General features: G+C 74.9%; 52 protein-coding genes and 1 riboswitch (1 of these 53 running past the window's edge). Of the genes, 21 read left to right on the top strand and 31 right to left on the bottom strand.

Annotated features, from left to right (window positions below; all coding sequences use genetic code 11):
* The 8 genes from Ae331Ps2_RS24060 to Ae331Ps2_RS24025 all read right to left on the bottom strand — a co-directional run.
* Window positions 1-510: the 5' portion of a hypothetical protein gene (locus tag Ae331Ps2_RS24060; protein WP_075306366.1), read on the bottom strand. The gene continues 327 nt to the left of window position 1, outside the view; only the first 510 of its 837 coding nucleotides appear in the window; it begins with the start codon at window positions 508-510; its stop codon lies off the left edge, out of view.
* 139 nt (window positions 511-649) lie between these two features.
* Window positions 650-1,699 carry a hypothetical protein gene (locus tag Ae331Ps2_RS24055; RefSeq protein WP_139318716.1) on the bottom strand — a complete coding sequence of 350 codons (1,050 nt, stop codon included), beginning with the start codon at window positions 1,697-1,699 and terminating at the stop codon, window positions 650-652.
* Between the two features lie 104 nt (window positions 1,700-1,803).
* A complete protein-coding gene (locus Ae331Ps2_RS24050; protein ID WP_075306370.1) occupies window positions 1,804-2,775 on the bottom strand; it encodes a biotin-dependent carboxyltransferase family protein in 972 nt (323 codons plus the stop codon).
* Window positions 2,772-3,644 (bottom strand): allophanate hydrolase subunit 1, encoded by an 873-nt coding sequence (locus Ae331Ps2_RS24045; protein ID WP_075306372.1) that lies wholly within the window; start codon window positions 3,642-3,644, stop codon window positions 2,772-2,774. Before Ae331Ps2_RS24045 ends, Ae331Ps2_RS24050 begins: the two co-directional genes overlap by 4 nt.
* Window positions 3,641-4,993 carry an acetyl-CoA carboxylase biotin carboxylase subunit gene (locus tag Ae331Ps2_RS24040; RefSeq protein ID WP_075306373.1) on the bottom strand — a complete coding sequence of 451 codons (1,353 nt, stop codon included), beginning with the start codon at window positions 4,991-4,993 and terminating at the stop codon, window positions 3,641-3,643. Before Ae331Ps2_RS24040 ends, Ae331Ps2_RS24045 begins: the two co-directional genes overlap by 4 nt.
* On the bottom strand, window positions 4,990-5,235 hold the full coding sequence (locus Ae331Ps2_RS24035) for an acetyl-CoA carboxylase (protein ID WP_020625095.1): 246 nt from the start codon (window positions 5,233-5,235) through the stop codon (window positions 4,990-4,992). Before Ae331Ps2_RS24035 ends, Ae331Ps2_RS24040 begins: the two co-directional genes overlap by 4 nt.
* Before the next feature lie 15 nt (window positions 5,236-5,250).
* On the bottom strand, window positions 5,251-5,976 hold the full coding sequence (gene pxpA, locus Ae331Ps2_RS24030) for a 5-oxoprolinase subunit PxpA (protein ID WP_075306375.1): 726 nt from the start codon (window positions 5,974-5,976) through the stop codon (window positions 5,251-5,253).
* Between the two features lie 23 nt (window positions 5,977-5,999).
* Entirely contained in the window at window positions 6,000-8,387 is a 2,388-nt protein-coding gene (locus Ae331Ps2_RS24025) for a xanthine dehydrogenase family protein molybdopterin-binding subunit (protein WP_075306377.1), read from the bottom strand.
* A 122-nt stretch (window positions 8,388-8,509) separates the two neighbouring features.
* On the opposite strand from Ae331Ps2_RS24025, the gene Ae331Ps2_RS24020 reads away from it, so the two are divergent.
* The gene (locus Ae331Ps2_RS24020) at window positions 8,510-10,012 is read left to right on the top strand and encodes a PucR family transcriptional regulator (RefSeq protein ID WP_075306379.1); all 1,503 of its coding nucleotides are present in this window, start codon (window positions 8,510-8,512) and stop codon (window positions 10,010-10,012) included.
* Between the two features lie 58 nt (window positions 10,013-10,070).
* On the opposite strand, the gene Ae331Ps2_RS24015 is transcribed toward Ae331Ps2_RS24020, so the two are convergent.
* Window positions 10,071-10,679, bottom strand: a complete 609-nt coding sequence (locus Ae331Ps2_RS24015; protein ID WP_175581800.1) for a DUF4232 domain-containing protein — start codon at window positions 10,677-10,679, stop codon at window positions 10,071-10,073.
* Window positions 10,680-10,803: 124 nt separating this feature from the next.
* Here Ae331Ps2_RS24015 and Ae331Ps2_RS24010 point away from each other — a divergent pair, with 124 nt between their 5' ends.
* Window positions 10,804-11,541 carry a sulfite exporter TauE/SafE family protein gene (locus Ae331Ps2_RS24010; RefSeq protein ID WP_075306381.1) on the top strand — a complete coding sequence of 246 codons (738 nt, stop codon included), beginning with the start codon at window positions 10,804-10,806 and terminating at the stop codon, window positions 11,539-11,541.
* A 30-nt stretch (window positions 11,542-11,571) separates the two neighbouring features.
* Here the strand turns inward: Ae331Ps2_RS24010 and Ae331Ps2_RS24005 are convergent, their stop codons facing one another.
* Both Ae331Ps2_RS24005 and Ae331Ps2_RS24000 read right to left on the bottom strand, forming a co-directional pair.
* On the bottom strand, window positions 11,572-13,635 hold the full coding sequence (locus Ae331Ps2_RS24005) for a serine/threonine-protein kinase (protein WP_075306383.1): 2,064 nt from the start codon (window positions 13,633-13,635) through the stop codon (window positions 11,572-11,574).
* A 122-nt stretch (window positions 13,636-13,757) separates the two neighbouring features.
* Window positions 13,758-14,267, bottom strand: a complete 510-nt coding sequence (locus Ae331Ps2_RS24000) for a MarR family winged helix-turn-helix transcriptional regulator (RefSeq protein WP_075333431.1) — start codon at window positions 14,265-14,267, stop codon at window positions 13,758-13,760.
* A 269-nt stretch (window positions 14,268-14,536) separates the two neighbouring features.
* Here Ae331Ps2_RS24000 and asnB point away from each other — a divergent pair, with 269 nt between their 5' ends.
* Both asnB and Ae331Ps2_RS23990 read left to right on the top strand, forming a co-directional pair.
* Window positions 14,537-16,411, top strand: coding sequence for an asparagine synthase (glutamine-hydrolyzing) (gene asnB / locus Ae331Ps2_RS23995; RefSeq protein WP_075306385.1), 1,875 nt, complete (start codon window positions 14,537-14,539; stop codon window positions 16,409-16,411).
* Window positions 16,412-16,484: 73 nt separating this feature from the next.
* A complete protein-coding gene (locus tag Ae331Ps2_RS23990) occupies window positions 16,485-17,315 on the top strand; it encodes a DUF427 domain-containing protein (protein WP_075306387.1) in 831 nt (276 codons plus the stop codon).
* A 106-nt stretch (window positions 17,316-17,421) separates the two neighbouring features.
* Here Ae331Ps2_RS23990 and Ae331Ps2_RS23985 read toward each other — a convergent pair whose 3' ends face one another.
* On the bottom strand, window positions 17,422-17,901 hold the full coding sequence (locus tag Ae331Ps2_RS23985; RefSeq protein WP_063718673.1) for a MarR family winged helix-turn-helix transcriptional regulator: 480 nt from the start codon (window positions 17,899-17,901) through the stop codon (window positions 17,422-17,424).
* A gap of 99 nt (window positions 17,902-18,000) precedes the next feature.
* Between Ae331Ps2_RS23985 and Ae331Ps2_RS23980 the strand changes: the two genes are divergently transcribed.
* The gene (locus tag Ae331Ps2_RS23980) at window positions 18,001-19,116 is read left to right on the top strand and encodes a M20/M25/M40 family metallo-hydrolase (RefSeq protein ID WP_075306388.1); all 1,116 of its coding nucleotides are present in this window, start codon (window positions 18,001-18,003) and stop codon (window positions 19,114-19,116) included.
* Here the strand turns inward: Ae331Ps2_RS23980 and coaA are convergent.
* A complete protein-coding gene (coaA, locus tag Ae331Ps2_RS23975; protein ID WP_075311794.1) occupies window positions 19,088-20,017 on the bottom strand; it encodes a type I pantothenate kinase in 930 nt (309 codons plus the stop codon). The genes Ae331Ps2_RS23980 and coaA overlap by 29 nt on opposite strands.
* Window positions 20,018-20,354: 337 nt before the next feature.
* Here coaA and Ae331Ps2_RS23970 point away from each other — a divergent pair, with 337 nt between their 5' ends.
* The 3 genes from Ae331Ps2_RS23970 to Ae331Ps2_RS23960 all read left to right on the top strand — a co-directional run bounded on the left by Ae331Ps2_RS23970 (window position 20,355) and on the right by Ae331Ps2_RS23960 (window position 23,845).
* Complete coding sequence (locus Ae331Ps2_RS23970; RefSeq protein WP_075311796.1) at window positions 20,355-21,704, top strand: hemolysin family protein; 1,350 nt, start codon at window positions 20,355-20,357, stop codon at window positions 21,702-21,704.
* The gene (locus Ae331Ps2_RS23965; protein ID WP_075306390.1) at window positions 21,701-22,762 is read left to right on the top strand and encodes a hemolysin family protein; all 1,062 of its coding nucleotides are present in this window, start codon (window positions 21,701-21,703) and stop codon (window positions 22,760-22,762) included. Before Ae331Ps2_RS23970 ends, Ae331Ps2_RS23965 begins: the two co-directional genes overlap by 4 nt.
* Window positions 22,763-22,834: 72 nt before the next feature.
* On the top strand, window positions 22,835-23,845 hold the full coding sequence (locus Ae331Ps2_RS23960; protein WP_369804836.1) for a 3-methyladenine DNA glycosylase: 1,011 nt from the start codon (window positions 22,835-22,837) through the stop codon (window positions 23,843-23,845).
* Window positions 23,846-23,849: 4 nt separating this feature from the next.
* Here the strand turns inward: Ae331Ps2_RS23960 and Ae331Ps2_RS23955 are convergent, their stop codons facing one another.
* From Ae331Ps2_RS23955 to Ae331Ps2_RS23940, 4 genes are all read right to left on the bottom strand, one after another.
* Window positions 23,850-24,047: a hypothetical protein gene (locus Ae331Ps2_RS23955; protein ID WP_075306392.1), complete on the bottom strand. Its 198-nt coding sequence runs from the start codon at window positions 24,045-24,047 to the stop codon at window positions 23,850-23,852.
* 152 nt (window positions 24,048-24,199) lie between these two features.
* On the bottom strand, window positions 24,200-25,057 hold the full coding sequence (locus Ae331Ps2_RS23950) for an NAD(P)-dependent oxidoreductase (protein ID WP_020623207.1): 858 nt from the start codon (window positions 25,055-25,057) through the stop codon (window positions 24,200-24,202).
* A gap of 53 nt (window positions 25,058-25,110) precedes the next feature.
* A complete protein-coding gene (locus Ae331Ps2_RS23945; RefSeq protein ID WP_075306394.1) occupies window positions 25,111-26,814 on the bottom strand; it encodes an ABC-ATPase domain-containing protein in 1,704 nt (567 codons plus the stop codon).
* Between the two features lie 82 nt (window positions 26,815-26,896).
* On the bottom strand, window positions 26,897-27,571 hold the full coding sequence (locus Ae331Ps2_RS23940; protein ID WP_075306396.1) for a DUF4232 domain-containing protein: 675 nt from the start codon (window positions 27,569-27,571) through the stop codon (window positions 26,897-26,899).
* A gap of 138 nt (window positions 27,572-27,709) precedes the next feature.
* Here Ae331Ps2_RS23940 and Ae331Ps2_RS23935 point away from each other — a divergent pair, with 138 nt between their 5' ends.
* Complete coding sequence (locus Ae331Ps2_RS23935; RefSeq protein WP_212611719.1) at window positions 27,710-28,690, top strand: DUF368 domain-containing protein; 981 nt, start codon at window positions 27,710-27,712, stop codon at window positions 28,688-28,690.
* Here the strand turns inward: Ae331Ps2_RS23935 and Ae331Ps2_RS23930 are convergent.
* Both Ae331Ps2_RS23930 and Ae331Ps2_RS23925 read right to left on the bottom strand, forming a co-directional pair.
* A complete protein-coding gene (locus Ae331Ps2_RS23930; RefSeq protein ID WP_083695917.1) occupies window positions 28,608-30,164 on the bottom strand; it encodes a CoA transferase in 1,557 nt (518 codons plus the stop codon). The two genes, Ae331Ps2_RS23935 and Ae331Ps2_RS23930, sit on opposite strands and share 83 nt — an antisense overlap.
* Window positions 30,161-31,909 (bottom strand): acyclic terpene utilization AtuA family protein, encoded by a 1,749-nt coding sequence (locus tag Ae331Ps2_RS23925; protein WP_075311800.1) that lies wholly within the window; start codon window positions 31,907-31,909, stop codon window positions 30,161-30,163. The genes Ae331Ps2_RS23930 and Ae331Ps2_RS23925 overlap by 4 nt, the downstream gene beginning before the upstream one ends.
* 81 nt (window positions 31,910-31,990) lie before the next feature.
* On the opposite strand from Ae331Ps2_RS23925, the gene Ae331Ps2_RS23920 reads away from it, so the two are divergent.
* Window positions 31,991-32,896 carry a LysR family transcriptional regulator gene (locus tag Ae331Ps2_RS23920; protein WP_075306400.1) on the top strand — a complete coding sequence of 302 codons (906 nt, stop codon included), beginning with the start codon at window positions 31,991-31,993 and terminating at the stop codon, window positions 32,894-32,896.
* Window positions 32,897-32,925: 29 nt separating this feature from the next.
* On the opposite strand, the gene Ae331Ps2_RS23915 is transcribed toward Ae331Ps2_RS23920, so the two are convergent.
* Window positions 32,926-34,290: an MFS transporter gene (locus Ae331Ps2_RS23915; RefSeq protein WP_020624248.1), complete on the bottom strand. Its 1,365-nt coding sequence runs from the start codon at window positions 34,288-34,290 to the stop codon at window positions 32,926-32,928.
* Between the two features lie 233 nt (window positions 34,291-34,523).
* Complete coding sequence (locus Ae331Ps2_RS23910) at window positions 34,524-35,180, bottom strand: TetR/AcrR family transcriptional regulator (RefSeq protein WP_020624247.1); 657 nt, start codon at window positions 35,178-35,180, stop codon at window positions 34,524-34,526.
* 141 nt (window positions 35,181-35,321) lie between these two features.
* Between Ae331Ps2_RS23910 and Ae331Ps2_RS23905 the strand changes: the two genes are divergently transcribed.
* From Ae331Ps2_RS23905 to Ae331Ps2_RS23895, 3 genes are read left to right on the top strand one after another with little or no spacing between them, the layout of a single operon-like run.
* Window positions 35,322-36,254, top strand: a complete 933-nt coding sequence (locus Ae331Ps2_RS23905) for a shikimate dehydrogenase (protein ID WP_083695915.1) — start codon at window positions 35,322-35,324, stop codon at window positions 36,252-36,254.
* The gene (locus Ae331Ps2_RS23900) at window positions 36,244-38,100 is read left to right on the top strand and encodes a sugar phosphate isomerase/epimerase and 4-hydroxyphenylpyruvate domain-containing protein (RefSeq protein WP_075306402.1); all 1,857 of its coding nucleotides are present in this window, start codon (window positions 36,244-36,246) and stop codon (window positions 38,098-38,100) included. Before Ae331Ps2_RS23905 ends, Ae331Ps2_RS23900 begins: the two co-directional genes overlap by 11 nt.
* A 46-nt stretch (window positions 38,101-38,146) precedes the next feature.
* Window positions 38,147-38,929 carry a PrsW family glutamic-type intramembrane protease gene (locus Ae331Ps2_RS23895; RefSeq protein WP_139318717.1) on the top strand — a complete coding sequence of 261 codons (783 nt, stop codon included), beginning with the start codon at window positions 38,147-38,149 and terminating at the stop codon, window positions 38,927-38,929.
* Here Ae331Ps2_RS23895 and Ae331Ps2_RS23890 read toward each other — a convergent pair whose 3' ends face one another.
* Window positions 38,930-40,315, bottom strand: coding sequence for a chloride channel protein (locus tag Ae331Ps2_RS23890; RefSeq protein ID WP_075306404.1), 1,386 nt, complete (start codon window positions 40,313-40,315; stop codon window positions 38,930-38,932).
* A gap of 52 nt (window positions 40,316-40,367) precedes the next feature.
* Window positions 40,368-43,250: an aminomethyl-transferring glycine dehydrogenase gene (gene gcvP, locus Ae331Ps2_RS23885; RefSeq protein ID WP_075306405.1), complete on the bottom strand. Its 2,883-nt coding sequence runs from the start codon at window positions 43,248-43,250 to the stop codon at window positions 40,368-40,370.
* 167 nt (window positions 43,251-43,417) lie between these two features.
* A riboswitch (glycine riboswitch) is annotated at window positions 43,418-43,512 on the bottom strand.
* A 72-nt stretch (window positions 43,513-43,584) separates the two neighbouring features.
* Between gcvP and Ae331Ps2_RS23880 the strand changes: the two genes are divergently transcribed.
* Window positions 43,585-43,884 (top strand): YiaA/YiaB family inner membrane protein, encoded by a 300-nt coding sequence (locus Ae331Ps2_RS23880; protein ID WP_060711890.1) that lies wholly within the window; start codon window positions 43,585-43,587, stop codon window positions 43,882-43,884.
* A 24-nt stretch (window positions 43,885-43,908) separates the two neighbouring features.
* Here Ae331Ps2_RS23880 and Ae331Ps2_RS23875 read toward each other — a convergent pair whose 3' ends face one another.
* From Ae331Ps2_RS23875 to Ae331Ps2_RS23850, 5 genes are all read right to left on the bottom strand, one after another.
* Entirely contained in the window at window positions 43,909-44,487 is a 579-nt protein-coding gene (locus tag Ae331Ps2_RS23875) for a MerR family transcriptional regulator (RefSeq protein WP_060711889.1), read from the bottom strand.
* Window positions 44,488-44,761: 274 nt separating this feature from the next.
* Window positions 44,762-45,238, bottom strand: coding sequence for a bifunctional nuclease family protein (locus Ae331Ps2_RS23870; RefSeq protein WP_020623535.1), 477 nt, complete (start codon window positions 45,236-45,238; stop codon window positions 44,762-44,764).
* 446 nt (window positions 45,239-45,684) lie between these two features.
* Entirely contained in the window at window positions 45,685-46,137 is a 453-nt protein-coding gene (gene garA / locus Ae331Ps2_RS23860; RefSeq protein ID WP_062394962.1) for a glycogen accumulation regulator GarA, read from the bottom strand.
* Window positions 46,138-46,320: 183 nt separating this feature from the next.
* Complete coding sequence (gene gcvH, locus Ae331Ps2_RS23855; RefSeq protein WP_020623538.1) at window positions 46,321-46,713, bottom strand: glycine cleavage system protein GcvH; 393 nt, start codon at window positions 46,711-46,713, stop codon at window positions 46,321-46,323.
* Between the two features lie 10 nt (window positions 46,714-46,723).
* Entirely contained in the window at window positions 46,724-47,362 is a 639-nt protein-coding gene (locus Ae331Ps2_RS23850) for a CDP-alcohol phosphatidyltransferase family protein (protein WP_051050132.1), read from the bottom strand.
* Window positions 47,363-47,551: 189 nt separating this feature from the next.
* On the opposite strand from Ae331Ps2_RS23850, the gene Ae331Ps2_RS23845 reads away from it, so the two are divergent.
* The 5 genes from Ae331Ps2_RS23845 (at window position 47,552) to Ae331Ps2_RS23825 (ending at window position 51,339) form a co-directional block, all read left to right on the top strand.
* Complete coding sequence (locus tag Ae331Ps2_RS23845) at window positions 47,552-48,079, top strand: OsmC family protein (protein ID WP_020623540.1); 528 nt, start codon at window positions 47,552-47,554, stop codon at window positions 48,077-48,079.
* 306 nt (window positions 48,080-48,385) lie between these two features.
* Window positions 48,386-49,300, top strand: a complete 915-nt coding sequence (locus tag Ae331Ps2_RS23840; RefSeq protein WP_075306410.1) for an MEDS domain-containing protein — start codon at window positions 48,386-48,388, stop codon at window positions 49,298-49,300.
* On the top strand, window positions 49,297-49,653 hold the full coding sequence (locus Ae331Ps2_RS23835; protein WP_075306412.1) for a hypothetical protein: 357 nt from the start codon (window positions 49,297-49,299) through the stop codon (window positions 49,651-49,653). Before Ae331Ps2_RS23840 ends, Ae331Ps2_RS23835 begins: the two co-directional genes overlap by 4 nt.
* A 45-nt stretch (window positions 49,654-49,698) precedes the next feature.
* Complete coding sequence (locus tag Ae331Ps2_RS23830) at window positions 49,699-50,247, top strand: ATP-binding protein (RefSeq protein ID WP_075306414.1); 549 nt, start codon at window positions 49,699-49,701, stop codon at window positions 50,245-50,247.
* A gap of 219 nt (window positions 50,248-50,466) precedes the next feature.
* Window positions 50,467-51,339 carry a BTAD domain-containing putative transcriptional regulator gene (locus tag Ae331Ps2_RS23825; protein WP_083695912.1) on the top strand — a complete coding sequence of 291 codons (873 nt, stop codon included), beginning with the start codon at window positions 50,467-50,469 and terminating at the stop codon, window positions 51,337-51,339.
* Between the two features lie 171 nt (window positions 51,340-51,510).
* Here Ae331Ps2_RS23825 and Ae331Ps2_RS23820 read toward each other — a convergent pair whose 3' ends face one another.
* Window positions 51,511-52,290 (bottom strand): enoyl-CoA hydratase/isomerase family protein, encoded by a 780-nt coding sequence (locus tag Ae331Ps2_RS23820; RefSeq protein ID WP_170917071.1) that lies wholly within the window; start codon window positions 52,288-52,290, stop codon window positions 51,511-51,513.
* Window positions 52,287-53,291, bottom strand: a complete 1,005-nt coding sequence (fgd, locus tag Ae331Ps2_RS23815) for a glucose-6-phosphate dehydrogenase (coenzyme-F420) (protein ID WP_075306417.1) — start codon at window positions 53,289-53,291, stop codon at window positions 52,287-52,289. Before fgd ends, Ae331Ps2_RS23820 begins: the two co-directional genes overlap by 4 nt.
* A 329-nt stretch (window positions 53,292-53,620) precedes the next feature.
* Here fgd and recQ point away from each other — a divergent pair, with 329 nt between their 5' ends.
* Window positions 53,621-55,468, top strand: a complete 1,848-nt coding sequence (gene recQ, locus Ae331Ps2_RS23810; protein WP_043280186.1) for a DNA helicase RecQ — start codon at window positions 53,621-53,623, stop codon at window positions 55,466-55,468.
* The gene (locus tag Ae331Ps2_RS23805; RefSeq protein ID WP_075306419.1) at window positions 55,465-56,244 is read left to right on the top strand and encodes a gamma-glutamyl-gamma-aminobutyrate hydrolase family protein; all 780 of its coding nucleotides are present in this window, start codon (window positions 55,465-55,467) and stop codon (window positions 56,242-56,244) included. The genes recQ and Ae331Ps2_RS23805 overlap by 4 nt, the downstream gene beginning before the upstream one ends.
* Before the next feature lie 222 nt (window positions 56,245-56,466).
* Here Ae331Ps2_RS23805 and Ae331Ps2_RS33565 read toward each other — a convergent pair.
* The coding region (locus Ae331Ps2_RS33565; RefSeq protein ID WP_305775548.1) for a transposase family protein at window positions 56,467-56,775 on the bottom strand (309 nt) is incomplete at its 5' end.

The raw sequence follows: 56,775 nt of genomic DNA, 5'->3' as shown, positions 1-56,775 counted from the left end.
GGCCGTCGCCGCCCGTACCGCCCCGTCGGCGACGGCGGCCGCGCGCGTCTCGCGGGCCGCGACCGGCACCGTGGTGGGCGTCCCGGTGGGCACCCTGGAGGGCTCCGTGGTGGACGTGACCCCGGTGCCGGAGCCGTACCAGCGCGACGGCATCGGGAGCGACGAGGCGTCGTCGGCGGTCGGGCCGGCGGCGAAGGTCGGCACCGGGACGTGGTCGTCGACCCGCTGGTCCGCGGGGGCGACCCCGCCGAGCACCCCGGTACCGAGGAGTCCGGCGACGGTGACCGCGGCGACCAGCACCACCGGGACGACCCCGGCCAGGGTGACGCGGAGCCGACGGCGGCCCCGCGCCGGCCGGTCCCGGTCCTCGACCGGTCGTGGCACCTCGCGCGGGTGGGTGGGAGTCGTCGCGCCCCGGGAGCGGGCCGCGGCGTGCGGCCACGCCGCGGGCCCGACCGCGGCCGGGCCCGTCGGGTCAGCCGAGCCGGGGTGCCGGTGCCGGCCGGTCACGGGGTGGAGCCGCTCGCCGTGCGCATGGGGTGATGGTGACCGGCGGACGGAGGAACGGCCATGCACCGAACGGGTGCGTCGCGGGCGCGTGGCATCCCGGTGGGGTGGTCTTCGCGCCACCCGGACGGACCGGTCGGACTCAGCCGCCGAGCAGCGACAGGGCGGGGCCGGGCACCCGGACGTCGACGGGCGGGGTCTCGGAGATCCGCAGGCGCAGCCGGAGCAGTGCCCCGTCCGCGGCGCCGGCGCCCGGGTCGGCCGGCGTGACCGCGCCCGGGGAGCCGCCGGAGGAACCGCCGCCGGCCGGGTCGTCGCCGTTCAGGTCGTCGCCGCCCGGATCGTCACCGCGCGGGGTGGGCGTGACGGTCTGCGGCTGCGGGGGTGTCGGCACGGTCGGGGCGGAGAACCCGGTGTCGCGGCCCCGTCCGGAGAGGTCGCCGGGTGCGGTGTCGTCGACCGGAGCGGTGTCGTCGACCGGAGCCGGGTCGTCCGGTCTGGTGTCGCCGGGTCTGGTGTCGCCGGGACGTGTGGTGTCGTCGAGCGGGGAGGTGACGTCGGAGGGCGTCGTGCCGGCCGGCGGGACGTCCCGGCCGGGGTTCGGCGTGGTCCCCGCGCCGGGCTCGACGGCGAGCGGACCGGGCGCGGCGCGGTCACCGGCCGCGCCACCGGTCGCGCCGCCGGTCGCGCCGCCTGGGGCCGCCGGGCCGGGACCGGCTGTGCCACCGGTCGTGGAGCGCGGCTCGACGGCGCGCTGTGCACCGCCCCCGCCGGACCAGGTCGGACCGGCCCCACCGGCGGACGTGGTCGACGGTCCGGGCCCCCCGGACCAGCCCTGCTCCCCGGACCACCCCGGCTGCGGGGACGCCCCGGGCACGGCGGCGGGTTGTGCGGCGGCAGGGTGTGCGGCGGCCGCGGCGTCGGCGGCCGCCCGTGCCGGTGCCTGCGCGAGTGGAGCCGGGTCGGCCATCCGTGCCGGTGCGCCCCCGTCGGCCATCGCGGGACCGGCGGCGAGCGGCGCGGCCGGGCCGGGATCGGTCTGCTCCGCCTGACCCGCGACCGGCTGCTCGGTCGACGTCACGGTGACGACGACCGCCGCGGCGAGAGCGACCGCGCCGACCGCGGAGACCGTCACGGCCAGGACTCGCCTGACCAGCCCGGCGCCCGCCGTCCTCCGGTGCCTGCCGCTCATCGCTCGGTCCTCTCCCACGTCCGGTACCGCCCCGCGTCACCGAGCGTCGAGTCTGGACCAGACGGAGCCGCAGGGCCAGCCCGAACGGGTGAGCAGTCGACGTGTCAGCGCTCCAGTGCGCTGTGCATCCGCCCGACCCGGTCCTTCCGCTCGGCCCGCAGCGACAGCGCCGTCTCCAGATCGACCGCGACGAACCGGGTGCGGGTGCGCGGCGCCGACTGGGCGACGACGTCGAGGTCACCGGAGATCACCGTCGCCACCATCATGTAGCCGCCGCCGGACACCGCGTCGCGGTGCAGCACGATCGGCTCGACCCCGCCCGGGACCTGGATGGATCCGATCGGGTACGGCGAGTCGACGATGTTCGACGGGTCCTGGCCCGCCCCGAACGGTGGCTCCCGGTCGACGGTCTCCAGCTCGCCGCCGGTGTAGCGGAACCCGATCCGGTCCGCGACCGGGGTCAGCGTCCAGGTGGTGTCGAGGAAGGTGGCGCGGCCGCGGTCGGTCAGCCGGTGGTCGTAGAGCCCCATCACGACCCGGACCTCGACGTCCTTGGCGAGCGACGGCCGCAGGTCCTCGGGCACCACGAGCCCCGCGCGGCCGGTACCGGTCCCGACGGGCAGGACGTCACCCTCGGCCAGCGGCCGGCCGTCGAGCCCACCCAGGGCGCCGAGGGCGTAGGTGGCGCGGCTGCCGAGCTTCTCGGGCACGTCGATCCCGCCGGACACCGCCAGGTAGGCGCGTGCGCCGGCCTTGAGGTAATCGAAGGCCAGCACGTCGCCCTCGGCGACGTCGAAGGACTCCCACACCGGACGGGCTTCGCCGTTGACCTTCGGGGCGATCGTCGCGCCGGCCACCGCGACCGTCGCCGGCCCGGTGAACGCCAGCTCCGGGCCCATGTAGACGATCTCCAGGGCGGCGGCGCCGTCCGGGTTCCCGACGAGGGCGTTGGCGCAGGTCAGCGAGTACTGGTCCAGCGCGCCCGACGGCGGGATGCCCAGGTGGTAGTAGCCGGAGCGGCCACCGTCCTGCACGGTGGTCGACAGACCGGGCTTGCGGACCTCGATGCGTGTCACGCGAGCACCTCCAGCAGGCGCTTGTTGTAGCCGTCGGGGTCGTCGAGGAAGGGCTGCAGGTCGAACGCGACCGGGCGGGCGGTGATCCGGTACTCCCCCGCCTGGGCCTGCGCCTCCAGCTGGTCGTACTCGTCGCGGTCGATCCCTCGGAACTTGACCATGTCCCCGGGCCGCATGAAGACCATGTGCTCGGCGAAGTCCGGCTTGGTCTGGGTCGGGTCGTAGATCGGGGCCGGGGTGATCCCGAACATCTGGTACCCACCGGCCCCTCGCACCGAGTAGATGCAGGAGAAACAGCCGCCGTAACCGACCGTCTGCTTCGGGGTGTCGGTCCGCGGACGCAGGTACTTCGGCACGATGATCTGCCGCTCACGGGGCACCATCTGGTACTTGAACGGCAACCCCGCCACGAACCCGACCATCGAGGTGAACCACGGCGAGCCCGAGTGCGCGGCGATGAACTCCTCCACACCCGAGTAGCCGTTGATCCGGGCCGCGTACTCGATGTCGGTGGCCTCCGGGTCCTGGTGACGGTCCCGGAACCGCAGCAGCGTCTCGGTCGTCCACGGATCCTGGTAGAGCACCGGGATCTCCACGACCCGGCAGTCCAGGGTCACCCCGAGCGCGTCGCCGACCCGGGCCTCCAGCTCCTTCAGCTGGGCGAGCAGCGCGTGCGGGTCGAGCACGTCGGGGTCGTAGCGCACCTGGTAGGAGGCGTTCGCCGGACAGATCTCCAGGATCCCCTCCGGTCGCTCCTCGCGGAGCAGGTTCGTGATGGCGACGGCCTTGAAGTTGGCCTGCAGACTCATGTCCTCGGCCAGCTCGACGAACACGAACTCGTCACCGCCCCAGCTGTAGCGGGCGCTCATGAGGTCCCCTTCCCTTCGGCCAGCCACTGTTCGAGGGTCCCGGTGTGGAAGTCGGCGGCGGCGACCCACGGCTCACCCGCCAGGGTGCGGAGCAGCCCGGCGGTGGTCGGGATCCCGGCGACGGAGAACTCGTCGAGCGCGCGCCGGGACCGGGCCAGCGCCTCGGTCCGGTCGGCTCCCCACACGACGACCTTCGCCAGCAGCGAGTCGTAGTACGGCGGGACGGTCCCGTCGGGCTCCAGCCAGGTGTCGCAGCGCACCCACGGCCCGGACGGCAGCGTGACCCGCCCGACGCCGCCGGGTTGGGGCAGGAAGTCCCGCTCCGGGTCCTCCGCGCAGACCCGGAACTCGATGGCGTGCCCGCGCCGTTCGACGGCGTCCTGGGTGAACCGCAGCGGCTCCCCCGTGGCGACGCGCAGCTGCTCGGCGACCAGGTCGATGCCGGTGACGAGCTCGGTGGTGGGGTGCTCGACCTGGATGCGGGTGTTCATCTCGATGAAGAAGAACTCGCCCGTGCGGTCGTCGACGAGGAACTCCACGGTGCCGGCCGAGGTGTAGCCGACCTCGCGGCACAGGGCGACCGCCGCGGCTGTCATGGCGTCCCGGGTCGCCTCGGTGATGCCGGGCGACACGGCCTCCTCGACGACCTTCTGCCTGCGGCGCTGCAGCGAGCACTCCCGCTCGAACAGGTGGACGGCGTCCCGGCCGTCGCCGAGGACCTGCACCTCGACGTGCCGGGCGCGCTCGACGAACCGCTCCAGGTACATGGTGCCGTCGCCGAACGCCTTCTCCGCCTCGGTCGAGGCCTGCCCGAAGGCGGTGCGCAGCGGGTCGGCGTCGGCGACGACCCGGATGCCCCGGCCCCCGCCGCCGGCGGCGGCCTTGAGCATCACCGGGTAGCCGACCTCCTCGGCGGCGGCGACCGCGGCGTCGGCGTCGTCGACCCCGCCGGGGGTGCCGGGCACGGTCGGGACCCCTGCGGCGCGGGCGACCTCCCGGGCGGCGACCTTGTCACCCATCCGCTCGATCGTCGCCGCGTCCGGGCCGACGAAGGTCAGGCCCGCACCGGCGACGGCGGCGGCGAACGACGCCCGCTCGGACAGGAACCCGTAGCCGGGGTGGACCGCGTCCGCGCCGGTCTCCTTCGCCGCGGCGAGGATCGCGTCGGCCACCAGGTAGGACTTCGACGCGGGCGAGGGCCCGATCGCGACGGCGGTGTCGGCCAGGCGCACGTGCAGGGCGTCGGCGTCGGCCTTGGAGTGCACGGCGACGGTGCCGATGCCCAGGTCCCGGGCTGCCCGGATGATCCGGACGGCGATCTCGCCGCGGTTCGCGACGAGCAGCCTCATGCGGTCTCCACCACCGCCACGGGCTGGCCGGCGTCCACCTCGTCCTCGTCGCCGACCAGGAACTCGACGACGGTGCCGGTGGCGCCCGCCGGGATCTGGTGGAAGGACTTCATGACCTCGACCAGGCCGATCGCCTGGTCGTCGGTGACGGCGGCGCCGTCCTCGGCGAACGGCGGGCTGCCGGGGTCGGGGCGGCGGTAGAACACGCCGGGGATCGGGGAGACGACCTCGTGTCGGGGCACTGCGGGTACTCCTTCTCAGCTGCTCAGGTGGGGTTTCAACGCGTCGTGCACGGCACGGGCGAGCTCGACGGCGTTCGGGGTGTCGGAGTGCACGCAGACCGAGTCCGCGCGCACGGTGAGCTCCTTGCCGTTCTCCGAGGTCGCCTTCCCCTCGGTGACCGCGCGCAGGGCGCGTTCCGCGGAACGCACCGGGTCGAACGCCTCGTGCTCCCGGGTGATGATCAGCGAGCCGTCGTCGCGGTAGTCGAGGTCGGCGTAGTACTCGGCGACGAAGCCGGCCGGCCGGTCGCCCCACACCTGCTCGTGCGCGGTGCCGACCATGCCGACGAGCGGGGCGCCGAAGACGTCGGCGGCGTCGGCGATCGCGGCGGCCACCTCCGGGTCGCGGGCCGACATGCCGTAGAGCGAGCCGTGCACCTTGACGTGGTTGAGCTCCATGTCGTGGGCACGCAGGAAACCCGCCAGCGCACCGATCTGGTACACGACGCCCGCGGTCAGCTCCTCGCGGTCGAGCCTCATCTCACGGCGGCCGAAGCCCTCCCGGTCGGGCAGCGACGGGTGCGCCCCGACCTTCACCCCGTGCCGCTTGGCCAGCGCGACGGTGCGGGTCATGACCCGCGGGTCGGAGGCGTGGAAGCCGCAGGCCACGTTGGCGACGGTCACCCAGGGCATCAGGCCCTCGTCGTCGCCGCAGTGGTAGATCGAGTACGACTCGCCCATGTCGCAGTTGATGTCCACCATGTGCCGGTCTCCCTCCCCTGGTCTCAGGCAGTGTGACCGGAGGCCTGCGTGATCGCCCGCCAGACGGCCTGCGGTGTCGCGGGCATGTCCACGTGGGTCACCCCGAGGTGGGCGACGGCGTCGATCACCGCGTTCACCACGGCGGGCGAGGACCCGATCGCGCCGGACTCGCCGATCCCCTTGACCCCCATCGGGTTCGTCGGCGACGGGGTGACCAGCTGCTCCAGCTCCACGTGCGGCAGGTCGGTCGCGGCGGGCACGGCGTAGGACGCCAGGTTGGCCGCCGTCGGGTTGCCGGCGTCGTCGAAGGTGGCGTGCTCGTAGAGGGCCTGCCCGATGCCCTGGGCGATGCCGCCGTGCAGCTGACCCTCGACGATCGTGGGGTTCACCACGACCCCGCAGTCGTCGACGGCGACGTAGCGGCGGATCCGGGTGAACCCGGTCTCGGTGTCGACCTCGGTGACGCAGACGTGGGTCCCGAACGGCCAGGTGAAGTTCGGCGGGTCGAAGGCCGAGTCCGCGGTCAGGTTCGGCTCCATGCCCTCGGGCAGGTCGTTGGCCAGCGACGCGGCGCCCGCGACCTCCTGGATGGTCACCGACGGCCCGGCCGTGCCCGCGACCGAGAACCGGCCCCCGGTGAACTCGAGGTCGGCCTCGTCGGCCTCCAGCAGGTGCGCGGCGATCTGCATCGCCTTGTCCAGGACCTTGCCGGCGGCCAGGTGCACCGCGGTGCCGCCGACGGCGAGGCTGCGCGAGCCGTAGGTGTCGCGGCCGAACGGGGCGACGAGGGTGTCGCCGTGCAGGACCTCGACGTCGTCGGGGTGCACGCCGAGGCGGTCGGCGACGATCTGGGACCAGGCCGTCTCGTGGCCCTGGCCGTGCGGGGAGGTGCCGGTGACGACCTCGACCTTGCCGCTGGTCGTCATGCGGACCGTCGCCTGCTCCCAGCCGCCGGACTGCAGCCGGACCCCGGCCGCGACCTTCGACGGCGACAGCCCGCCGGACTCGGTGAAGTTGCCGAAGCCGATCCCGATCTGCACCGGGTCGCCGGACTCGCGGCGGCGGGCCTGCTCGGCGCGCAGGGCGTCGTAGCCGACCAGCTCCATCGCCCGGCGCATGCAGGTCTCGTAGTCCCCGGAGTCGTACTGCACGCCGGAGGGGACGGTGCGCGGCTCGAGGAACTTCGGGTGCAGGTTGCGCAGCCGCACCTCGGCGGCGTCCATGCCGAGCTCGCGGGCGAGGTCGTCCATGATCCGCTCGTGGCCGTAGGCGGCCTCGGAGCGGCCGGCACCGCGGTAGGCGTCGGTCGGGGTGAGGTTGGTGAACACGCCCTTCGCGGTGAAGGAGTAGTGCCCGAAGTCGTAGAGGCCGCAGAAGGTGAACGCGCCGAACACGGCGATGCCCGGGGTGAGCAGCTGCAGGTAGGCGCCCATGTCGGCGAGCAGCTCGACCTTCATCCCGAGGATCTTGCCGTCGCGGGTGGCGGCGACCGAGACGTCCTGGATCTGGCCGCGGCCGTGCGTGGTGGCCTGGTGGTGCTCCGAGCGGGTCTCGGTCCACTTCACCGGGGCGCGCAGCCGGCGGGCGAGCACGAGGGCGAGGAACTCCTCGGCGTAGACGTTGAGCTTGGCGCCGAAGCCGCCGCCGACGTCCGGGGCGACGACCCGGATGCGGGTGTCGGGGATGCCGGTGACCGCGGCGAGGATGTCGCGGACGAAGTGCGGTACCTGGGTGGCGGTGTAGACGGTGAACCCGGCGCCGACCTGGTCCGGCACGCAGACCACCGCGCGCGGCTCCATCGGCGAGGGGATCACGCGCTGCTGCAGGTAGCGGCCGGACACGACGACCTCGGCGTCGGCGAACGCGGCGTCGACGTCGCCGGTGGCCAGCGGCCAGGTGTAGCAGTGGTTGGTGCCCATCTCCTCGTGGACGACGGGGGCGCCGGCGGCGAGGGCCTCGGCCATGTCGACCACGGCGGGCAGCTCGGCGTACTCGACGTCGACGAGGTCCGCTCCGTCGCGGGCGGCCGCGGCGCTGGTGGCGAGCACGACCGCGACGCCGTCGCCGACGTGGTTGACCTCGTCGCGGGCGAGCGGGCGGTGGTCCGGGATACGGATGTCCTCGGTGACCGGCCAGCCGCACGGGATGCCGGCGAGGAACTCGTCGTCGACGTCGGCGGCGGTGAGCACCGCGCGGACCCCGGGGACGGCGGCCGCGGCGGCGGTGTCGATCGCGACGATCCGGGCGTGCGGCAGCGGGCTGCGCACGACGACCATGTGCAGGGTCCCGGGTGGCGCGATGTCGTCGGTCCAGGTGGCCCGGCCGGTGAGCAGCGCCTGGTCCTCCTTGCGCTGCATGCGGGCCCCCACCCACGGTGCCGCAGCGGTACCCGTCTCCTGCGTGGCGGTCACAGCGCTCCTTCCGACGACGACTGCGGTCCGTGCGGGACATCGTGATCGGGAACACCCGCACGCGGTAGTGTCCGAACCGTCCAGTTCCAGGTCCGCGACACACCGTTCCGGCAGGGGTTTCGATGGCGCTGACGCTGCGCACGCTGTGCGCGAGCCGCACTCTCGGACTGCGTCTCGTGTGTCCGTCCGCGGATCAGGATCGGGCGCTCACATGGGTGCATTCGAGCGAACTGTCCGATCCGACGCCCTACCTCGACGGCGACGAGCTGCTGCTGACCACCGGCCTCGGACCCGCCCCCGACCCGGCCGGCTACGTGGCACGGCTCGTCGCGCACGGGCTCGCCGGGCTCGGGTTCGGCTGCGGGCTGGGGCACGACGACCTGCTCCCCGCGCTGCGCGAGGCGTGCGAGCGGGCCGGGCTGGCGCTGCTGGAGGTCCCCGAGCGCACCCCGTTCCTGGCGCTGACCAAGGCCGTCGCCGAGGCGCGCGCCGCCGACCGCTACGCCGAGGTGGTCCGCACCGACGAGGCGCAGCGGGCGCTCACCTCGGCCGCCCTGGGCGAGGACGACCCGGACACCGGCACCGCCCGGGTGCTGGACCGGCTCACCGAACGCCTCGACGCCTGGGCGCTGATCTCCGAGGCCGACGGCCGGGTCCGCCGGTCCGCGCCCGCCGGTGCGGCCGGGCGGGCGGTGCTGCTGCGGTCGGAGATCGACCGGGTGCGCGAGCACCCCGGGCCGTCCAGCGTGACCGTCGCCGCCGGGGACGGGCAGGTCGTGCTCCAGCCGGTACGGCTGATCGGGCCCGCGGTGCTCGTCGTCGGGCGGGACCGGCGTTTCACCCCGGTCGACCGGCAGCTCATCGGGTCGGCGGTGTCGGTGCTGACCCTGGCCCACGCCCGGAGCGCCGCGGCGGGGCGGGCCGAGCGCCGGGTGCGGACCGCGGTGCTCCGCGCGCTGGCCACGCTGCCCGGCCGCGGGGCCGAGGACGTGCTCGCCGAGACCTGGGGTCCGCTGCCCGCGGGGGACCTGGTCGCCGTCGCGCTGGGCGGGCGGGCCACCGGTGCGCCGCCGGACGTGCTGCTCGACGCCCTGGAACGCGATCCCGGGGTCGCCTTCCACGCCGAGCTCGACGGACAGGTGGCGGCGGTCGTCGGCGCGGGGTCGGTGCCCGCGGTGCTCGACGTCGCCGGGCGGGTGCGCGGGGTCCGGGCCGGGGTGTCCACCCCGGCACCGGTCGGTGACCTGGGCCGGGCGCTGCGCGAGGCGGGTCGGGCGCTCGACGCCGCCGAACGCCGCGACCGGACGGTGCTGCGCTTCGCCGACCTCGCCGGCAGCGGGCTCGCCGCGCTGGTGCGCCCCGAGGACGCGGGCGCCTTCGCGGACGCGGTGCTGGCCCCGCTGGTCCGGCACGACGCCGAGCGGCGCGGCGACCTGGTCGCGTCACTGCGGGAGTGGCTGGCCCAGCACGGGCAGTGGGACCCGGCCGCGTCCCGGCTCGGGGTGCACCGCCACACCCTGCGGGCCCGCATCACCCGGGCCGCGGCACTGCTGGGGCGCGATCTCGACTCCCCCGGCGTCCGGGCCGAGCTGTGGTTCGCCCTGCACGTCGCCGACACCGCCTGAGTCGCCGAGCTGCCGGGGCACGCCCCGGGGACAGCGCTCCCACCGACCGGGCCGCGGCCTACCGGGCCTCGACCGACCCCACCGTGGCCTGCGGCGGCGCCGGGTCGGCGGAGCACACCGGGCCGGGGCGCGGCACGAACCTCCCACCACTGCCGCCGGGCGGGGTGACCCGCAGCCCGCGCGCCTGCTCCGGGACGCAGTCGGCCTCCGGGTACGAGGCGGTCGCCCGCACCCGCAGCGCCGCCGTCGCGGCGGCGCCCGGAGCCAGCCGTACCCGCGCCCGGGGCCCGTCGATCGCGGCCCGTGGTCCGACCCGGGTCCCTTCGTTGCCCGCCACGAACGCCACCCCCGGGTAGCCGTCGAGCACGCACGCGCCGTCGCCGGTGTTGCGGAACACCAGGTAGGAGACCTCGGCCGGGCCGTCGGTGCGGGGCGCGGTGGCGGACACGTCGAGGGTGTCACCGGTGCACGGCCCGGCCGGGCCGTCGTCGGCCGGGTCGGCCACGGTGCTCGCCGGGACCGGGGTGGCCGGGGCGGGAGTTGCGGGGGCCGGGATGGCCGGGGCGGCGGGTGACGAGGTGGCCGGGTCGAGGACGGGCCCGGCGGCGCCGCAGCCCGCGAGCAGGAGCAGCAGGGCGACACCCACCCCGGCCTCGCGCGGGCCCACGTCCATCCTCCGTTCCGACGCAGGTCGCTGCGCCGATCGGCGCCATTGTGGCGTGATCGTGCCCCTCACGGGGCGGCGGGTAGGGTCCTGTGCATCCACAACGAGATGCTCCGCCGGTGACCCCATGACCCCGTGGCAGCTGGTCACACTCCTCGGTGCCGGCGTCGCGGCCGGCCTCATCGGCTCGGTCGCCGGGCTCGCCTCGCTGTTCTCCTACCCCGCGCTGCTCGCCGTCGGGCTGCCGCCGACGACGGCGAACGTCACCAACACCGTCTGCATGCTGTTCCAGGGGGCCGGAGCGGTCGCCGGGTCCCGCCCGGAGCTGCGGGGCGCCGGGCCGCAGCTGCGGCGCTGGCTCGGCCCGGCGGTGCTCGGCGGCGCGGCCGGGGCCGGGCTGCTGCTGCTCACCCCCGCCGGCGGCTTCGAGCGGATCGTGCCGTTCCTCGTCGCGGCCGCGGCCCTGCTCCTCCTGCGCCCGCCCGCGGCCGGCGAGCCCCGTCCGCCCGGGCCGGGCGTCGCGCTGGCGGTCTTCGGGGTCGCCGTCTACGCCGGGTACTTCGGCGCCGCGGCCGGGGTGATGATGCTGGCGCTCACGCTCTCGCTGCCGGGCGCGACCCTGCTGCGGGCCAACGCGCTGAAGAACGTGCTGACCTGGGCCGCGAATACGGTCGCCGCGGTCGGTTTCGCGGTGTTCGGCGACGTCGCGTGGGCGGCGGTGCCCCCGCTGGCGCTGGGCCTGCTCGTCGGCGGGCGGCTCGGCCCGGTCGTCGCCCGCAGGCTGCCCGCCCGGTTCGTGCGGATCGCGATCGCGGTCGCCGGACTCGGCCTGGCGGTGCGGCTGTTCGTCCAGGCCTGGCTCTGAGCGGCCCGGCGCGGCCCGAGCGGACGGCGGTCAGCCGCGGCGGTACTCCAGCATCGCGGTGACCGGGCCGTCGGTGCGGTGCCCGTGGCGACGCAGCCAGCCGTCGAGCTTGGCCTGCACCGTGGGCAGGTCCGGGCGCCGGTGCGGCTCGGTGCGCATCGCCTGCTTGAGCAGCGTCAGGTGCGCCGTGCGGGTCGGCAGGTGGGTGAGCTTGGCCCCGGCGGCGGCCGCCCGCAGCCCGGCGACGGCGTCGGCGGACTCCCCGCGCGGCGGGTGCCCGCTCAGCGCGAACGACACCGCCGCGGCGAGCTGCCAGGCGTCGGAGGCGGGCGAGGCGGGCTTGCCGGCCGCGGCCTCCGGCGCCAGGTAGTCCGGGGTGCCCAGGACGTAGCCGGTCTGGGTCAGCGTGGAGTCACCCTGCTTGCGCGCGATCCCGAAGTCGATCAGGTGCGGGTGCCCCTGCGGGTCGACGACGATGTTGCCCGGCTTGATGTCGCGGTGCAGCACCCCGGCGCGGTGCGCGGTGTGCAGCGCCCCGGCGATGCCGGTCCAGATGCGGGCTGCGGAGATGTCGTCGACCGGGCCCTGCTCGCCGACGAGCTGGCCCAGGGACATCCCGTCGACGTACTGCATGACGATGACCAGGCCGTCCATGCCCTGCAGGCCCGGGTCGGAGGAGGCGTGCAGCAGGTCGTGGATCTGCACGCAGCAGGGGTGGCGCAGCGCCCCGAGCGCGGCGGCCTCGCGGCGGATGCGCTCCTCGGTCTCGGGGTCAGCGGCATGCGCGGACTTGACCGCGACGGTGTGGCCGAGCTTCGCGTCGTGGGCCAGCCAGACCCCGCCGAAGCCACCGGCACCGAGGCGGCGCAGCAGCCGGAACCGGGGCGCACGGGGCGGCCCGCCCGGCACCGGCGCGACGAGCGTGGGCCGGCGCGGCGGACCCGCCGGGGGCCGTCCCGCGCCGGAGACGGGGCCACGGGCCGCTCCCGACACCGGGCCGCGCAGCGGTCCCGCCGCCGGGTGGGCGGCCGGTCCGGTGAACGGCGGCGGTCCGGCGGGCGGGCGTCCGGCCGGGCCGGGCGCGTAGGCCACGGGGGGCGGTGCGCCGTAGCCGGCCGGCGGACGGGGGGCGGCGGCGAACCCGACGTAGGGGGCGGACTGCTCGACCGACGACGGCACGCGGGCGCCGCCGGTCCCGGGGCTGCCCGGGTTCTCGCGGGCGGAGAAGCGCTGGGCGAGGCGCTCGGCGACGCTGGGCGTCGCGGCGGCGCCGGACTGCGCGGCGAGCCCGTCGCCCCCGGCACGGCCGGCCCGGGACGACCCGGTTCCGATGCCGCCCGCCGCGGACGGCTCGGCACGTCGGGCCGGCACGTCGCGCCCGGCGCGGATCCGCTCGATCCTCGCCCGCGACGGCACCGGGAACAGCGGGACGACCAGCACCCCGACCAGGCTGGCGGCGAGGACGCCGACCCACAGGTGCTCGGCGGTGCCCGCCGGGACCCCGCCGGTCAGCACGATCAGCGAGAACAGCGGGAGCCAGAAGAACTTGGCGGGCCAGCGCGGCCCGCGACGCAGTGCGGTGCGTGCCTGGACCGCGACCAGGACCGTCGCGAGCAGCGGCACGACACCGAGCAGGGCGACGGAGGTGACCGAGGTGACGACGTCACCGCCGATGGACCCGGCCACGGTGCCCCGGCCCAGGTAGCTGCTCTGCGTCCCGACGACACTGCAGGTCTCGACCCGGATCGACGACGTCGCCGACTGGCTCAGGCCGGGCACGGCCGGCACGCCCGCGGTCGCGCGGCTGAACACCCCGCCCGCTCCGACGAACACGGCCAGCGGGAGCAGACCCGCCGCCAGCACCCCGATCCCGGCCAGCAGCACGGACTCGGCCGAGCCGTAGCCCGAGGAGGAGCCGGAGCCGATCCCGCGACGCAGCAGCGCGACCAGCGCCGCGCCCGCGGTGGGCAGCAGCCCGGTGAGCACGCCGAGCGCGGTGACCGACCAGGCCCAGTCCCCCGGGCACACGTCCGGCACGCCGAGCCCGCGGATGCCGTCCAGCACTCCGGCGACGAGCGCCACCAGCGCGTCCACGCCCGTCCTCACCCCCGAAGTCGCTCCGGGTGCGGCCACCCGGACTGCCCACTATCGCATCACCCGGGCGGGGCCCGGCGGAGCAGCGGGTGCCCGGGTGCGTCCGGGGCGGGTGGAGCGGGTCAGCGCACGAAGAGGTCCAGGTCGGTGTTGAACCGGTCGAGCAGCTCGGCGAGGGAGTCGCGGTCGTGGGTCGGCCAGTGCGCGATGACCTCGCGCAGCGGGGCCAGGCGGGCCTCGCGGACCTGCTCGCGGGCCGCAAGTCCGGCCGGGGTGAGGGTGACGCTGACCGAGCGGGGGTCGCGCTCGTGCGGGGAGACGTCGACCAGGCCGGCCCGCGACAGCCGGGACACCTGACGGCTGGCGGTGGGCTTGGAGACCCCCAGCTTGCCGGTGAGCGCGGTCAGCGAGAGGGGGCCCTCATCGTCGAGGAGCATGAGCACCGGGTAGGTGTAGCGGTCCACGGCGTCGTTCGTGCCGTACCCGTGGGACCACACCGACTCCATGGTGCGGCGGACCAGCAGCGTGATCTGCTTCTCCAGCGAGTGCAGCGGGTCCTGCGTCGCCGTGGCGACGCCGCCGGTCGCCACGGTGGCGTCGTCGTCAATCGGGCCAATCGGACGTTCGGTCATGTTTCGCATGCTACACACGTTGCGGGCCGCAACATTGACGATCGCAATCACGTAAGCGGATCGAAAGGTTCGTGCGCCTTCACGCAACGGTGCTGCTCCGAACGGGTGTGATCGGCGACGCGCGTCGCCGAAACCGTGGGACGAACCACCCAGCACCGGACAGAGCCCGCACCGTGTGTTTCCTCCGTGTTGCGTTCCGCAATCATTAGCGTTGCAATCGATCCACCGGACGACGTGGTCCGGGCACGAGATCGAGGAGGCGCTCAACCGTGTGCGGAATCTGCGGCTGGATCGACTACCGACACGACCTGGGGGCGGACGAGCACGCCCGCACCCTCGCGGCGATGAACGACACGATGTCCTGCCGCGGACCGGACCAGCAGGGGGTGTGGGCCCAGGGCCCCGCGGCGCTGTGCCACCGCAGGCTCGCGGTCATCGACATCGAGGGCGGCCGCCAGCCGATGACCCTCGACGAGGGCGGGGCACCCGCCCTGCACATGGTCTACTCCGGGGAGACCTACAACTTCCGTGAGCTGCGCGAGCAGCTCGCCGCGGCGGGGCACCGGTTCCGTACCTCCAGCGACACCGAGGTCGTGCTGCGGGCGCACCGCGAGTGGGGCGCGAAGGACCCGCGTGAGGTCGCCCGGCGGCTCAACGGCATGTTCGCCTACGCCCTGTGGGACTCCGGCACGAGCGAGCTGGTGCTGGTGCGCGACCGGCTGGGCATCAAGCCGCTCTACTACTACCCCACCCCGCACGGGGTGCTGTTCGGCTCCGAGCCCAAGGCGATCCTGGCCAACCCCGAGGCCGAGCGGGTGGTCGACGCCGAGGGGCTGCGCCGAGCGCTGGCGTTCGTCTCCGACATGTCCAACGCGGTGTTCCGCGGCATGCGCGAGGTCCCGCCCGGCTGCGTCGTCCGGGTCTCCCGCGACGGCGGGATCCGCGAGGAGCGCTACTGGCAGCTCACCGACACCGGGCACACCGACGACGTCGACACCACCGTGCACCACGTCCGCGAGCTGCTGGAGGACACCGCGCAGCGCCAGCTCTACGCCGACGTGCCGCTCTGCACCCTGCTGTCGGGCGGTCTGGACTCCTCGGCGCTCACCGCGCTGGCCGCGAAGCACGTCGAGGGCACCGTCCGGTCGTTCGCGGTGGACTTCGTGGGCTACGCCGACAACTTCGTCGCCGACGACGCCCGCAGTACCCCGGACACCCCCTACGTGCACGAGGTCGCCGAGTACGTCGGCACATCCCACCGCGACATCGTGCTGCGCACCGAGGACATGATGGACCCCGCCGTGCGCCGGGCCACGGTGCACGCCCGCGACCTGCCGGCCGGCATCGGCGACATGGACTCCTCGCTCTACCTGCTCTTCTCCGCGATCCGCAAGGAGTCGACGGTCGCGCTGTCCGGGGAGTCCGCCGACGAGGTCTTCGGCGGGTACCGCGACTTCCACGACCCGGAGACCGTCGCCGCGGACACCTTCCCGTGGCTCGCCGGGCGGATGATGAACCACGACCCCGCCGACCCCGGTCTGTTCGACGGCGCGCTGTGGGCCAAGCTCGACGTGCCCGGCTACGTCGAGGAGCAGTACCGGACGGCACTGTCCGAGGTGCCCGAGCTGACCGGCCCGGCCGCCGACGACCCGCACGAGCGGCGGATGCGCGAGATCTGCTACCTGTACCTGACCCGCTGGCTGCCGGTGCTGCTCGACCGCAAGGACCGGATGAGCATGGCGGTCGGGCTCGAGGTGCGGGTGCCGTTCTGCGACCACCGCCTCGTCGAGTACGTCTTCGGCACCCCGTGGGCACACAAGACCTTCGACGGCCGCGAGAAGTCGCTGCTGCGGCACGCCACCTCCGACCTGCTGCCGGAGTCTGTGGTGCAGCGGGTCAAGAGCCCGTACCCCTCCACCCAGGACGACGGCTACGAGAAGTCGCTGCGCGAGCAGGTCGCCGAGATCCTCTCCCGCGGCGACGACGCCCCCGTCGCGCCGCTGGTGGACCGCGCGGCCGTCCGGCGACGGCTCGACGCCGGCGGCGGGCACGAGGCCAACTCGATGGGCCGCCGGATGCAGCTGGAGCGGATCATCGACCTCAACACCTGGATCGGCGACTACGACGTGCAGCTCTCGCTGTAGCCCCGTGGCGGGTTCGCCCCGTGGGTGGTTGTGTGGGTACCGACCCGCACGACCACCCACGAGGTGAGGCCACATGGGACTGACCCGCACCGACGGCCCGCTGTCGTCCTCCGCGCCGACGACGGTGAACTACGCGATCGAGGGCCCGCCGCACAAGCTGCTGATGCACCCGTTCCCGAGGCGGGTGCGGGCGGAGTTCGCCGGGCGCACCGTGCTCGACACCCGTGGCGGGTTCCTGCTGCACGAGTCGAACCTGCTGCCCGTGCTCTACGTCCCCGAGGCCGATCTCGACCAGGACGTGCTGGTCGCGACCGACCACACCACGCACTGCCCGTTCAAGGGCGACGCGTCCTACCGCTCGCTGGTCGTCGGCGACCGCACCGCGGAGAACGCGGTCTGGCACTACCCGGAGCCCGTCGCGGCCGCGCCCTGGCTGCGCGGGCTCGCCGCGCTGTACTGGAACGCCGCCGACGCCTGGTACGACGAGGACGAGCAGGTCTTCGCGCACATCACCGATCCCTACACCCGGGTCGACGTCCGTCCGACCCACCGCGAGGTCGTCGTCACCCACGTCGCGACCGACGGGGTGGAGACGGTCCTGGCCCGCTCGCGACGCCCGTGGGTGCTGTCGGAGACCGGGCTGCCGAACCGCTGGTACCTCCCCGCCGCCGACCTCGCCGTCCCGACCTCGCCGAGCGACCTCCGGACGCGCTGCCCCTACAAGGGCGAGGCGCACTACGAGCACGCCGACCTGCCCGGCGGGACCCGGCTGGCCGACGTGTTCTGGCACTACCCCGACCCGCTGCCCGAGTCCTCCCGGGTCGCGGGGCTGCGCGCCGTCGCGGGCGGCAGCCGCGACGACGGCTCCCGGGTCGTGGTCACCGTCGACGGCGCCGAGACCTGAGCCCGGCCGGGGCGGCCGTCACCACGGGCGGCTCCACCGGGGCGGTGCCGGTCGGTCGGCCCACCGGGGCAGTCCCGGTCGGTCGTCGCACCAGGGTGCGGGCCGGTCAGTCGTCGGCGACAAGCAGGGCCTCCAGCGCGGGCAGCGCGGCCTCCAGCGCGGCGCGCTGAGCGGCGTCGAGCCGGTCGAGCCGGCGCGCGACCAGGGCGGTGCGCTGGCTGCGGATCTCGCGCAGCCGGGCCAGCCCGTCGGCGGAGACCGAGACGAGCACGCCGCGGGCGTCTCCCGGGTCCGCGGCACGCTCGACCATGCCCTGCTCGTCCAGCGCGGAGAGCACCCGCGACATCGTCGGTGCGGTCACACCCTCACGGCGGGCCAGCTCCGACAGGCGCAGCGGGCCGTGCTGCTCGACGGTGACCAGGGTCGACAGCTGCAACGGCGGCAGCGACTCGGAGCCGTCGATGCGGATCCGGCGGTTCAGCCGTCCCACCGCCAGTCGCAGCCGGGAGGCCACCTCGTCGTCGCTCGTCTCGAAACGGCCGGTCACCACGGTGCCACCGGACTCGCCGCCCGATCCCTCACTCATCGCCCCATTCTGCCAAAGAAGTGCTGAGCAATGGCATCGGCCCTCGGCGGCCGCGGCGTCGCGGCAGGGCCGTGGCAAGGTCGTGGCAAGGTCGCGGGGATGGAGATCCCCGACCCCGTCGCGCTCGCCGGCTCGCTGATCGCCCTCGACACCCGGGGCGGCGGCGAGCGCGCGGCCGCCGACGCCCTCGCGGGCCTGCTCGACGACGGCGGATTCACCGTACGGACCGAGCCCGACCCGGCCGACCCGGCACGGGCGAACCTGGTGGCCCGCCGCGGCGACGGCCGCCCACCCGTCACCCTCACCGGGCACCTCGACACCGTCCCCGCCGACCCGGCCGGCTGGTCGTTCGACCCGCATGCCGGTGACGTCGTCGACGGGCGGCTGCGCGGGCGCGGCAGCACCGACATGAAGGCCGGGGTGGCCGCGCTCGTCGTCGCGGCACTGCGCAGCACCCCGGCGACCCCGCTGCAGCTGGTGTTCACCTTCGGCGAGGAGACCGGCGGCGACGGCGCCCGGCTGCTCACCGGCCTGGAGCCGTCGCCACTGCTGGTGGTGGCCGAGCCGACCGCGAACCGGGTGCTGCACGGCCACAAGGGCGTGCTGTGGCTGCGGCTGGTGCAGCACGGGGTGAGCGCCCACGGGTCGCGCCCGGAGCTGGGCGACAACGCACTCGTCGCGCTCGGGCGGGTGGCCGCTGCGCTGCACGACCACACCTGGCCCGTCAGCGCGACGCACGGCGCCGCCACCGCCAACCCCGGGACGCTGCACGCCGGACTGCAGCCCAACCTGGTGCCCGACCGCGCCGAGCTGGAGGTCGACCTGCGTCTGGTGCCCGGCCTCGACGCCGCCGCGGCCCGCGACGAGGTGGCCACGGTCGCCCGCGCCGCGCTCACCGGGACACCCCACCGCGGCGTCCCGCACGTCGAGGTGCGCCTGGACCTGCCCGCCGTCGGCACCGATCCGGCCGACCCGCGGGCCAGGGCGGCCGCCACCGCGCTCGGCCACGACGGACCGGCGGCGTTCGCGTCCTACTTCACCGACGCGTCGGTGCTGGTCCCCGCGCTCGGGGACCCGGCGGTGCTGGTGTACGGGCCCGGCGACCCCGAGCTGGCCCACGTCACCGACGAGACCTGCTCCGCGGCCCGGGTCGACGAGGCGGCCGAGGCCCTCACCACGGCCCTGGTCAGAGCTTGCGCAGCCGCACCCGCGTGACGTCGTGGTTCGGGCCCTTGGTCAGCACCGCGCTGGCCCGCGAGCGGGTGGGCAGCACGTTCTGTTCCAGGTTGGGCTGGTTGATCGTCGCCCAGATGTGCTCGGCCCGTGCCACGGCCGCGTCGTGGTCGAGCTCGGCGTAGCGGCGGAAGAACGACTGCGGGTCCCGGAACGCGGTCTGGCGCAGCCGCAGGAAACGCTCCACGTACCAGCGGCGCACGTCGGCGGTGGCGGCGTCGACGTAGACGGAGAAGTCGATGAAGTCCGACACGGTCAGCGCGCCCGCGACCGCGGGCTGGAGCACGTTGAGCCCCTCGACGATGAGGATGTCGGGGCTGCGGACGACGAGCTGCTCGTCGGGGACGATGTCGTAGACCAGGTGCGAGTAGACCGGGGCGGTGACCTCGGGGCGGCCGCCCTTGATCTCGGAGACGAACCGCAGCAGCTTGCGGCGGTCGTAGGACTCCGGGAAGCCCTTGCGCTCCATCAGCCCGCGGGCCTGCAGCTCGGCGTTGGGGTAGAGGAACCCGTCGGTGGTGACCAGCTGCACGTCGGGGTGCTCCGGGGAGCGGGCGAGCAGCAGGCGCAGCAGCCGCGCGGTGGTCGACTTCCCGACCGCGACCGAGCCCGCGATCCCGATCACGAACGGGGTCCGGGCCCCGCCCGAGCCGAGGAAGCGCCGGTAGGCCCGGTAGAGCCGACCGCCCTCCTCGACGTGCAGGTTCAGCAGCCGCGACAGCGGCAGGTAGACCTCGCGGACCTCGTCGAGGTCGACGAAGTCGCCGTAGCTGCGCAGCTGGTCGAGCTCCTGGGCCGACAGCGGCACCGTCGTCGACGACGCGAGCTGCGACCAGGAGCGGCGGTCGAAGTCGACGAACGGTGAGGCGCTCCCCCGGGCCAGGCCCGAGCTGCGCCGGCCGCCGTACTGCGGGTGCGTCGCGGCCGCGGGGGACGCGCGCTCCGACGGGGGCGTCGGCTGCGGTGCGCTCACCGGTGCGCTGCGGTCGGGGCCCCGCTCACCGGCACCCGACCGCCGTCCGGGGAGCCCGGTGGCGCGGGGGACGGTGCGGAGGGCGACGTCGCCGTGGTCATGGCTGACCAACCTAGACCCCGGTCACGGCCGGGATCACCGTCGGGACGCCGTGACGTCACTCGCAGCTGCCCGACTCGCAGCTCCCGGCGCGCGGTCCCGGCGCGGCCGCCGTATCGTCGTGCACCGTTTCTCCCCGATGGAGGCCATGAGCTCCGTGTCCGTCCTGCTCTCCGTCCTCGGGCTGCTCGCGGTCGCCGCGCTCACCCTGGGAACCGCCGTGTCCGTCGCCTCGGAGTTCTCGCTCACCGCGCTCGAACGCAGCCGCATCGACGCCGCCGTCGCCCGCCGGGACGACCGCCGCACCCGCGCGGTGCAGCGGGCGCACGCCGGGCTGTCGTTCCAGCTGTCGGGCTGCCAGCTCGGGATCACCGCCACCACCCTGGCCACCGGTTACATCGCCGAGCCCGCCGTCGCCGAGCTGATCCGGCCGGTCCTGGAGGCCGTCGGTCTGCCGGCCGGGATCGCCTCGGGCACCGCGACCGTGCTGTCGCTGGTCCTGGCGACGGTGCTGTCGATGGTGTTCGGCGAGCTGGTCCCGAAGAACCTCGCGATCGCCCACCCGATGGAGGTGGCGCGCTCGGTGGTGTGGCTGCAGGCCGGGTTCGCCTCGGCGTTCCGCTGGCTCATCACCGGTCTGAACAGTGCGGCCAACGCCATCGTGCGCCGGCTCGGCATCGAACCGGCCGAGGAGCTGCGCTCGGCCCGCTCACCCGGTGAGCTGAGCTCGCTGGTGCGGGCCAGCGCCGAGAGCGGCAGCATCGACCCGGGCACCGCGGTGCTGCTGGAGCGCTCGCTGCGCTTCACCGACCGCGTCGCCGAGGATCTGATGACCCCGCGGGTGCGGGTGGAGACCATCGACGCCACCGACACCGTCACCGACCTGGTCGCGCTGGCCCGCCGCTCCGGGTTCTCCCGGTTCCCGGTCGTGGACGGCGACCCGGACGTCCCGCTGGGCCTGGTGCACGTCAAGCAGGCGTTCTCGGTGCCGCCGGCCCGCCGCGCCGACACCGCCGTGCGGGACCTGGCCCGGCCGGTCGAGACGGTGCCGTCGTCGCTGGACGGCGACGAACTCATGACCCGGCTGCGGGCGGCGGGACTGCAGACCGCCGTCGTCGTCGACGAGTACGGCGGCACCGCCGGTCTGGTGACCATGGAGGACCTGGTGGAGGAGATCCTCGGCGACGTCCGCGACGAGCACGACCGCGGCGAGCAGAACCGGGTGCGCCGCCTCGGCGACGGGGTCTGGGCGCTGTCCGGCCTGATGCGCGACGACGAGGTGGACGAGGTGACCGGGTTCCGCATGCCGCACGGGGGCTACGAGACCCTCGCCGGGCTGGTCGTGGCCCGGCTGGGCCGGATCCCCGACGTCGGCGACACCGTCGAGGTCGACGGGTGGACGCTGGAGGTCCTGCGCCGCGACCGCAACCGGGTCGCCGAGATCCGTGTGCAGCGCAGCGCCGACCGCACCGCCGGGCACGGGACGGTGCCGGCGTGAACGACCTGCTCGCACTGCTCGCCGCCGTCGCCCTGCTCGGGGTGAACGCCTTCTTCGTCGCCGCGGAGTTCGCGCTGATCTCCGGCCGCAAGGACCGCCTGGAGGCCATGGCCGACGCCGGCTCCGCCGGGGCGCAGCGGGTCCTCGACGCCTCGCACGACCTGTCCCGGATGCTCGCGGCCTCCCAGCTGGGCATCACCATCGCGTCGCTGCTGCTCGGCCGGCTCGGCGAGCCGGCCGTGGCGCACCTCATCGACGGACCGCTCGAGGCGGTCGGGGTGCCGGAGTCGTTCGCCTACCCGGTCGCGTTCGCGGTGTCGCTGATGATCGTCGTCGTCGCGCACATGATGCTCGGCGAGATGGTGCCGAAGAACATCTCGATCGCGGGACCGGAGCGCGCGGCGATCCTGCTGGTCCCCCCGTTCCTGGTGTGGACCCGGGTCACCCGCCCGTTCATCGACCTGTTCAACGCGATGGCCAACGCCACCCTGCGCCTGGTCGGGGTGACCCCGCGCGACGAGCTGGAGACCGCGTTCACCACCGGCGAGCTCGCCGAGATGCTCGGCGACTCGCGCCGTGAGGGCCTGCTCGACGACTCGGAGAGCTCGCGGATCGAGCGGACCCTGTCCTCGGCGGAGGCGACCGTCTCCGACGTCGTCGTCGCACTGGAGGACCTGGTGTGCCTCGACGCCGGCCCCGGCGGGACGACGACGGTCTCCGCGCTCACCGAGGCCGTCGAGCGGACCGGGTACTCACGGTTCCCGATCCGCGGCGCACAGGGCAGGCTGACCGGGTACCTGCACGTCAAGGACGTGCTGGATCTCGCCGACGCCGAGTCCGCGACGATCCCACCGCAGCGCGTCCGCAGCCTGCCGTCGGTCCCGGCCTCGGCCCGCCTCGACGAGGCGCTCGCCACGCTGCGGGCCGCCCGGGCACACCTGGCCCGCGCCGTCGACGAGCACGACACCACCGTCGGCGTGGTCACCATGGAGGACCTCACCGAGGCGTTCGTGGGCAGCGTCCGCGACGCCACCCACGCCCCCGGCACCCCGGCCTGACCCGCGCGCGTCGTACCGTCGGACACCGTGCCGCCCCCGTCCGTGCCGACCTCAGCCCGGCCTACCCCGCCTGTGTCGACCGCGTCCGGGCCGACCCCGAGCGTCTGCGCCCCGACCGCCACCGTGCCCGTCCTCGACGGCGCGACCTGGCGGGCACGGGCGGCGGCCCACCGCGAGCGGGTCGCGGCCTGGACCGGTCCGCACCGGGAGCGGCGACGGCGCGGCGAGCCGCACCCGGTGTGGGACTTCCTGTTCACCTACTACTCCCACCGCCCCGCCCAGCTGGAGCGCTGGGACCCGGGCCCCGGCGTCGCGCTCGCCGACGCCGCGGAACTCGCCGACCGCCCCGGCCACGTCACCCGGCCCGACGGCACGGTCCTGTTCGACCCCGCGGCGGCCCCGCAGCGGCTGCGGACGACCGCGGCGTTCGTGCACCGGCTGCTGGTCGCGACCCGGTCCCGGCCGCCCCGGCTGGGCTGCTTCGGCCTGCACGAGTGGGCGATGGTCTACCGCACCGACGACGTCCGGCACCGGGACACGGTGCCGCTGCGTCTCGGGCGGGCGGGCACCGACGCCGTCGTCGAGTCGGCGCGGATCAGCTGCACCCACTACGACGCCTACCGGTTCTTCACCGACGCCGCGGCCCCGCGCAATGAGCTCGTGCCCACCCGCGAGCGGCAGGTCGAGATGGAGCAGCCGGGCTGTCTGCACGCGACGATGGACCTCTACAAGTGGGCCTACAAGCTCGCCCCGGCGGTGCCGTCGGAGATTGTCGCCGACTGCTTCGCCCTCGCCGCGGACGTCCGCGAGCTGGACATGCGCGCCTCCCCCTACGACCTGTCCGGCCACGGGTTCGACCCGGTGCGGATCGAGACACCCGCCGGACGCGCCGAGTACGCCCGCGCCCAGGCCGGGTTCAGCGAGCGCGCCGCGCCGCTGCGCGACGCGCTGGCCGACCTCGCGGGCCGGCTCGCCGGGACACCCGACCACCCGGCCGGCCACCCCGCCGAGGGCCCCCTCGGCGGCCCGCACACGGACGACGGGGCCGCCGGGACGGTGCCCGGCGGCCCCGCGACCGCGTAGCGGCTCAGCCCGCGACGAGCTCGTCCAGCACGCCGTTGCGCGCCGAGGCGACGAGGTCGGCGAACTGGTCGACGCTCATCTGCACGCGCTGGCCGAAGTCGTCGGTGATCACGATCCGCTTCTCCGGGACGGCCGCGTCGTCGACGAACAGCTCGGGGCATCCGCAGTTGCAGCTGCCGCAGAAGGTGGCGATGTGTCGCACTCGGGTGCTCCTCGTCGTCGGTCCGGGTGTCGCGGGCGGTGTGCCCGCGCCGTCGGGAGAGGTCGCCCGCGGACTCCCGGCGGTTCCCGATGTCACCCGATGGGGTCAACCGGTCACCGATGGGAGCCGTGCGGGACTCACACCGGCAGGGCTCACACCGGCAGGTCGGCCGGGTCGGTGCCCTCGAGGAAGAAGTCGATGTCGTTGTGCTCGGAGTCGCCGTAGGGGGTGAGGTCGGTGACGCCGTGCGCGGCGAGCACCTCGTCGTCGATGAAGGTGTGCCCGGTGGGGCGCGCCGGATCGGTCAGGATCGCCAGGGCCGCGTCGGCCATGATCTCGGGGGTGCGGGCACGCCCGGCGACCTGGTCGCCGCCCAGCAGGTTCGTCACGGCCGCGGTCGCGATGGTGGTGCGCGGCCACAGGCAGTTGGCCCGGATGCCGTCGCCGGCGAACTCGTGCGCCCAGCCCAGGGTCAGCAGCGACATGCCGTACTTGGAGAGCATGTAGGGCGGGAACGCGCCGAGCCACTTCGGGTCGAGGTTGATCGGCGGGGACAGGGTGAGGACCTGCGCGTCGTCGGAGGCCTTGAGGTGGTCCAGCGCGGTCCGGGTCAGCAGGTAGGTGCCGCGCGAGTTGATCGACTGCATGAGGTCGTAGCGCTTGGGCGTCACGTCGGCGGTGCCGCTGATGTTCAGCGCGCTGGCGTTGTTGACGACGATGTCGACGCCGCCGAAGGTCTCGGCGGCGGTGGCGACGGCGCGTTCCACGTCCGCCTCGACCCGCACGTCCCCGACGACGGCGACGGCCTTGCCCCCGGCCTGCTCGATCTCGGCGACCGCGGTGTGCACGGTCCCGGGCAGGCGCGGGTCGGGCTGGTCGGTCTTGGCCAGGATGACGGCGTTCGCGCCGCGGCGGGCGGCGGCGAGCAGGATCGCGAGGCCGATGCCGCGGCTGCCGCCGGACATGACGATGGTGCGGCCGTTCAGGTCCCGCTGGGCGGTCTCGGTCATGGGGTCCTCCGGTGACGGTGCGTCGGTGCACGTGCTCGGAAGCACTCTAACAGTCAGCCCTGACCGTTTCTGTGGAGGTGCGTCACACGTGCGGGTCGCAACCGGTTCAGCGCGGCCGCGACCTCGTGCCGTCGCGGCACCGCGACGTCCACCGGGGCGCCCCGGGTGATCGCGTCGGTCCCGCCGTGGCGCACGGCCTCCTCCAGCCGCTCCAATGCCGCGGCGAGGGTGACCCCACGCAGGTCGAGGGCGGCCAGGGCGTACCCGACGCCGGTGGTCTGGCCGGGGTCGGCGAGCTGGGCCACCGCGGACAGGTCGATGTCGTCGGCGCCGAAGGTGAGCCGCCCGCGGCCGCGGGCGGTGATCCTGCGCCGCCCACGTACCGAGGCGTCCACACTGCGGGGGTCGAACTCGCGGCGGGCGAACGCCGGGAACGCGGTGTCGGTCGCCTCGTCGGCCCGTCCGGCGATCTCCCGGGCCCGGCCGGTGACCTCGGAGGCGACGTAGTCCTGCAGCAGGATCACGGTGTCGGCGCGGTCGAGGTACTCCCCCGAGCCGCCCATGACGAGCACGGTGGACACCCCGTGCCCGCGGTGCAGCGGCCGGACCCGCTCGGCGAACGGGACCAGCGGCTCGGCCGGGATCAGCGCGCGCATCCGGTCGTCGCGGATCATGGCGTTGGTGGCTGCGGTGTCCTCGTCGATCAGCAGCACGCCGGCGCCGGCCTCCAGCGCCTCCACCGTGGCGGCGGCCTGCGAGGTCGAGCCGGACGCCGACTCCGTGGAGAAGTCGTCGGTGGGGTTCCCGGACGGCAGGCCGGTGACGAAGGCCGACACGTCGACGCGCTGCACCGAGCGCTCGTCCTCGGCGCGCACCGACACCGCGTCGGCGCGGGCGACGACGAGCTCGCGACCGTCGCCGGGGACGTGGTCGTACACGCCGTTCTCCAGCGCACGCAGCAGCGTGGACTTGCCGTGGTAGCCGCCGCCGACGATCAGCGTGACGCCCTCGGGGACGCCCATGCCGGTCACCGTGCCGCGGTGCGGGACCTCCAGGTTCACGCGCAGCTCCGGCGGGGAGACGAATGGCACCCCGCCCACCAGCGGCCGGTCGTCGACGCCGGAGGCGCGCGGCAGCACCGCGCCGTCGGCGACGAACCCGACCAGGCCGCGACCGGCCAGCGCGTCGCGCAGGGCACCGGCGTCGACGACGGTCTCCACGAACTCCTCGGCGGCGTCGGTGTCAGCGGTCTCCCAGCGCAACGCCCCCAGCACCGCGCGCGGCAGCGCGACCGTGACCTCCGCGGCCGCTGCCCGGCCGTCGATCCGCCGACCCCGGCCGGGCAGCGGCACCGACACCTCGGCGACGACCGTCCCGTCGGGCCGGATGCGGACCGCGCTGCGGTCGAGCACCTCCTGGCCACCCGCATCGATCCGCACGGTGCTGCGCTCCAGGGCCCGGCGCAGTGCGCGGGCCAGGAACCCGGCGAGGGCACGCGCCCGCACGGGCCCGTCGTACAGGCCGGGCGGCAGCCCGGCGGTCCGGGCGGGCACGGTCACCCGCAGCCGCGACGGCGGCGCGAACGGGTCGGCCTGCACCGTCCGGATCTCGAGGTCGTAGCCGTGCTCCCCCGTCCAGACGCCGGTGAGGTCCTTGTAGGAGCGGTAGGACGCTCCGTCGAGGTCGTGGAGCCGGGGGCCGAGAGCCGCGACGTCGCCGCGACGTCGGGGCGTGGCCGAGCGCTCGTGCGGGGTCATGCGGGGTCGTCTCCTCCACGTCGTGGCGACCGCCAGTGGCCCCGCGGGGCCCGGTCCGCGGCGGACCGGGCCCGGACGCGGATCAGCGAGCGGTGAACGCCTGGATCACCAGCTGGTCCCCGGGCGGGGTGGCGGCGCAGCCGGTGCCCTCCATCGGGACGAACAGCGAGTCGGTCTCGCCGGGCGGGTAGACGCGCAGTCCGCGCACCGCCGTCGGGCGGCAGGCGGCCTCGTCGAAGTTGCGCACGTTCACCACCCGCAGTGTCGCACCGGCGCTCCCGCCCGGGGCGAGCCGGACCGGGTCGCCGTGCCCGCCCTGCATCGCGGCGGCCGGGCCGATCTGGTGGCCGTCGTCGCCGCCGACGTAGGACACGCCGGGGAAGCCGCGCAGGTAGCAGGTGCGGCCGCTCTGGTTGCGCAGCGTCAGCGTCACGTACGACGAGCCCGCGGCACCGCCGCCCGGGTCGGCCGCGACCGAGCCGGCCAGCTCGGAGGTGTGGCAGCGCTCGTCGCCGCCCGCCTCGGTCCCCCCGGTTCCGGTGTGCGCGCCGCCGGCACCGGCGCCGCCCCCGGTGTTCCCGGCGTCGGACACCGGGGTGCTCGTGGTCGGTGCGGCGGTGCTCGGCGGCGTGGCGGTGCCGCCGGAGCCGGCGGCGGTCGGCCAGTCGCCGCCGCCCCCGCAGCCGGCGAGCACCGCTCCGCAGGCGGCGATGGTCACGGCCCAGCGGGCGGTGCGGTGCAGGACGTACCCGTCCATGTCAGTCCCCCGATCGTCATGGTGCGTACGTCTCCTCGGACGTATCGGCACGCAACCGGTTGCCCCGATCCTTGGTGATGCGAACGAGAGTTCACCCGTCTGTCGCCGTTCGTCGCCCGGTCGGTACCGTCCTGGCCCGTGTTGTCGCGTATGTCCGTTGTTCATCTGGCCCGTGGGGCCGCGATCGGCGTGGTCGAGACCATCCCGGGGGTCAGCGGCGGGACCATGGCGCTGGTCGTCGGGATCTACGAACGCCTGATCGCCCAGGGCGCGCACCTCGTCGGCGCGGCCCGGGCGTTGCTGCCGGGCGCGGCGGGCGGTGACGTGACGCCCCGCGAGGAGCTGCGACGGCTGGACCGGGGCCTGCTGGTGCCCGTGGCGCTGGGCATGGCGCTGGCGGTCCTGGCGGCGTCGCAGGTCCTCCCGGGGCTGATCGAGGACCACCCCGTCGGCGCCCGGGCGGTGTTCCTGGGGATGGTCGCCGCGTCGGTGGTGGTCCCCCTGCGGATCACCGGGCGGCTGCGCGGGCTGCGGGAGTGGGCGCTGGTCGTCGTCGCGTTCGCGGCGACGTTCGCCGTCAGTGGGCTCCCCCCGGTCGTCGGCGACGGCCGCCCGCCGATGCTCCTGGTCGGGCTGGCCGCGGCGGTCGCGGTGTGCGCGCTGGTGCTGCCGGGGTTCTCCGGCTCATTCCTGCTGCTGGTGTTCGGGCTCTACGAGCCGACCCTGCGTGCGGTGCGCGACCTGGACCTGGCCTACGTCGCGGTGTTCGGGCTCGGCGCCGTGGTCGGGCTCGTGAGCTTCGTGTCGGTGCTGACCTGGCTGCTGGAGCACCACCGCCGCACCCTCATGGTGATCATGACCGGCGTGCTGCTGGGGGCGCTGCGGGCGCTGTGGCCCTGGCAGGACGACGCCCGCGGAGTGCTGGCACCCGACCCGGGCTGGTGGTGGATGCTGCTGCCGGCCGCGGCGGGTGCCGCGCTCGTCCTGACGATCATGGCCGTCGAGCGGCGGGTCGACGGGGCGGCGGCCCCCGGCCTCAGCGGGGCAGCCACTCCGGACGCCCGGAGCCGCGCGGGACGAGCACCGTGCGGTACTCCCCCGGCGTCGCGCTCATCGTGACCTGGTCGGTCACCCCCTGGTAGTGCCCGAGCGGGGTCTGCGCGGTGAACGTCTCCGGGGCGGGGTAGGCGTGCCGCTCCCCGGTGCCCGCGACCTCGCGGGCGTAGCCGAGGTCGAGCACCCCGAGCTCCAGCATCCAGAGCGCGGCCCGGGCCAGCGACACCTCCACCGCCCAGGACCCGCCCTCCACCGCGCGGCGGCGCAGGGCCGCGGCGATCCCGGCGGCGGTCAGCCAGGACACGATGTAGTCGTTGACGACCAGGATCGGCGAGAGCCGGGGCGTCACCGTCGGGTCGGTGGCCGAGCCGCCCTCCAGGGTCATCATCCCGACCAGGGTGCCCGCGGACTGGTCGAACCCGACGCGGTGCGCCCACGGCCCGACCGGCCCGTGCAGGGTGTTCGTCGCGTGCACGATGCCCGGCCGCACCGCGGCGGCCTCCTCGGCGGACAACCCGAGCCGGGCCAGGTAGCCGGGGCGGCGGTTGGCGTAGAACACGTCGGCGTCGGCGAGCAGCCCGCGCAGCAGCGCGGCGCCGTCGGCGGTGTGCGGGTCCACCGTGGCGGACCGGACGCCGACGTTCGCGGTGACGTAGGTGCTGTCGTGCTCGAACTCCGTGGGGCGCCAGATGTTCAGCACGTCCGCGCCGTGCAGGGCCAGCGCCCGCCCGGTCCCGGCACCCGCGATGACGTGGCCCATCCCGAGCGCGCGCAGCCCGTCCAGCGGGAGGTCGGCGCGGCGGCGCTGCGGGAACGGCTCGGGCGGGGCGTCGCCGATGCGGCGCAGGGTGATCGGCGGGGTGCCGGCCAGCGCCGCGTGCTGCTCGGTCGCGAGCCACTCGCCGGGGGTACGGGCCATCGGCATGACGATGCCGACATCGCTCGCGGCCTCCTCCAGCTCGGCGGCGTCCCACCGGGCGATCGCGTCGGCGACGCCGCTCTCCGGGGCCCCGAGGAAGGTCTCGGCCCGGGCCCGCAGCGCGGGGTAGGGGTTGAGCGGCATCACCCAGCGGTCGTCGCGGGTGCGGTGGAACGAGAACCCCAGCGCCTGCGAGGTGATCGCCGGGCTGGCGGCCGGGTACCCGTTCACCAGCTCCCAGCGGCGGTCGTAGAACGGGCAGAGCCGGTGCGGGGCGCGCCGGACGTCGACGGTGACGTCCTGGCCGTCGCCGCCGCGGTCGCGGTGCACCGCGGCCATCCCGACCGACTTCGCGGCGAGCGCGACGGCCGCACCGCCCCCGAGGCGCAGCGCGCTGGGCACGACCGGGTCGGCACCGACGAACGCGACCCGCCCCCCGGCGTCGGCGCCGCTCATCCCGACGCAGCCCAGCAGCCCGTCGAGCGCGGCGCCGGGGTCGAAGGCGTCGTCGGTCGCGGGGGACGCGACGTTCGCGAGGATGCGCTCGGCCGTGGCGTCACCGGCAGTGGCGTCACCGGCAGTGGCGTCACCGGCAGTGGCAGCGGCGGGGGTGGTCATGCGGTGGGTCCTCCCACGTGTTTGGCCCGCAGGTACTCGCCCACGGACTTGCCGATCTGGTCCACGCGCAGGTTGGCCGAGCCGCCCGAGCCGAGCAGCCCGACGAGCACCAGGTGCACCGCGCGCAGGTGCGGGAACTCGTGGCGGACGATGCGGCCCCCGGCCTCGGGGAGCAGCGCGGCCGCCCGCTCGGTGGTCAGCGTGGCACGCAGCCAGTCCCAGTGCGCGGGGTCGCGGCACCAGACGCCCACGTTGGCGTTGCCGCCCTTGTCCCCGGCCCGCGCCCAGGTGTACTCGCCCAGCTCGACGGGCGGGCCGGTCGGCGCGGGCAGGTCCGGCTCCGGGTGCACCGGCTGTGCGGTCTCGTCGGGGGTCGCCGTCCGCGAGGCGCGGGGGACCTCGACCCGGCTGCCGTCGTCGAGGACGGCGTGGTGGTCGAGCAGCGCGGACTCCAGCAGCGCCGGCCAGTACTCGATCCGCGGCCACGGCTGCGACGCCCGCGGCGCGTGCCCGTCGTGGTGGAACCCGGGGAAGCCCTGCAGGTACAGCGACCCGACGGCCGGGGAGAACCGGACCAGCGGCTCCTTCTCGCGGGCGGTCGCGATCACCCGGATCGGGACGGTCGCCGCCCACTGGGTCGGCGGGTCGACCGCCGCGACGCCGAGCGGGGTGACCTCCAGGGTGTCGACGTGGCCCTCCAGCGCCGCGCGCAGCTGGTTGCGCAGCAGCTCCACCTTGCCCTCGACGTCGGGAGCGGTGCAGAACAGCATCGTGGAGATCTCGTAGCCGATGGGGGCGAACACCGCGACCTTCGCCGTCGGCGGCGGCGGGGACCCGGTGACCGGACCGATCGCGACCCGGTCCGGTCCCTGCTGGCTCAGCCGCACGGTGTCCAGGTGCACGGTGACGTCGGGGTTCAGGTAGCGCGGGCCCTGGATCTCGTAGAGCAGCTGCGCGGTGACGGTGTCGACGGTGACCGTGCCGCCGTCGCGGGCGTGCTTGGTGATCACCGAGGAGCCGTCGGCGGCGACCTCGGCGATCGGGAACCCGGGGCGCAGCATGCCGGGCACCGAGCGGAAGCCGGAGAAGTTGCCGCCGGTGGCGTGCGCGCCGCACTCGATGACGTGCCCGGCGGTCACCGCCCCGGCCAGGGCGTCGACGTCGTCGGGGCCCCAGCCGTGCCACCAGGCCGCCGGCCCCGCGGTCAGCGAGGCGTCGGTGACCCGCCCGGTCACGACGACGTCCGCGCCGGCGGCCAGCGCGGCGGCGATCCCGAACCCGCCGAGGTAGGCGTTCGCGGTGATCGGGGCGAACCCCCAGTCCTTGAGCGGGGCCCCGGTGTCGAGATGCTCGAGCCCGTGGCCGTCGGCGTGGAAGTCGGCGAGCCGATCGAACACCCCGTCCCCGGCGACGTGGGCGACCCGCAGCGACAGCCCGGCCGCCGCGATCCGGTCGCGCAGCTCCTGCGCCATCCCGGCCGGGTCGAAGCCGCCCGCGTTGGTGACGACCCGGATCCCGCGGCGGGCGATCTCGGGCAGGTGCGGGGTGAGCTGGTCGAGGGCGTAGGCGACGTAGCCGGGGCCGCCGCGCCCGGCCGCGGCGGCGAGCGCGGCGAGGGTGATCTCGGCGAGGTAGTCGCCCATCAGGACGTCGACCGGGTCCCCGGCCATCGCCTCGTCGACGGCGGTGTACCGGTCGCCGAGGTAGCCGGACACGTTCGCGATACGCACGGGACGGGAGGCCATGCCGGTCACGGTAGGCCGCCGGTCAGGGCCGCGACCAGGACCGATGACCGCACCTGGGCGTGACCTCTAGGGTCATGCCCCGTGGAGCTGTTCCATCTGCGCTACTTCCTCGCCGTCGCCGACGAGCTGAACCTGACGCGGGCGGCGGCCCGGCTGCACCTGGCCGCGTCGCCGTTGTCGCGACGGGTCCGCGACCTGGAGCGGGAGCTCGGCGCGCCGCTGTTCACCCGGTCCGCGCGCGGGATGGCGCTGACCGCGGCCGGGCGGGCACTGCTGCCGCGGGCCCGGGACATCGTCGCCCGGGTCGAGGCGCTGCCCGGCGCGCTCGCCGCCGCCGACGGGCATCCGGTCGTCGTGGTGGGGATGGCCCCGGACGTGACGGCGGCGGTCCGCGACGGCTTCCTGGAGCGTCTGCGGGCCGCGCGTCCGGAGCTGGCGGTGCGGATCCGCCCCGGCACCTCCGCGGAGCTGGCCCGCGCGGTCGCCCGGCGCGAGCTGGACCTGGCGTTCGTGCACGGCGCCGTCGACGACCCCGGGCTGAGTGCACGACGGGTGGAGACCCGGCCGGCCGCCGTCGCCGTCGGGCACGGGCGGGGTTTCGACGACCGGACCGAGGTCGCCCTGGAGGAGCTGGCGGACCTGCCGTACGTGTCCATCCGCTACGACGCCGCCCCGTCGGTCTACCGGGCCACCGGGGAGCTGCTGGCCCGCCACGGGGTGCACCGGCGGATCGAGCTCGACACCCACAACCCCGGCGACCTGACCCACGTCGTCGCCTCCGGGGAGGCGTTCACGCTGGTCGGACTGGGGTCGGGGGCGACGCACAAGGCGTTCGTCGGGGAGCCCGTGCACGTGCTGCCGGTGACCGGGGCGCAGGTGCGGCTGGGCACCGACGCGGTGTGGCGCACCGACCGGGCCGCCGACCCCGGCGACGTCGTCGGGTTGCTCGCGGCCGCGGCCGGGACGCCGGCGGGGCCCGTGGCGTGACGCCACGGGCCCCGCTGCGGTGCGGTCGGTCAGACGTGGGCCGGGGCCCGGTCGCGGGTCCCGAACCCGGCCTCGATCTCGTCGAGGGTCTGGTGCGCGGTCTCCCGGGCCGACCAGGCCGACGCCGCCGCGACCAGGCAGATCACGGCGCCGAAGACGGCGACCGGCAGCCAGCCGGTGACGCTGTTCTCGGCCAGCGCGGCGGCGATGGTCGGGGCGAAACCGCCGAACGCGAAGCCGATCTGGGTGCCGACGGCCATGCCGGTCAGGCGGACCTTGGCCGGGAACATCTCCCCGTAGAACGAGGGCCAGACACCGTTGGCCGCGCTGTAGACCACCCCGGAGAGCAGGATGCCCGCGCCGAACACGAACAGGTACTCGCCGGTGGACACCGCCCACAGGTAGACGGCGAGCAGGACCGCGCTGCCCAGTGCGCCCGCGACGAACACCGGGCGGCGTCCGACCCGGTCGGACAGCGTGGCGAACAGCGGGATCGCGGCCAGGGCCACGACGTTCGCGCTGACGACGACCCACAGCATCGTCGAGCGCTCCAGGCCCACGGTGTTCACCGCGAAGGACAGCGCGAAGACCGTCATCAGGGTGCTGACCGAGGCGACGGTCGCGGCGAGGCTGACGCGCAGCAGGTTCGGCCAGTGGTCACGGAACAGCGCGGCGATCGGGAGCTGCTCCGCGGCCCGCGGGGACCCCTCGGTGTCGGCCACCTCCGTCGCGAAGACCGGGGTCTCGTGCAGGGTGCGCCGGATCAGCACACCGGCGACCATCACCAGCACGCTCGCCCAGAACGGCACCCGCCAGCCCCAGGACAGCAGCGCCTCCTCCGGGAGCAGCGCGATCGGCAGGAACACCGCGGTCGCGATGATCTGCCCGCCCTGGGTGCCGGACAGGGTGAAGCTGGTGAAGAACGCACGCCGGTGCTGGGGCGAGTGCTCCAGCGTCATCGAGTTGGCGCCGGCCTGCTCTCCGCCCGCGGACAGGCCCTGCAGCAGCCGGCAGGTCACCAGCAGCACCGGCGCGAGCACGCCGACCTGGCCGTAGGTCGGCAGGAAGCCGATCGCCAGCGTCGCGACGCCCATCATCATCAGCGTCGAGACCAGGACCTTCTTGCGGCCGAACCGGTCCCCGATGTGTCCGAACAGCACCGCGCCGAGCGGGCGGGCGACGTAGCCGAAACCGAAGGTCGCCAGCGACAGCAGCGTGCCGGCCACCGGGCTCGAGTCGGGGAAGAACACCTTGTTGAACACCAGCGCCGCAGCGGTGCCGTAGATGAAGAAGTCGTAGTACTCCAGGGCGCTGCCGACCCACGCGGCCAGGGCGGCCCGTTTCGGCTGCGCCTCCGGCGCGCTCGGCGCGGCGGCGGACGGTTGCTGGCTCACGGTGGCTCCCGGCGTGTGCGACGTTGCAGGCACTTGATGACGCGGTCGACGGCCCGGGCGGCGAGCCGCTCGTCTATGTACCGTCTGGTTAGGTACCGAATAGTGAGTTGCGGCGCGAGGCGTGTCAAGAGCCGGATGGACGCCGGCGCGGTCACCCCGCCAGGGGTTCTCCGTCGACCCTGCGGTCGGTCCTGCCGGGCGCCTGCCACGGGCCCCTGCCGTCGGCTCCGCCGTCAGTCCTGCCCCACACGGGCGGTCAGGTACTCCACGACCAGGTCACCGACCATGCGGCGGTAGTGCCCGCGCCGCTGCGGGTCCAGCAGGTCACGGTCGAAGATGGCCGAGACGGTGTGCCGGTTGGCCACCCGGAACACGCAGAACGAGCTGATCAGCACGTGGACGTCGAAGGCGTCGACGTCGTCGCGGAACAACCCGGCCTCCCGGCCGCGGGCGAGGATGGAATCGAGCACGCCGAGCGCGGGCCCGGCGAGCCCCGCGCGCAGCGGGGAGGAGCGCAGGTGCTCGGCGTGGTGGATGTTCTCGATCGCGACCAGCCGGATGAAGTCCGGGTGCGCCTCGTGGTGGTCGAAGGTGAGCTCCGCGACCGCCCGCACCGCCCGTGCCGGGTTGAGGTCCGACACCGACAGCTGCTGCTCCAGCGCCCGGATCCCGGTGTACGCGCGTTCGAGAACGGCCAGGTAGAGACCCTGCTTCGAGCCGAAGTAGTAGTAGAGCATCCGCTTGGTGGTCCGGGTGCGCGCGGCGATCTCGTCGACCCGCGCCCCGGCGAGGCCCCGGTCGGCGAACTCCGCGGTCGCCTCGTCCAGGATCTCGGTGCGGGTGCGCTCGGCGTCGCGCTGCCGGACGCCCTCCTCCGGTACCGCCGCCACTGCGGCCCCCCTCCACCGGTCCGCGCCACCGGGATCCCGGTGGCGCCCCGGACTCTACGGATCGTCGGCCGTTCCCCCTGGCCGACGGACCCACCGTCCCGTATAACTAACCGTACGGTACATAGATCCGAGGAGGGATCCGTGCGGAGCAGCAACGAGACCCGTCGCGAGACCGACGCCACCGCAACCGGCACACGGGTGCGGACGGGGTTGATCGGCGCCGGCATCGGTCCGTCGCTGTCCCCCGCCCTGCACGAGCGCGAGGGCGCCGCGCACGGCCTGGACCTGACCTACACGCGTTTCGACCTCGACGTCCTCGGGCGCGACCCCGACGCCGTCGGCGACCTGCTCGCCCTGGCCCGCGCGCAGGGCTACGCCGGGGTCAACGTCACCCACCCCTGCAAGCAGCGGGTGATCGGCCACCTCGACGTCCTCGCCCCGGACGCCGCCGCGATCGGCGCGGTCAACACCGTCGTCATCGGTGCGGACGGGGCGCTGACCGGGCACAACACCGACTGGACCGGCTTCCGCGACGGCTGGCGGGCCGGGCTGCCCGGCGCCGCGACCGGGCGCGTCGTGCTGCTGGGCGCCGGGGGTGCCGGTGCCGCGGCCGCCTACGCCATGGCCCGCGAGGGCGTCGGCGTCCTGCAGATCGTCGACGTCGACGGTGCCCGCGCCGCCGCACTCGCCGCGTCGGTGACCCCGCACCTGTCCCCCGGCGCGCACGCCACCGGACACCCGCTGCCCGCACTGTCCGCGCTGCTCCCGGGGGCCGACGGCCTCGTGCACGCCACCCCGACGGGGATGGCCGAGCACCCCGGCCTCCCCCTCGACCCCGCGCTGCTCGCCACCCGTCCGTGGGTCGCCGAGATCGTCTACCGGCCGCTGGACACCGCACTGCTCGCCGCCGCCCGCGCCGCGGGCTGCCACACCGTCGACGGCGGCGCGATGGCCGTGCACCAGGCGGCGGAGGCGTTCCGGCTGTTCACCGGCGCCACACCGGATCCGGCGCGGATGCTCGCCCACCTGGCCGAGCTCGTCACCGCCGAGCAGGCGGCGGCCCGTGTCGCCTGAGCCCCGCCCCCCGCACGGGCCCGCGCGCCTGTCGCTGGCCACGGTCTGCCTGTCCGGCACGCTGGAGGACAAGCTCGCCGCCGCCGCGACCGCCGGGTTCGACGGGGTCGAGATCTTCGCGCCGGACCTGCTCGCCGACCCCGAGCCCCCCGCCGGGATCGGTGCCCGCTGCCGCGACCTGGGCCTGTCGGTGGACCTGTACCAGCCGCTGCGCGACATCGACTCCACCGATCCCGCCCGGTTCGCCGCGAACCTGCGCCGCGCGGACGCGACCTTCGAGGTCATGGCCGGTCTCGGCGCCGACACCGTGCTGGTGTGCTCCTCGGTGTCCCCCGACGCCGTCGACCCCGCCACCGACGCCGACCTGCTCGCCACCCAGCTGCACACCCTCGCCGACCGGGCCCACGAGCGCGGGCTGCGCGTCGCCTACGAGGCGCTCGCCTGGGGCCGGCACGTCGACACCTGGGACGCCTCCTGGGACGCCGTGCGCGCCGCCGACCACCCCGCGCTCGGCCTGTGCCTGGACTCCTTCCACATCCTCGCCCGCGGCTCGGACCCCGCTCCGATCGCCGACGTCCCCGGCGACAAGCTGTTCTTCCTCCAGCTCGCCGACGCCCGTGAGCTGTCGATGGACGTGTTGTCCTGGAGCCGTCACCACCGGCTGTTCCCCGGCCAGGGCGGGGTCGACCTGCCCGCGTTCCTCGCCCCCGTGCTGAGGGCCGGGTACAGCGGACCGCTGTCGCTGGAGGTGTTCAACGACGTCTTCCGCCAGTCCGACCCGGTCCGCACCGCCGTCGACGCCCGCCGCTCGCTGATCGCGCTCGCCGAGGCCACCGCACGGGCCGGCGCCGGGACCGATCCCGTGGGCACCGCGGCGCCGGCCCTGCGCGGGACGGCGTTCGTCGAGCTCACCGCGGGCCCGGAGCTCGGGCGGGTGCTGCGCGCCCTGGGGTTCAGCCGCACCGGGGTGCACCGCACCAAGCAGGTCGAACGCTTCGAACAGGGCGACGCCCGGCTGCTGGTGAACGCGGCGGGCGACGGCACCGGCGCGGTCGCCGCGATCGCCGTCGAGTCCGCCGACCCCGCTGCCGCCGCCCGCCGCGCGGCCCGGCTGTGCGCCGCCCCCGTCCCCCGGGTCACCGGGCCCGGGGAGGCCGAGCTCGCCGGGATCACCGCCCCCGACGGCACCGCGGTGTTCCTGTGCCGCACCGACGGCGACGCCGGACGGGCCTGGCCGCACGACTTCGTCGCCGTCGACGAGCCCCGCTCCCCCGGCACCGGGATCACCGGCATCGACCACATCGGGCTCACCCAGCCCTACGACGCGTTCGACGAGGCGGTCCTGTTCCACCGCGCCGTGCTCGGCCTCGACACCGTCGGCGACGGCGAGTACGCGGCCCCGTTCGGGCTGGTCCGCAGCCGCGCGCTGGCCGACCCGGACCGCAGCGTCCGGCTCGCCCTGACCGTGTCGGTGCTGCGCCGCGGCGGGTGGAGCCCGGCCGTCGCCGACCCGCAGTACGTGGCCCTGGCCTGCGACGACGTGCTCGCCACCGCGGCCGCCGCGCGGGCGGCCGGGGTACCGCTGCTCCCGGTCCCGGCGAACTACCACGACGACCTTGCCGCCCGCCTCGACCTGCCCGCGGCGACCGTCGCGGTCTACCGGGAGCTCGGCGTCCTGCACGACCGCGACGCCGCCGGCGACTACCTGCAGGTGTGCACCGAGCTGCTCGGCGGCCGCCTGTTCCTGGCCCTGGTGCAGCGCACCGGCGGCCACGACGGGCACGGCTGGGCCGACGCCCCGGTGCGGATGGCGGCCCATCGCCGGTCCCGGCTCGCCCGGGCCTGAGCGGCGCCGCTACCGTCCCGGCGTCGGTCGCGGAGGGGAGTCGCAGGTGCGTCGCTGGGGTTGGTTGCTCGTCCTGGTCGTCGGGGTCGCGCTGTTCGAGGCGGTCCGCCGGGTCCTGCTCGTCACGCAGAACCCCAACCTGGTGCCGTCGCTGATCCTGCTCGGCGCCGCGGTCGCCCCGGCCGCGTTCGTGGCCTTCGTGCTCGGGCGGCGGCTGGACTACTCGATCGGCGCGGGCCCGATCGCGCTGGTCGCGTTCCTCGGCGGAGTCGTCGGCGTCGTCGCGGCGGGGCTGCTGGAGTTCGACGCGCTGCGGTCGCTGGGCACGCTGCCGATGCTGGGCGTCGCGCTGATCGAGGAGTCGGCCAAGCTCGTCGCGCCGCTGGTGGTGCTGCTGCTGACCGCCCGCCGCGGGCACCCCGCGGACGGGCTGCTGGTCGGCGTCGCCTCCGGTGCCGGCTTCGCCGCGCTGGAGACGATGGGCTACGGCTTCGTCGTGCTGGTCCGCTCGGGCGGCGACCTGGGCGCCGTCGACGACGTCCTGCTCCTGCGCGGCGTGCTCAGCCCGGCCGCCCACATGGCCTGGACCGGGCTCACCGCGGCCGCGCTGTGGTACGCGGCCCGGCGGCGCACCGGGCGGGCCGCCGGACGGGCGCTGCTGGTGTTCGTCCTGGCCGTCGCCCTGCACACCACCTGGGACAGCATCGGCGGGTTCGTCGCCTACGGCGTGCTCGCGGTGCTGAGCCTCGGCCTGCTCACCGGGTTCGCCCACCGGCTCCCGCACCGCGCCCCGGGCACGGTCGGGGGCGGGGCCGGGTTCCGGGCCTGATCAGGTGCTCTGCTCGGCCGTGGGCTGCGCGGCCAGGCGCGCCGAGTAGATCGAGTAGCCGTCGAGCCACCGGGCCACCGCGGTGGCCACCAGCGTCGCGACGACCAGCGGGACGGCGATCGCGAACCCGGTGCCGGTCAGCTCCAGCACCAGCACCAGCCCGGCCAGCGGCGCCTGCATCCCGGCCCCGATCATCGCGGCCGCCCCGACCAGGGCGAACGTGCCGACGGGGGTGCCCGGCCACAGCGCCGACCAGACCCCGCCGAGCGCGGCCCCGAGCAACGCGCCGGTGCACAGGGTCGGGGTGAACAGCCCACCGGACGCACCGCTGCCCAGGCACATCGCCGTCACCAGCGGCTTCAGCACGGCCAGCATCGCGAACAGCAGCAGCGCCCCGCCACCCAGGAAGGCCTGCTCGGCCAGGTCCGCGCCGTTGCCGTAGAGCTGCGGGAACACCAGCCCGGCCACGCCGAGCAGCCCGAACGCGACGACTGGGGCGGCGATCCGCCACCACGTCCGCCGGGGCCCGTGGTGCGACACGAACCCGATCAGCCGGACCCAGCCGGTCGCGAGGACCCCGATCAGCACGCCCGCGGGCACCGCCCACACCAGCAGCGACGGCGTCGTCACCGGGTCCGGCAGGCCGGGGTAGACCGGCCCGGCGGGCAGGTAGAGCCAGGCGACGACGGTGGCGGTCGCGGTGCAGGCCAGTGCGGGCAGCACCACCGGCAGACGCACCGTGCCGACGAGCACCTCGGCGACGAACAGCGCCCCGCCCAGCGGCACGTCGTAGACGCACGCCAGCCCGGCGCCCGCACCGCAGGCGACCAGCAGACGTCGCTGCTCGACCGACAGGCCACCCCAGCCGGCCAGGACCGCGCCCCACACCCCGCCCATCAGCTTGGGCGCGGCCTCCCGGCCGAGCGAGGCGCCCAGCCCGACGACGACCTCCGACAGCACCGCGGTGCCCGAGCTGCGGCGCACCCCGAGCCGGGCGTCACCGGTCCAGATCGCGTCGTCGACGGCGGTGCGGCCGGGGACGAACCGACGCAGCAGGTACCCACCGACACCGGCGACGAGCCCGGCCAGCAGCAGCGGCCAGATCCGCCCCCAGGCGTCGGCCCGCTCGACCGCCGCGCCGAGCCCTTCTGCCGCCCCGGATCCCCACGCCCACTCCGACACCGCGTGCAGCAGTGCCATCAGCGCGATCCCGGACAGCCCGGCGGCGATCCCGGTCACGACGAGCAGCACCCAGAACCGGGCGGTCAGCGGCGACGCACCGTCGCCGGTGACGTTGGGCTGGTCGGTCGCGGCCCGCTTCGACCGGACCCGCGTCCGCAGGACGGGGGCTGGGACCCGGAGGCGCTCACTCGGTCGGTGTGACACCCCTCCATGATCCCCGACCTGTCCGGACACCCTCCCGACGGGTGGGCAGGACTCAGGCGAAGGCCTCCGGCGGCGGGCAGGAGCAGACCAGGTTGCGGTCGCCGTGGGCGCCGTCGATCCGGCGTACCGGCGGCCACACCTTCCGGTCGTGCACCCCCGGGGTGACCCCGGTCGGGTACGCGGCCAGCTCCCGCGGGTACGGGTGGTCCCACTTGTCGTCGGCCAGGCAGGCCGCGGTGTGCGGGGCGTTGCGCAGCGGGTTGTCCTCGGCGGGCCACTCCCCCGCGGCGACCCGGTCGATCTCGCCGCGGATCGACACCATCGCCGCGACGAACCGCTCGATCTCGGCCAGGTCCTCGGACTCGGTCGGCTCGACCATCAGCGTCCCGGCCACCGGGAAGGACATGGTCGGGGCGTGGATGCCGTGGTCGATCAGCCGCTTCGCGACGTCGTCGACGGTCACCCCGGTCTCCTTGGTCAGGGTCCGCAGGTCGAGGATGCACTCGTGGGCGACCGCGCCGTCGGCGCCCGAGTAGAGCACCGGGAAGTGCTCCCGCAGCCGGGTGGCGACGTAGTTGGCGGCGGCCACCGCGGTGAGCGTGGCGCGGCGCATCCCGTCGGTGCCCATCATCCGCAGGTAGGCCCAGGAGATCGGCAGGACGCCGGGCGAGCCGTACCGGGCGGCCGAGACCGCGCCGACTCCGCCGTCGGACACGGGGGTGCGACCGGGCAGGAACGGCACCAGGTGCTCGGCCACCGCGACCGGGCCGACACCGGGCCCCCCGCCGCCGTGCGGGATGCAGAAGGTCTTGTGCAGGTTGAGGTGGCTGACGTCGCCGCCGAAGGCTCCCGGGCGGGCCACCCCGACCAGTGCGTTCAGGTTGGCGCCGTCGACGTAGACCTGGCCGCCCGCCTCGTGCACCGCGGCGCAGACGTCCCGGACCCCGGCCTCGTAGACACCGTGCGTCGACGGGTAGGTGATCATCAGCGCGGCGAGCCGGTCACCGTGCTCGGCGATCTTCGCGTGCAGGTCGTCGAGGTCGACGTCACCGCCCGGCGCGGTCCCGACGACGACCACCCGCATCCCGGCCATGACCGCCGAGGCGGCGTTCGTGCCGTGCGCCGAGGCGGGGATCAGGCAGACGTCGCGGTCGGCCGCCCCGCGGCTGCGGTGGTAGGCGGCGATGGCCAGCAGCCCGGCGAGCTCGCCCTGGCTGCCCGCATTGGGCTGCAGCGACACCGCGGCGTAGCCGGTGAGGTCGGCCAGCCAGGTCTCCAGCTGCTCGATCATCTCCCGGGTGCCGACCGTGTCGGACTCGGGCGCGAGCGGGTGCAGGTCGGCGAACTGGGGCCAGGTCACCGCCTCCATCTCGGCGGCGGCGTTGAGCTTCATGGTGCACGAGCCCAGCGGGATCATCGTGCGGTCCAGCGCGAGGTCGGCGTCGGCGAGGCGGCGCAGCCAGCGCATCAGCGCGGTCTCGGACCGGTGGTCGTGGAACGTCGGGTGCGTGAGGTACTCACCGGTGCGGCGCAGGCCGGCGGGCAGCGCGTCGGCGGTCTCGCGGGCGAGGGCGTCGGCGTCCACCCCGGCGAGGCCGAACGCCGACCACACCGCGCGCAGGTGCGCCACGGTGGTGATCTCCGAGGTGGCGACGCCGACCTCGTCGTCCGAGGCCCGGCGCAGCGCGATCCCGGCCTCGTGCGCGGCAGTGACCACGGCGTCGGCGCGGCCGGGGACCCGGGCGAGCACCGAGTCGAAGAACGCGTCGTGGACGATCTCCACCCCGCCCGAGCGCAGGCCGGCGGCGAGGACCGCGGCCATCCGGTGGGTGCGGGTGGCGATGTCGCGCAGCCCGTCCGGGCCGTGGTGGACGCCGTAGCAGGCGGCCATGACCGCGAGCAGGACCTGTGCCGTGCAGATGTTCGAGGTGGCCTTCTCCCGGCGGATGTGCTGCTCACGGGTCTGCAGCGCCAGGCGCAGGGCGTAGTGGCCGTCGGCGTCGCGGGAGACGCCGACGAGCCGGCCGGGCAGCTGCCGGGCGTGGCGCTGCCCCACCGACAGGTAGCCGGCGTGCGGGCCGCCGAAGCCGAGCGGCACCCCGAAGCGCTGGGTGGAGCCGATCGCGGCGTCGGCGCCGAGCTCCCCGGGCGGGGTGAGCAGGGCCAGGGCCAGCAGGTCCGCCGCGACGGCGACGAGCGCCCCGCGGCCGTGCGCGGCCTCGATGAGTCCCGACGGGTCGGCGACCCGCCCCGAGGCGCCCGGGTAGGACAGCAGGACACCGAAGAACTCGCCCTCGGGCAGCACGCCGTCGGCGAGGTCGGCGACGACCAGCTCGATGCCGAGCGGCTCCGCGCGGGTGCGCAGCACGTCCACGGTCTGCGGCAGCGTGTCCGCGTCGACGAGGAACCGCGGGCTGGTCGAGCGGTTGGCCCGGCGCAGCAGGGTCATCGCCTCGGCGGCGGCGGTGGCCTCGTCGAGCAGCGACGCGCCGGCGACCGGCAGCCCGGTCAGGTCGGACACCATGGTCTGGAAGGCCAGCAGCGCCTCGAGCCTGCCCTGGCTGATCTCGGGCTGGTACGGCGTGTACGCGGTGTACCAGGCCGGGTTCTCCAGCACGTTCCGCCGGATCACCGACGGGGTGCGGGTCCCGTGGTAGCCGTAGCCGATCATCGGGACGGTCACGGTGTTGCGCCCGGCCATGGCGCGGAGCTCGGCCAGCATCTCGGCCTCGCCGACCGGCGCGGGCAGCGAGGCCCCGACCGGCTCGGCGTCGCGGATGGTGTCGGGCAGCGCGCGGGCGGCGAGCGAGTCGACGCCCAGCACCTCCAGCATCCGGGCCAGGTCGCCGGGGCGGGGCCCGATGTGGCGCTCGGCGAACGGGAGCCCCCGCTCCAGCTCGGAGAGGGTGGGACGGTGCTCGGACGTCGGGCTCACGGCGCCTCCGGAGGTCGTCGGGCGGATTCGGGGCAGGGCAACTCGCCCTCCCCCTCTGTCCGTACCCGGAGACCGGGCGCCTGAGAGATTCACCGGAGGCTTCCGGCTTTCCCCGTCGGCGGACGGCTCCCCGCGTGCGCGGGTGACCCGTCGCTTTCCAGAGGCGTCTCGACCGCGCGGTCCGTGTGCCTGAGAGATTCCGGGAAGGGGTTGCTCCTTCGGCGCCCGGGCTCGTTCCCCGGGGCTCTCCCGCGCGGCGTCGACGACTACCGGGTCAGCCTACCTGCGTAGTTCTGCGGCGTCGCCGCCTGCGCCGGCTCGTCACACTCACGTCATGTCGAACACCAGCGCTCCGAACACCACCCCGGCCACCACCGCCGCGTTCCACATGCAGGCGATGCTGTCCTTCGGCGTGTCCCTCGCCGCCGTCGTCGTCGGGACCGTCTACCTGCCCGTCGACGGCTGGGTGAAGGCGTTCCTCGCGATCGCCGTGCTGTACGCGATCACCTCGGCGTTCACCCTGGCGAAATGCGTCCGGGACCGGCAGGAGTCCCTGACCGTGGTCAACCGGGTCGACCAGGCGCGGATGGAGAAGCTGCTCGCCGAGCACGACCCGTTCCGCTCGGTGGCGTGAGCGGATCCGCCTCAGGAAATGGCCTCAGGAGATGGCGCGGCGCGCGCGGCGCCGCGCCAGCTCGTCCTCGGGGGCCTCGTCGACGGTGCCGCCGTCGGCCCGCTCGGCCGGGAAGTCCTTGATCACGCCGGAGATCTCACGCATCGCGCCGGAGACGGCGATGCCGAACACGCCCTGCCCGCCCTGCAGCAGGTCGACCACCTCCTCCGGGGAGGTGCACTCGTAGACGGTGGTGCCGTCGGAGAACAGGGTGATGCCGGCGAGGTCACGGATCCCGCGCCGACGCAGGTGCTCGACGGCGATCCGGATGTTCTGCAGCGAGACACCGGCGTCGAGCAGCCGCTTCACGATCTTGAGGACGAGGACGTCCTTGAAGGAGTACAGCCGCTGGCTGCCCGACCCGGCGGCACCGCGGATGGACGGCACGACGAGCCCGGTGCGGGCCCAGTAGTCCAGCTGTCGGTAGGTGATGCCGACGACCTGACACGCGGTCGGGCCGCGGAAGCCGACCAGGCGGTCGGTCACCCCGTCGAGCCCCGCACCGACGAGCGGGTCCGGGAACAGCTCTCCCTGACCCGGCCCCTCGGGTGGTGGCGTCTGCACCGCGCGGTCTCCCTCGTTCGGGACCGTGGACCGTCCTCTACCATGTGACTCTGGGTAGTGGGTGAGTTCCACGGATGTCATCAGTCGAGATGACGATAGGCCCAGCGGCCGGGGTGGTCAACGCGGCTCGCCGACCTGGGCGTACCGGACACCCGGCCGGGTCGCCGGGCACACGGGGCGTACGGACGCCGAACGGTCGGTGACGTCGGTGAACGGTCGGACCGCGGTCCGTGCGTTCCCACTGCCGGGTGACGGCGGTGGTGACCCGCACGGATCAGCCCGGCTGGGCCCCGCGGAAGTCCTCCGGCGAGACGGAGTCGAGGAACTCGCGGAACTTCTCGACCTCGTCCTCCTGCTCGTCGGGGATGACCAGTCCCGCCTCGGCGAGGACGCTCTCGTCGGCGTGCACAGGCACACCGATCCGGAGCGCCAGCGCGATCGAGTCGCTCGGCCGCGCGGACACCGTGACACCGCCGTCGAAGATCAGCTCCGCGTAGAAGGTGCCCTCCTGCAGGTCGGTCACCCGCACCTGCTCGAGCCGCCGCCCGAGTGCTCCGATGACGTCCTTGAGCAGATCGTGGGTCAGGGGCCGCGCGGGCTTGACCCCCTGCTGCTCAAGGGCGATCGCCGTTGCCTCCACCGATCCGATCCAGATCGGGAGGTATCGGTCGCCGTTCGTCTCCCGCAGCAGCAGGATCGGCTGGTTCGCCGGAAGTTCGACCCGGACGCCCACGACGCGCATCTCGCTCATCAGCCCGCCTCCCCGGCCCTGTCGGGCCTGTCGGACCACCCGGGTGGACACGCCACCCCGGCCGCCCTGATCGCCTTGCTCGCCCTGACCCGCGCGGTGGACCCGACGACTCCGTGTCGTCACCGTGGTGTCGTCACCGTCGTCGTTGCCACCGCACTGCCACCGACACCTGATGACGCTACACGGCGGTCCGCCCGGACGCGCGCCTCCGGACGGGGAGTGACAGGGTCCGTTCGACGATCGTCACACGCCCGTCGCGCACGGCGTGTCGGCTCGACACCCGCCGGTCCCCGTCCACGCCGAAGGCCCGCCGCACCAGAGGGCACCGGAGCACCCCCGGCCGCGACGGGCCGGTCACACGCGGGGTTCCGTGCACGGCACCCACGGCGCCGCTGTCAGAGACGGCGGCAGAGACGGCGCGGACGGCGCCACCGCACGGACCCGGGTCAGCCCTGGGCGCCGGGCTCGCGGGGCCCGGTCAGGAACACCAGGCGGAACTTGCCGATCTGCACCTCGTCGCCGTTGGCCAGCACGGCCGTGTCGACCGGCTCACGGTTGACGTAGGTGCCGTTGAGGCTGCCGACGTCGACCACGACGAACTCACCGGCGTCGCGGCGGAACTCCGCGTGCCGCCGGGAGACGGTGACGTCGTCGAGGAAGATGTCGCTGTCGGGGTGCCGGCCGGCGCTGGTGGTCGGCACGTCCAGCAGGAAGCGCGAGCCGGCGTTCGGACCGCGCCGGACGACGAGCAGCGCCGACCCGGCGGGAAGCCCGTCGACACCCGAGACGGCGGGCTCGGCGGCCGGCTGCTCGACGTCGGCGAGGAAGTCCGCCCGGAAGACCGACGTGGTCTCCGGTGCGCGCTCCGGTGGCACGTCGCGCGGGTCGTTCGTGGTCACCTCGGGGACTCCTCCTCGCGGATGCGGTACCCGGACGGCGTCCGGGCGGTCAGGTCTGTTCGGGGCCGGGTGTCCCGGCCCCTTCCGGACGACACGTCCAGGGGATGTGAACCTACCGGTCGGAGCGGCCGGGGCGATACGGAGGTCCGCGTGCCGCGCCGCGTGGTGCGGCGGGCGGCCGGCTCAGTCGCCGTCGGCCAGCTGGCGGTAGGCGTCGGCGTCGAGCAGGCCGTCGGGCGAGGCCCCGTCGGCCAGCCGGATCTCGACGATCCACCCGTCGCCGTAGGGGGCGGAGTTCACCAGCTCCGGGGCGGCGTCCAGCCCGTCGTTCACGGCGACGACCTCGCCGCCGACCGGGGCGTAGATGTCCGACACCGACTTGGTCGACTCGACCTCGCCCATGGCGTCGCCCGCGGCGAGGGTGTCACCGACGGTCGGCAGCTGCACGAACACGACGTCCCCGAGCTGCGACTGGGCGTGGTCGGTGATCCCGACCCGGACCACCCCGTCCCCGCTGCGGCGCACCCACTCGTGGGCCTCGGTGTAGGACAGGTCCGACGGAATCTCCGAGCTCACGCCGGGGAGCCTATCCCCCGGCGCGGTCGTGATCGAACCGGGTCGCCGGGGCCGGGACGCCCGGCGCCGGGCGGCGCAGCGCCAGCCGGAACTGGGCCAGGTAGAGCAGCCCCGACCACAGGTAGAGTGCCACGCCCCAGATGGCGAAGGCGTTCGCGACGACACCGACCACGGCCTCGGCGGGTGTCGGGCCGTCGCCGAGCAGGAGCAGCGGGAAGGCGTAGAGCAGCACGAAGGTGGCGGCCTTGCCGAGATAGACGACCTCGAAGGGGCCGTAGCCGCGGTGGCGCAGCACGAACACGCAGCCTGCGAGGACGACGTCGCGGGCGACCAGGGCGACCACCGCCCACCACGGGACGATGTCGCGCGCGGCCAGCCCGACGAGCGCGGCCAGGATGTAGAGGCGGTCCACGGCCGGGTCGAGCATGGCGCCGAACCGGCTGAACTGGTCCAGGACACGGGCGAGCTTGCCGTCGAGCCAGTCGGTGAACCCGCCGATCGCCAGCACCGCGACGGCCCAGCCGTCGGCCTCCGGGCCGAGCATCAGCCACAGGAACAGCGGCACCCCGGCCAGGCGCAGCATGCTGAGCGCGTTCGGGACGGTCCAGAGCCGGTCGTCGTCGGTGGGCGGGCCCACGGTGTCGTGCACCGAGTCCCGGACCGTGTCGCGCACCGTGTCCCGGACGGTGTCGCGGGCCTCGCGGACCGAGTCGGCGGCCTCGCGGGCGCTGCGGCGCACCGCGGCCGCCCGTCCGGTGTCGCTCTCCCTGCCCACACCGGGCACCCTAGTCGTCGGGTCGGGGTGTGCGGGGCGCCCCGTCGGGGTGAGGATGGGGACATGACCGACACGAACGTCTCCCTGCGTGACATCCAGGCCCCGCTCAAGCAGCAGTACCGCGACGACCCGGAGTCGGCGGTCATCACCCTCAAGGCCGACGGCGAGCTCGGCTCCGGTGTGGCGTGCAAGGTCTCCACCGGCCAGGCGATGGCCGAGGCGGGCCTGCACCCGGCCACCGGCGGCGACGGCACCCAGCTGTGCTCGGGCGACATGCTGCTGGAGGCCCTGGTGGCCTGTGCCGGGGTGACCCTGCGCGCGGTGGCGACCGCGCTGGAGCTCGAGGTGCACGGCGCCGTGCGGGCCGAGGGCGACCTCGACTTCCGCGGCACCCTCGGCGTCGCGAAGGACGCCCCGGTCGGGTTCCGGGACATCCGGCTGTCGTTCGACGTCGACATCCGCGACGGCGACGCGCCCGCGGCGCAGGACAAGGTCGCGACCCTGGTGAAGCTGACCGAGCGGTACTGCGTCGTCCTGCAGACCATCCAGGGCAGCGCGACCACCTCGGTCGCGGTCAACCCGGCCGCCTGACCCCGCCACGCCACCACCGCGCCGCCACGGACGGTGAACCCCCGGACGCCGGGAGCCACCGCCGTCCGGCGGGCACCGGACAGCGCCGAACGGCCGTACGTCCTGGTCGGACCGGGTCTGCGCACCACCGTCGCCCGCCGGTGACGTTCCGCTCGTCGCGCGTCACCGTCGGTTCGGCGCCTCGCACGCTCCGAGGTCTCGGGCCTCCGCCGAGGGCCTCCGTACGGTTGATCCGTCCAGGAGTTCGTGACGGGGTGTGCCCGGCGCCGCGAGGAGCGGCGGCGGGGCGCGCGCGGCAGGTGAGACGTGATCAAGCTGGCGGACGCGCTGACGTCCGGGGATCACGTGTGCGCGGTCCCGGACAGCACCGAGCACCTCGGGGAGCTCGCCGCCGCCTACGTCGGGCACGGTCTCGACCGGGGCGAGCGCATCCTCTACTTCGACGACGACGGTGCCGCCGACGTCCTGCTCCGCCGTCTCGCCGAGGACGGCGTCGAGGTCGACGACCCGCTGCGCCGCGGCCAGCTGGAGATCCTGCCCGCCGAGCGGACCCGGCAGACCTTCCGCACCCCGCTCGCCGACGTGTACGCCGGGATGGCCGACGAGATCGTCCGCTCCCGTGAGCTCGGCTGGAACGGCACCCGGATGACCGGGCAGATGCACTCCGTGCTCGACGCGGGCGCCGCCGGCACCCTGCCCGAGTACGACGGCCTGCTGGCCCGGCTGGTCCGCGAGAGCGCGGGCGGGCTGACCGCGCTGTGCACCTACGACGACCACTTCCCCGCCGAGCAGGTCGACATCATGCGTGCCCTGCACCGCGACCACGTCCCGTGCTCCACCGCCTACGACGACGACCTGCTCCGGATCGTCCGGCTCGGCACCGGTCACGCACGGCTGGCCGGCGAGGTCGACCACAGCAACCGCTCGAAGATCACCTCGCTGCTGCACTCGGCGCTGGACTCCGCACTGCGCTCCGCCGACGCCTCCCCCGACATCGGCCTGGACATGGCCTCGGTGCGGTTCATCGACGTCGCCACCGCGGTCGCGCTGGTGCACGCCGCCGAGGGCTTCCCGGCCACCCACCGCCTGGTGCTGCACCGGGTCCGGCCGCGGGTGCTGCGGGTGCTCGAACGCTGCGGTGCCGCGTTCTCCCCCCAGCTCGTGTTCGACGACCGTCCGCCGGCCCCCGAGGTCGTGCATCCGGGAGGACGGGACCGGTGAAGGTCAACGCCGCTCCCCGCCCGCCCGGCTTCCGGCACGCCCTGGTGCACGCCGACGACCCGGTGGAGCTGCTCGCCGCCGTCGTCCCGGCGGCCCGGGCCGCGGCGCGGGACACCGGTGCCCGGGTCGCGCTCGACCTGCCGGCGCCGCTGGAGCAGGCGCTGCACGACGAGCTCGGCGACGAGGTCGAGCTCGGCAGGCTGACGTCGCTGACCAGCTCGGCCCGGGAGTCCGGACAGACCGTCGCCGCCTGGCGGGCCCGGGAGCTGCGTGCGCTGACCTCGTCGGGCCGCCCGGTGCTGGTGGTCTCCGCGCACGACCCGGACCTCGACGGGGTCGACGGCGGGTTCTGAGTCGAGCTGGAGGCCGCGCTCAACATCTCCCTGGCGGGGCTGCCGGTGCTGCAGGTGTGCGCCTACCCACGGCTGCCGCTGCACGGCGCGGTCGGCGAGTCCGCCGAGGTCAACCACCCGCTGCGGCTGCACGCGTCCGGGCTCGCCGCGAACCCGCGGTACCGCCCGCCCGCCGAGGCGGTCGCGGCCCTGCCGATCGCGCCGCCGCACCTGCTCGGGCCGCCGGACGTCACGCTGTCCTACAACACCTTCGAGCTGTCCCGGGTGCGCGACGCCGTGACCGAGGCCGCCCGGGCCTGCCGGTTCGACACCACCCGCGGCGAGGACATGGTGCAGGCGGTCAACGAGATCGCCACCAACGCCGTCGAGCACGGGTCCCCGCAGGCGGAGCTGTCGGTCTGGGCACGCGACGGCGAGCTGGTGTGCGAGGTCCAGGACAGCGGGGTGATCGCACTGCCGCTGATCGGGCTCGCGTCGCCGCACCCGTCGCAGGCGCGGGGGCGCGGGACCTGGATCGCCCGGCAGCTCTGCGACAGCCTGCACGTGTGGCGGGCGCCGGACGGCACCCACGTCCGGCTGCTCTCCCGGGCCTGAGGCAGATCTCACGATCCGCCCCCACCCGGATCTCACACCGTGGGCACTGCTGGGCTATCCTCGCAAGCGACGACACCACACGGAGACGCCGCCCGCCGTCCGTGTCGGTGCGGTTCCGTCGTGCCCGCTCCGCGATCCGAGGCCTCCCGCCCGGCGCGCCCCGGCTCTGTGCGGAGCCGACCGCGGGCCGAACGCCACGACCGATCCGGGGAAACGGCCATGTCCGACGACGATCACTGTCGATCCAGTGAGCAGATCACTCCCACCTCCGCCCCGCACGTGCGAGTGCTGGGCTCGTTCGGGCTGCGCGCGGACGACCGCGCCGTCCCGCTGCCGGTCGACTCCCGTCGCCTGGTCGCCTACCTCGCCGTGCACCGGCGTCCACAGCCGACGGCGGCGCTCGCGGCGACCCTGTGGCCCGGGGTCGGCCCGGTCCCCGCGGCCCGGCTGCTGGACGAGGCCGTCGCCGGCGTCGACGTACCGGGGCTGCTCGACGCCGACCACCTCGGGCGGCTGCAGCTCGCCGACGACGTGGTCGTCGACCTCACCGAGGCCATGCTGCTGATCCGCGGGCTGTCCGCGCCCAGCATGCTGCGCACGGTGCGCGAGATCGGCGCCCCGGAGACCACGCTGCTGGAGTCCGACATCCTCCCGTCGTGGACCGCGCCGTGGATCGCCGTGGAGCGCGAGCGGTTCCGCCAGCTGCGCCTGTCCGCCCTGGAGGGTCTGGCCGGCACGCTCACCGCCGCCGACCGGCACGACGACGCCGTCGCCGTCGCGCGCCGGGCCGTCGCCACCGCCCCGAGCCGCGAGCGGTCGCGTCGCGCGCTGGTCGAGGCTCTGCTCGCCGGCGGGCACGTCGCCGACGCCCTCGCCGAGTACGAGGAGTTCCAGCGGCTGTTGCGCAACAGCGTCGGCGCCACCCCGGACTCCGAGCTGGACCGCCTGCTCGCCCCGCTCGACGCGGGCTGGCCGCTCGGCCCGGGTCTGCACCGCCCGACGCAGCGCCTCACCGTGGGCATGCCCGGCATCTCCCGCGGCCCGCAGCGGTCGCGCCGGGTCGTCGCGGGGAGCCCGGCCAGCGCGCGCTGAGCGACCGCACCGCGACACGCCAGGACACACGCAAGGACAGACACGGAGGGGGCGCGACCGGTCGGTCGCGCCCCCTCCGTCGTGTCCGGGTCCGTCCTTGGACGAGGTGCGTCGTGGACAAGGTGCGTCGTGGACGAGGTCTGCCCGGACGAGGTCGCCGGCAGAACGGGCTCAGTGGAACTGCGGGCGACGCTTCTCGCCGAATGCGGCGAGCCCCTCGGCACCCTCCGGGCCCGCGGCGCAGGTCGCGATGGAGTCCGCCTCGGCCGCCAGCTGTTCGGCGAGGCCCCGGTCCCATCCGTCGGCCAGGAGCCCGCGGATGCGGCCCAGCGCGGCCGTCGGGCCCTGGGCGAGCCGGTGCGCGACCGCGGCGGCCTCCTCGGCGACCCGGTCGTCGTCGACGACCGAGGCGAGCAGTCCCAGCTCGGCCAGCGTCTCCGCGTCCAGGACCTCGTCGGTGAGCAGGACCCGGCGCGCCCGCGCGGCGCCGATCAGCCGCGGCAGTGTCCAGGTCATCCCGCCGTCCGGGGAGAACCCGATGCCCGGGTAGGCCGGGCGCATCCGGGTCGAGGTCCCGCCGACGGCGAGGTCGCACGCCAGCGCGATGCTCATGCCCGCGCCGGCCGCCCAGCCGCCGACCGCGGCGACCGTCGGCACCGGGCTCGCCGCCAGCGGGCGCAGCATCGAGTGGAAGGTGTCGGCGAGGGAGTGCACGTAGGCGTAGCGGTCCTCGGCGCCGGCGAAGGCGCGCACGTCACCCCCGGTGCAGAAGTTCTCGCCGTCGCCGTGCACCAGGACCGCACCGGTCTCGGCCGGGTCGAGCGCCAGCAGCGCCTCGGCGACCTCGGCCACCGCGGGGCCGTCGAGGGTGCCGTGGCGGCCGGTGGAGATGCGGCAGCGCAGCACGCGCCCCTCGCGGGTCAGCGCCGGGGCGCTCGTCGCGGCGCTCACCCGAGCGCCCGCAGCTTCGGCGCGACGTCGGTCGTGAACTGCTCCAGGAACCGGCGCTGGTCGTGCCCCGGGCCGTGGACGACGAGGTGGTTCAGGCCCGCGTCGAGGTAGGGCTTGATCTGCGCGACGGCCTCGTCCGGGTCGGAGGCGACGATCCAGCGCTTCACGACCTGCTCGATCGGCAGCTCGTCGGCGAGGCGCTCCATCTCCCGGGAGGAGTCGACGGAGTTCTTCTGCTCCGGGGTGAGCGACAGCGGCGCCCAGAACCGGGTGTTCTCCCGGGCGGCGTCGGGGTCGCGGTCGTAGCTGATCTTGATCTCGATCATGCGGTCGATGCCCGAGGCGTCGCGGTCGGCCTTCTCCGCGCCCTCCTCGACGGCCGGGATCAGCTTGTCGGTGTAGAGCTCCATGCCCTTGCCCGAGGTGCAGATGAACCCGTCGCCGAAGCGGCCGGCGAACCGCGCCACCATCGGACCGCCCGCGGCGACGTAGATCGGCACCGGCTGCTCGGGCCGGTCGTAGATCATCGCGTCGACGAAGGTGTAGTACTCGCCCTCGGTACTGACCGACTCCTCGGTCCACAGCGCGCGCATCATCTTCACGGCCTCGCGCAGCCGGGCGAAGCGCTCCTTGAACTCCGGCCACTCCCGCCCGGAGACGGCGATCTCGTTGAGCGCCTCACCGGTGCCGACGCCGAGCGCGACCCGGTTGCCGGTGAGCAGCGCCATCGTCGCGAACTCCTGGGCGAGCACCGCGGGGTTGTAGCGGAACGTGGGGGTCAGCACCGAGGTGCCGATCTGCACCCGCTTCGTGCGCTCCCCCACCGCCGCCATCCAGGGCAGCGCGGCCGGGGCGTGGCCGCCCTCGTGCCGCCAGGGCAGGAAGTGGTCCGACGCCCAGACGCTGTCGAGCCCCAGCTCCTCGGCGAGCACCGCGTACTCGACGAGGTCGCGGGGGCCGAACTGCTCGGCCGACGCCTTGTACCCGATCTTCAGATCCACGGGTCCGTCCTTCTCACGTGATCGCCCGGCGTCCGGTCTGCGGGGCGCCGTTGGTCCTGCAGGTCTTGCTACACCCCGGGAGCGTCCGGCGCAGCACCGCGGCGCCCGCGACACACGGGCGGTGACCGGGACCACGCGTCGGACGCGGTGCCCGGTGCCGCGACGTGAGTGCCGGGCGGGGCGCGGCGGGCGGGGCTCGTACGATCGACGACGTGTTCGACGCCTCCGCCCCGGACGAGATCCCGCTCCCGCCCGAGCCCGAGGAGGAGTACGGGTACGAGCCCCCACCGGAGGACGCCTGGGCCGCCGCACCCGCACCGGCCCGTGAACTGCCCGTCCCCGAGCGGGTGCACAGCAGCGACCCGCACGAGATCCTGCGCCGGGTCTTCGGCTACGACGCGTTCCGCGGCGAGCAGCAGGCGATCGTGGAGCAGGTCGTCGGCGGCGGCGACGCGCTGGTGCTCATGCCGACCGGTGGCGGCAAGTCGCTGTGCTACCAGGTCCCGGCGCTGGCCCGGCCCGGGACCGGTGTGGTCGTCTCCCCGCTCATCGCGCTGATGCAGGACCAGGTCGACGCGCTGCGCGCGCTGGGGGTGCGGGCCGGGTTCCTGAACTCCACCCAGGACGCCGACGAGCGCCGCCTCACCGAGCAGGAGTTCCTCGCCGGGGAGCTGGACCTGCTCTACCTCGCCCCCGAGCGGCTGCGGGTCGAGTCCACCGTCCGGCTGCTGGAGCGCGGTCGCATCGCGCTGTTCGCGATCGACGAGGCGCACTGCGTCGCGCAGTGGGGGCACGACTTCCGGCCGGACTACCTGCTGCTCTCCGAGCTGCCGAAGCGGTGGCCGGACGTCCCGCGGATCGCGCTGACCGCGACCGCGACCGACGCGACCCGCACCGAGATCGGCCAGCGCCTGGAGCTGACCGATGCGCGCCACTTCGTGGCGAGCTTCGACCGGCCCAACATCCAGTACCGGATCGTCGCGAAGAACGAGCCGCGCCGCCAGCTGCTGGAGCTGCTGCGCGCCGAGCACGCCGGGGACGCGGGCATCGTCTACTGCCTCTCGCGGCGCAAGGTCGAGGAGACCGCGGAGTTCCTCACCGCGCAGGGAATCCGGGCGCTGCCCTACCACGCGGGGCTCGACGCGTCGGTGCGCCGGGAGAACCAGTCCCGGTTCCTGCGCGAGGACGGCCTGGTCATGTGCGCGACGATCGCGTTCGGGATGGGCATCGACAAGCCCGACGTGCGGTTCGTCGCGCACCTGGACCTGCCCAAGTCCGTGGAGGGCTACTACCAGGAGACCGGCCGCGCCGGGCGCGACGGCGAGCCGTCCACGGCGTGGCTGGCCTACGGGCTCGCCGACGTCGTCCAGCAGCGGAAGATGATCGACGACGGCGAGGGCGACGCCGCGCACAAGCGGCGCCTCGCCCAGCACCTCGACGCGATGCTCGCGCTGTGCGAGACCACCGAGTGCCGCCGGGCCCAGCTGCTGCGCTACTTCGGGCAGAAGCCGGCGTCGGAGCGGTGCGGGAACTGCGACACCTGCCTGACACCGGTGTCCTCGTGGGACGGCACGGTCGCGGCGCAGAAGGTGCTGTCGACGGTGTGGCGGCTGAAGAAGGAGCGCAACCAGGAGTTCGGCGCCGGGCAGGTCGTCGACATCCTGCTGGGCAAGCACACCCCGAAGGTCGACCAGCACCGCCACGACGAGCTGTCGGTGTTCGGGATCGGGACCGAGCTGAGCGACGTCGCCTGGCGCAACGTGCTGCGCCAGCTGGTCGCGCGGGGGCTGCTGACCGTCGGCGGGAACTACTCCACCCTGCGGTTCACCGACGAGTCCCCGGCCGCGATGCGCGGTGAGCAGAAGGTCATGCTGCGCACCGAGCCGGAGCGCACCGCGCGGCCGTCGCGGTCGCGGGGCGGCGGGTCGAAGCCGGCCGTGGAGATGCCGGCCGAGGTCGCGCCGGTGTTCGAGCGGCTGCGGGCCTGGCGCGCGGCGACGGCGAAGGAGCAGGGCGTCCCGGCCTACGTGATCTTCCACGACGCGACGCTCCGCGAGATCGCGACACGGTCCCCCGCCGACCGGGCCGCGCTCGGCACGATCTCCGGGATCGGCGAGGGCAAGCTCGCCCGCTACGGCGACCAGGTGATCGACGTGCTGCACGGGGCCGGCTCGTGACGCGCCCGCTGATCGGCATCAGCTGCTACAGCGAGCGGGCCGACTACTGGATCATGCGCGACGACGACGTCGTGCTGGTCCCCCGCACCTACGTCGACATGGTGCTGGCCGCGGGCGGGGTCCCGGTGCTGCTCGCGCCGGTGAACGGCGCCGAGGAGGCCGTGGACGCCCTCGACGGGCTGCTCCTCACCGGCGGCCAGGACGTCGACCCGGCCCGCTACGGGCAGGTGGCCGGCGCGCACACCGACACGCCGCGCACCGGGCGCGACGCCGCCGACGTGGCGGCGCTGCACCGGGCGCTCGGCCGCGGGATCCCGGTGCTGGGGGTGTGCCGCGGGCTGCAGCTGCTCAACGTGGCGCTCGGCGGGACGCTGCACCAGCACCTGCCCGACGTGGTCGGCGCGGAGGTCGCCGGGGCGCACTCGGCCGGTCCGGGGGTGTACGCGCCGGTGCCGGTGCTGACCGAACAGGGGACCCGGGCCGCGGAGATCCTGGGTCCGGGCACGGTGACGGTGCGCTGTCACCACCACCAGGGGGTGGACCGGGTCGCCCCCGGGCTGCGGGTGTCCGCCCGCGCCGGGGACGTCGTCGAGGCGCTGGAGTGGAGCGACCCGGCCGGCCCCAGCGGCCCCAGCGGCCCGGACGCGCCCTGGGTGGTCGGTGTCCAGTCCCATCCCGAGCGCGACGCCGAGGACCTGCGCCTGGCCCGCGCCCTGGTCGCCGCCGCCACCCGGGCCCGCAGCCGCGCCTTCCGCCCGGTCCGCCTCGCCGGCTGAGCCGGATCCACACCCCCTGTCGGATGTCCACACCCGCCACGACGGGTGTGCCTACCGAACAGGGGGTGTGGACGCGGGCAGCGGGTGTCCGCGATCGGGGCCAGGCTGTGGGGTCATGACGGAGATGGGGACGACGACGGGTGTCGACTGGAGCTCCGAGCTGCTCGCTCAGCTGACGTTCCACTGGGAGACCGCACTGAGGTGTTCTCAGTAGCGGGTTGATCATGTCGTGCGGTCGTACTCGGTGTGGAGTAGTACGAGCGCAGCTGCGGTGATCGCGCCGGTGCGCCAGGGACATAGCGTGACTCGCCGCAACGCGGCGAAGGTGGTCTTGAGCAGGGCGTTTCCGCGTTCGGCCAGAGCACGAAGGGCTGAGTGCAGGGTGTTGACGGTGCGCTGGTTGACCGTCTGCCCGCGGCCGGGGACGGGTTTGATGGGCACGGTGAGCCGGTCGGCTTCGCCTTCGTAGCCGAGGTCGCCCAGCGCGGCGTGGGTGTCGTCGGTGAACGCGGCCAGGCCCTCGAGCAGCCC

Origin of the sequence: Pseudonocardia sp. Ae331_Ps2 (genome assembly GCF_001932405.1) — a bacterium.
In the GTDB taxonomy this organism is placed as follows: domain Bacteria; phylum Actinomycetota; class Actinomycetes; order Mycobacteriales; family Pseudonocardiaceae; genus Pseudonocardia.
This window is presented reverse-complemented; position numbering and strand designations above follow the sequence as displayed.

Bases quoted from the DNA above. Each gene is read 5' to 3' on its own strand.
- Ae331Ps2_RS23940 (WP_075306396.1), bottom strand. From the start codon at position 27,571: ATGGACGGGTACGTCCTGCACCGCACCGCCCGCTGGGCCGTGACCATC.
- pxpA (WP_075306375.1), bottom strand. From the start codon at position 5,976: ATGGTGGACATCAACTGCGACATGGGCGAGTCGTACTCGATCTACCAC.
- Ae331Ps2_RS23985 (WP_063718673.1), bottom strand. From the start codon at position 17,901: ATGAGTGAGGGATCGGGCGGCGAGTCCGGTGGCACCGTGGTGACCGGC.
- Ae331Ps2_RS23825 (WP_083695912.1), top strand. From the start codon at position 50,467: ATGTCCGACGACGATCACTGTCGATCCAGTGAGCAGATCACTCCCACC.
- Ae331Ps2_RS24020 (WP_075306379.1), top strand. From the start codon at position 8,510: ATGGCGCTGACGCTGCGCACGCTGTGCGCGAGCCGCACTCTCGGACTG.
- Ae331Ps2_RS24040 (WP_075306373.1), bottom strand. From the start codon at position 4,993: ATGAGGCTGCTCGTCGCGAACCGCGGCGAGATCGCCGTCCGGATCATC.
- Ae331Ps2_RS23970 (WP_075311796.1), top strand. From the start codon at position 20,355: ATGAGCTCCGTGTCCGTCCTGCTCTCCGTCCTCGGGCTGCTCGCGGTC.
- Ae331Ps2_RS23870 (WP_020623535.1), bottom strand. From the start codon at position 45,238: ATGAGCGAGATGCGCGTCGTGGGCGTCCGGGTCGAACTTCCGGCGAAC.
- Ae331Ps2_RS23880 (WP_060711890.1), top strand. From the start codon at position 43,585: ATGTCGAACACCAGCGCTCCGAACACCACCCCGGCCACCACCGCCGCG.
- Ae331Ps2_RS24010 (WP_075306381.1), top strand. From the start codon at position 10,804: ATGACCCCGTGGCAGCTGGTCACACTCCTCGGTGCCGGCGTCGCGGCC.
- Ae331Ps2_RS23930 (WP_083695917.1), bottom strand. From the start codon at position 30,164: ATGACCACCCCCGCCGCTGCCACTGCCGGTGACGCCACTGCCGGTGAC.
- Ae331Ps2_RS23925 (WP_075311800.1), bottom strand. From the start codon at position 31,909: ATGGCCTCCCGTCCCGTGCGTATCGCGAACGTGTCCGGCTACCTCGGC.
- Ae331Ps2_RS23990 (WP_075306387.1), top strand. From the start codon at position 16,485: ATGGGACTGACCCGCACCGACGGCCCGCTGTCGTCCTCCGCGCCGACG.
- Ae331Ps2_RS23950 (WP_020623207.1), bottom strand. From the start codon at position 25,057: ATGACCGAGACCGCCCAGCGGGACCTGAACGGCCGCACCATCGTCATG.
- Ae331Ps2_RS24055 (WP_139318716.1), bottom strand. From the start codon at position 1,699: ATGAGCGGCAGGCACCGGAGGACGGCGGGCGCCGGGCTGGTCAGGCGA.
- Ae331Ps2_RS23845 (WP_020623540.1), top strand. From the start codon at position 47,552: ATGACCGACACGAACGTCTCCCTGCGTGACATCCAGGCCCCGCTCAAG.
- Ae331Ps2_RS23980 (WP_075306388.1), top strand. From the start codon at position 18,001: ATGGAGATCCCCGACCCCGTCGCGCTCGCCGGCTCGCTGATCGCCCTC.
- Ae331Ps2_RS24045 (WP_075306372.1), bottom strand. From the start codon at position 3,644: ATGAGCGCCCGCTACAGCTGGGGCGGTGACGAGTTCGTGTTCGTCGAG.
- Ae331Ps2_RS23945 (WP_075306394.1), bottom strand. From the start codon at position 26,814: ATGACCCCGCACGAGCGCTCGGCCACGCCCCGACGTCGCGGCGACGTC.
- Ae331Ps2_RS24000 (WP_075333431.1), bottom strand. From the start codon at position 14,267: ATGACCGAACGTCCGATTGGCCCGATTGACGACGACGCCACCGTGGCG.